The organism is Pseudodesulfovibrio hydrargyri (assembly GCF_001874525.1).
GTDB lineage: Bacteria > Desulfobacterota > Desulfovibrionia > Desulfovibrionales > Desulfovibrionaceae > Pseudodesulfovibrio > Pseudodesulfovibrio hydrargyri.
Genome location: NZ_LKAQ01000004.1, coordinates 1,525,023 through 1,582,693, shown reverse-complemented (window position 1 = coordinate 1,582,693; position 57,671 = coordinate 1,525,023). Strand labels below are relative to the sequence as shown.

The following is a 57,671-nucleotide window of genomic DNA, read 5'->3' as shown; positions in this document are numbered from 1 at the left end:
GCATGATCGGCTCCCACGGCGTGTCCATGGTCGACGAATTCATCATGCGCAAACACGGCGAGATCGAAGTCACCTACCCGCACCCGTCGCTGGAGGAGACCCTCAAGCCGACCTACGGGGTCATGGTCTACCAGGAGCAGGTCATGGCCACGGCCATGGTCATCGCCAACTACAGCTTGGGCGAAGGCGACCTGCTGCGCCGGGCCATGGGCAAGAAGATCGCCGAGGAGATGGCCAAGCAGCGCTCCCGCTTCCTGGAGGGCGCGCGCGAGAACGAGATCGACGACGCGGTGGCCAACGACATCTTCGATACCATGGAGAAGTTCGCGGCCTACGGCTTCAACAAGTCGCACTCCGCGGCCTACGCGCTGATCTCCTACCACACCGCCTATCTCAAGGCCCATTTCCCGGTGGAGTTCATGGCCGCCCTGATGTCCACGGAAATGAACAACACCGAAAAGATCATCATGTACGTCAACGCCTGCCGCGACATGGACATCAAGGTCCGCCAGCCGGACATCAACGCGGGCCATGCGCGCTTTTCGGTCAAGGACGGGGAGATCCTGTTCGCCATGGCGGCCATCAAGAACGTGGGCGAGGAGGCGATCAACGAGATCGCGGCCGAGCGCGAGGAAAACGGGCCGTACGAGAACATCTTCGACTTCTGCGAGCGGGTGAACCTGCGCCGGGTGACCAAGCGGGTCCTCGAATCGCTGATCAAGGCGGGCGCGCTGGACTGCTTCTCCTGCTCCCGGGCGGCCCTGCTCGAGGATCTGGACAAGGCCGTGGCGCTGGGCCAGAAAAAGGCCAAGGAAAAGGAGTCCGGCATGCTCAACATGCTGGACATGCTCGGCGGCGGCGAGAAGAAGGAATCCCCCCACACGCCGACCTGCTCCCTGTGCGAGGAGTTCGACGACCGCGAGAAGCTGACCCTGGAAAAGGAGGTCCTCGGCTTCTTCCTGTCCGGGCACCCGCTGCTGGCCTACCGCCACGACATGCAGCGGCTGCGCACCGTGTCCCTGGAGGAGTGCAAGACCATCCCCAACGGCACCGAGGTCCGGGTGGCCGTGATCATCCCGGACTACAAGCAGTTCATCACCCGCAAGGGCGACCCCATGGCCTTCTGCAACGCCGAGGATCTGACCACCTACGGCGAGATCACCATGCTGCCCAACGTCTACGCCGAGGCGCGCGAACTGCTCGACGCGGACCGCCCCCTGCTGGTCCAGGGCAAGATCGACCAGCGCGACGACCAGCCCGGCCCCGAGGACGCGCCCAAGTCCGCCAAGATCCTGGCCGACAAGGTCCTGTTCCTGGCCGACGCGGCCCAGGGCTCGGACCAGCCGGTCAGCCTGTGGATAGGGGAGAAGAACGCGGTGGACCCGCACCTCAACGCGCTCAAGGTCATCCTCCAGCGCTACCCCGGCAACACCAGCGTGAACCTCGGCATCATCACCCGCGAGTCCGTGGTCAACCTGCGGCTGGGCAACGGCTGGAAGGTCTACCCGGGCCGCGATTTCTGGAAGGAAGTGGAGGCCTGGCAGAACGGCGACGCCAAGGCCTACCGCGCCGAGGCCGAGGCCGAACTCCTGTAATCCGCCCCGCTCCCGGTTCCTCCGGGCTGTCGAAAATTCTTACAGCCTTATTCCCGCAAGACCGACCTGTTTAAAAGAACAGGTCGGTCTTGTACTGGGACAGGTCTGGCAAGATGCCCCGAAGACCCGTCCTGCATGGGCTTTGCGCATCACTTCCCCATGACCCCACACCGCAACTCACTACATCCGTCAATATTTTCAATAGATTTAATCTATGTCATGGCAACAGTGTAAAGTTTCTTGAAATGTCGGAAAACTTCACACCTCCGCCCCTGTCTTGGCGATGAAATTCTCCAATAAAATCAGCTTATCTTATAGGGTATGCATATTGCATCGTCACAGTGCGGCATAATGACCAAGCGCGTTCCGCGTCTGCGTCATTGCATACTCAAGGATGGACACCATGAAGAGATATATATTGCCCCTCATTCTTATCGTCGGCATATTCATCGCCGCCCGGCCCGAACGGGCCGAGGCCTTGATCCTGCCCGACCTGGACACGGCCGTGGACACCGGACTGGCCCGCCAGTACGGCGACTTCTATTCCTATTCGCTGCCCATACTCAACTACGTGGCCTCCGGGTTCACCGACACGGTATTCAACTCGGGCGACCCGTATTACGTGGATTCCGCTCCCGGCCAGCTTGCGGACAACATCGTCATCATGACGGGCACCACGGCGGATGCCGTCAACACGGCGGGGTTTGAAAACGCCTACGACGTACCGAACAACTTCACCCCCTACTCCACAGTGACTTACGCCGATCCCGCGGTGAACAACGGCATCTACGCCGATTCCGGCACCTCGTGGGAGGCGAACATCTCCGCACTCGTGGCCTACCTGGACGGCAGCCTGCCCGTCTTCTACTTCAACAACAACGAGACCGGGAGCGGCCAGGATCTCTACATCACCGCGTCACTCTCCATCTGGAACGATTCGACCTCGACCGTCTACGGCACCTACGACCTCGTCGATCCCTCCACTCCGGACAATTACGTGCTCTCCGGAGGCGACGTCGAGTTCGACGGCGAAGTCTTCGCGCACAATCTCGGGGCCAAGAAGGCGGCCTACGCCGTCCTCATTCCCGAGCTCAACGACTTCCTGGACGACTGGACCGGCCTCGGCGACAGCCAATACGACATGCTCTCCCTGGAGATCAGCATGTACGGCCTGGACAACGGCTACGAACAGGCGTTCATCGGCCGGGGCGAATACGCGGCCGGGACCGTGCCCGAACCGGCCACATGGCTGCTGCTGGGCCTCGGCCTGCTCGGCCTGCCCCTGGCCCGGCGGTTGCGCCGCCGCTAGGCAGGACCGCTCTCCACGCACCTTGCGGCCCCGCTCCGGCGGGGCCTTTTTTTGTCGGGTTGACAAAACGCGCCGGGCTCGCCCACCATGCACCATCGACCGAGCCCCGAAGCACCCCGCTTCCGCACGCAACCCCACAGGAAAGGACGCATGAGCCGAGTCAACGAACTGCTGCAGAGGATCGAGGAACTCCAGGCCGAACTGGAACAGGAACTGCGCGCCAAGCGCGAGGACCTGGAATTCACCATCAGGCAACGCAAAGTCAGCTTCACCCGCGAGGTCAGGGAAAAGCAGCGCGAGTTCCTGAAGAAGTGGCTGGACTACGTCTACGACTCCGGCCCGCTGATCATCCTGACCATCCCGATCATCTGGGGGGCGTTGATCCCCTGCGTGGTCCTGGACGTCGCGGTCACCGTGTACCAGTTCATCTGCTTCCCGATCTACGGCATCCCCTTTGCCCGGCGGCGCGACTACGTGGTCATCGACCGCCAGCACCTCGGCTACCTGAACTGGCTCGAAAAGCTGAACTGCATGTACTGCGGCTACTTCAACGGCGTCATGAGCTACGTCCGCGAGGTCGCCGCGCGCACAGAACAATACTGGTGCCCGGTGCGCCACGCCCGCCCGGTCAAGTCCGTGCACGCCCACTACCGGACCTTCTTCGAATACGGCGACGCCCAGGGCTACCGCGAAGGGTTGGAACCGGCCCGCGAAAAGCTGGCCCGCAAGCTGCGCGAGGACCTGCTGGGCAAGAAGAAATAGCGGGGACGGTTTTGCCCGCCCCGGACCGCCGGACACCGTCGGCCGAACCGATCAACCACGAGAGAGAAAATGGATTCCCTTGAAGAACTCAACGAGCGGCACCGCAGATTCGTCAACGACCGCAACTGGCAGAAGCACCAGACGCCCAAGAACCTGGTCATGGCCCTGACCGGCGAGGTCGGGGAGCTGGTCGAGCTGTTCCAGTGGCTGACCCCGGAGGAGAGCCGGGAGATCTCGGGCAAGCGCAAACAGGCCGTGGCCGAGGAGATGGCCGATGTGCTCATCTACCTGGTCCGGCTGGCCGACGAGACGGGCATCGACCTGGTTGCGGCCGCCCACGAAAAATGCGAGATCAACGAGAGAAAGTATCCGGCCGAGGCGTTCCAGGGGAACGGCATGCGGCCGCACGAATACAAGGAGTCCAGATAATGCCCGGCAAGTGGAAACTGACCATCGCCCAGGAATTTTCGGCCTCGCACCAGTTGCGCAACTATTGCGGCAAGTGCGAGAACATGCACGGCCACAACTTCGGCGTGGAGGTGGTGGTCGAGGGCGACACTCTGGACCCCGAGGTCCAGTACCTGGTGGATTTCAAGACGCTCAAGGGGATGACCAAGAGTGTGCTGGAAAGGCTCGACCACACCCACCTGAACGAGGTGGAGTGCTTCAAGGAGATCAACCCCTCCTCCGAGAACCTGGCCATGTTCATCTACCGCAACCTCAAGGCGGGCATGCCGGAGAACGTCTCCCTGGTGGAGGTCTCGGTCTCGGAGAACAACACGTCCAAGGCCACCTACTGGGAAGAATGATGGCCGGAAATCAAGACGGAAAACAGGGCGACGAACGCGGCCGGATCAACGGCATGTCCTACGGGAAGATCATGACTTCCCTGCTCATCCCCAAGGACGCCCGGACCAGCCCCCGGCGCATCCTGAGCGGCATCGCCTTCCTGGCCTTTGTCTGCTTCTTCGTGTTCGGCACCCTGTACCGGGGCTGCGCCAACCAAAACGGCGCGGACAACGGCCCGGCCGGCGTGGAGCGGACCGCCCCGGCCGCGCCGCGAACGCCTGCCCCGGGCGGCGAGGGCTAGCCGTGCGCGTGGTCATCCAGCGGGTTTCCGACGCCCGCGTCCTGGTCAACGACGGTGTGGTCGGCGAGATCGACACCGGCCTGCTCGTGCTCGTGGGCTTCGGCGCGGCGGACAAGGCGGACTTCCCCGAGACCCCGGCCTGGCGCAAGATGCTCGACAAGCTCTTCAACCTGCGCATTTTCCCGGACGACGACGGCAAGCTGAACCTGTCGCTTACGGACATCAGGGGCGACCTGATGCTCGTCTCCCAGTTCACGCTCTACGCGGACTGCAGGAAGGGACGGCGGCCCTCGTTCACCGACGCCTGCCACCCCTACGTGGCCGAATCCCTGTTCGAGCGGTTCACGGAGGACGCCCGCAAGCTCGCCCCGGCCGGTTTCGCCACGGGCCGCTTCGGGGCCGAGATGCACCTGGACTTCACCAACTGGGGACCGGTGACCATCATCCTCGATTCCGACGAGCTCTAAAGCGGCTTGCCTCCGGGCCGACCCTTGCCTACACTGCCGCCATGTCCGTCAAGACCAAGCTCATCACCGCCCTGACTCTGATCCTGCTGGTCGCCTTCCTGGCCACCAGCCTGATAAACTACGCCTTCACCCGCGCCACTGTCAGGGAAGAGTTGCTCAACTCCTCCCTGCCCCTGACCGGCAAGAACATCTATTCCGAAGTCCACGCGGACATGCTCCGGCCCATCCTGGTCTCCACCTCCATGGCCAACGACGCCTTTCTCAAGCACTGGATCGAATCCGGGGAAAGCGACCTCGGAGCCATCACCCGCTACCTGGCCGACCTGCGCGACAAGTACGGATTCCTGACCACATTCTTCGTCTCGGCCAAAAGCGACAACTACTATTATCAGGAAGGCATCCTGAAGAAGATCGGCCCGCGCGACCCGCACGACGTGTGGTACTACGCCTTTGTGCGCAAGAACGTGGAGTTCGCCCTGGACGTGGACACCAACGAGGCCGAGGGCGGCAAGCTGACCATCTTCGTCAACTTCCGGGTGGTGGACCAGGACGGCAGACTCCTGGGCGTGGCCGGGGTGGGCGTGAACATCGACCGGGTCACCGGCCTGCTGGAAAAGGCCCGCCACGACTATAACCGCGAGGTCTACCTGGTGGACCAGGACGGGCTGGTCCAGGTTCACCGCGACAAGTCCCGCATCGAACGCTACTATATCACCAAGGCCGGGGGCATCCGCGACGTGGCCCCGGCCATCCTCGTGCCCCGCGACGATTCGCGCAGCTTCCAGTACGACTGGGACGGCGAGCACTACCTTTTGTCCACCCGGTACATCCCGGAACTGAAGTGGTTCCTCATCGTGGAGCAGAGCGAGTCCTCGGCCCTGGCCTCGGCCCGCAACAACCTCGTGCGCACCGTGATCATCGGCCTGCTCGCCTCCATCCTGATCATCGTGCTCTGCTCCATCACCATCAACCACTACCAGGGCCGCCTGGAGAAGCTGGCCAAGACAGACCCGCTCACCGGGGCGGCCAACCGCCGCGCCCTGGACGAGGCCTTCGGGCAGTTCGCCTACAAGGCGGTCCGCTACGGCACGCCGTTCTCGGCGGTCATCCTCGACCTGAACAAGTTCAAGGCCATCAACGACGAATACGGCCACCTGGTAGGAGACGACGTGCTCAGGGACGTGGCCGCCACCACCCGGCGGATCATCCGCCCCACGGACATCCTGGCCCGCTGGGGAGGGGACGAGTTCCTGATCCTCATGGACGGCGGAACCGGAGAGGCCGGGGCCCTGACCGAGCGCGTGTCCCGCGCCCTGTCGGACGAGGAAAGGGGCATCCCGATCACATTCAGCCACGGCCTGGCCGGGTTCCGGGAGGGAGACACCCTGGAGTCCATGACCCACCGGGCGGACCAGGCCATGTACCGGGCCAAGGCCCGCGAAGGCCGGGACCTGTAGACAAAATCCCAACCGGCCGATAGAAAAGGGAATCATGCAAGCATCCCCGACCAGTTGGCCCAGATTCCGGGGCGCGGCCCCGCGCATCCTGCTGCTCACCAGCCAGTATTTCCTCATCGGCGAGCTTGCGGCCGCCTGCGAACGCCTGGGCGTGGAGCACCTGCTCCTGGACTTCGGGGCAAAGGAAATGGACCTCGACGAGTTCGTGGCCGCCATGACCGAGGCATTCGAGACCTTCCGCCCGGACTTCGTCCTGACCGTGAACCACCTGGGCGTGGACCGCGAGGGCGTCCTCGCTTCCCTGCTGAACAAATACGACCTGCCCCTGGCCTCCTGGTTCGTGGACAACCCGCATCTCATCCTCGGGGTGTACAAGCACCTTTTCGAACCACGCGCCGCCCTGTTCACCTGGGACCTGGACACCGTCGCCCCGCTCTCGGACATGGGTTTCGAGCACGTCTTTTACCTGCCCCTGGGCGCGGACCCGACCCGGCTCGTGCCCCACCGCGCCGAGCCCGTCAAGGAGTGGCGCGCGCCCATCTCATTCGTGGGCAACTCCATGCTGACCAAGACCCTGATGCGCGCCCGGGCGGCCAACCCTTCCGAACACCTCTTCCGGGCGGCCATGGAGGTGGCCAAGGCGTTCGCGCGATCCGACGCGCAGCAGGCCGGGCTGTTCATGGCCGAGCATTTCCCCGAGGTCCGCGCCGCGTACAAGGGATTCGGCGACCCCGGGCGCGAACTGGCCTTCGAGACCTTCGTCACCTGGCAGGCCACCCTGCTCTACCGCCTGGACTGCGTGGCCCGCATCCTGCCGTTTTCCCCGCTCATCGTGGGCGACACAGGCTGGCAGGAACTGCTCTCCGCGCAGTCGGGCTGGCGCTACCACCCGGAACTGTCCTATTACGACGACCTGCCCGACTTCTATCCCTTGAGCGAGATCAACTTCAACTGCACCAGCCAGCAGATGAAGGGCGCGGTCAACCAGCGGGTCTTCGACGTGCCCTGCTGCAACGCCTTCCTGCTCACGGACCGCCGCCGCCAGATGGAGGACCTGTTCGAGCCCGGGACCGAGATCGTCTGCTACGCGAGCCCGGACGACATTCCCGAGCTGGTCGGGCGCTATCTGGCCGATCCGGCGGCCCGCGCCCGGGTGGCCGCCGCGGCGCGCAAACGGGTCCTGGCCGAGCACACCTACGACCACCGCATGACCCTGCTCATGGAGACCATGCGCAAGACCTTCGGGTAGGATATGCCCGACAAGCCCATCCTCATACTCCAGATGCAGCGCATGGGGGACCTGATCCTCTCCTTCCCGCTGATGCTCTGGCTGGCCCGCCGCCACCCCGGCCACCCCATCTTCGTGGCCGCGGAACAAAATTTCTACGAGCCGCTCATGCGTCTCTCCCCGGCGGCCACCTATTTCCCGTGGTCCGGGATCGCCCACCTGGAAAAGCACGACTACGAGCTGGTCCTTAACCTGTCCATCCAGGAGAAGGCCGCCGCGCTCGCGGGCAGAGTCAGGGCCGAGACCAAGCTCGGGCCGGTCCAGTCCGAGGACGGCACCCGGCGGGTGCACGGCGACTGGCAGCTCTACCGGACCTCTTTAGTGCGCAACAACCTGTACAACCGCTTCCACTGGGGGGAGCTGAACGGCCTGGACGCCGTGCCGTTTACGGACATCGCGGCCACCCGGTTCTCCCTGCCCCGGACCCTGCCCGGCTCCAACAAGGTGGGGTTGTTCCTCGGAGCAAGCGACGCGGCCAAGCGCCCGACCGCCGCGTTCTGGGCCGGGCTGGTGGACGAACTCCATGGGCGCGGCCTGCGTTCGGTGCTTTTCGGCGGCCCGGCGGAAAAGGATCTCGGGGCCGAGGTGGCCAGACTGGCCAAGGGACCGGCCCTGAACCTGTGCGGCGCACTGGGCCTGGACGAATTCGGGGCCGTGGGCCAGACGCTGGGGTTGTTCATCACCCCGGACACCGGGCCCATGCACCTGGCCGCCTGGACCGGGCTCAAATGCCTGAACCTGTCCATGGGCAACGTCAACCCGTGGGAGACCGGACCCATATCCCCGGGCCACTACGTGCTTCGGGCCGACCTGCCCTGCGCCAGGGGATGCTGGCAGTGCACCCAGGACTCCCTGCTCTGCCACGAGCCGTTCAAGCCGGGCCGGGTGGCCGGGCTGGCCAAACGGCTGGCCGGCGGCGCGGACAGCGACCGGCTGGCCCGCCTGGACCTGCCCGGACTGACCCTGTTCGAGACCGGCCGGTCCGAACTCGGCCTATATCATTTACATAGGCTCGACCAAGTCGCGCCCGACGCCGAGCGACTCGCCTCGCGCTTCTGGCAGGCCCTGTTCGGCGGACTCTTCGGGCTGTGGGAGGACCGCGCGGCCGCCGAAGCATGGGCCGGGCTCGCCCAGGGCGCGCCCGGCGCGGCCGAAAGCCTGCTCGCCCACATCCCGGAGATGGGCCGTCAGTTCAAGCACGGCCTGCGCTCCGGCACGGTCCTGGACCCGTCCTTCTGGGCCGACAGCCCGGCCATGGCCCGGCCGTTCACCGGTTTTGCCCACATGTACCTGGAAAACAAGGATTACTCTCGTCAGGCCTGGGCCCACGTCCTGGCCCTGCTGGAGCGCCTGGTAAGCGCTTCCGCCTAGCTCCCCCCTGGCCGGACCACACCGGACCGGTCATTTCTTCCCCCTTCTGAACGGACTTAACTGCTCGATATAAAGACTTTTTCCCATTGGCACGCCTTTTGATTGGATATGTGCCGGAGGAGAAAAGTATGCAAAATATTCCCGGCACCGCCGCAGAAGCAGCTTCCGAAGCCGCCAGACTGATCAAGCTGGCCACCTCGTCCAAGGGCAAGGGCGCCAACCAGTCCGCGATCGCCGACGCCAAGGACGACAAGCGCACCCGGTTCGCCGATCTGTTCAACGAGCACACCGAGATGGTCGAGGACGAACTGTCCATGACCCCGGTGACCAGCGAGCAGCAGATGCTCGACTCCGCCCCCGGCATCATGGAAGACGAAGAAGAGAAAAAGACCGTCAACGCGGCCGGCACCGCGGCCCCCAAGGCGGACCCAGCGGCCGAGGACGAGGAAAAGAACCTCGAAACCCGCATGACCGGCGAGGATCTGGACGGCGTCCGGGACGACCTCAAGGAATACGGCATGTCCGACGAGGAGATCGCGGCCATCGAGGACAAGGTCAATTCCGAGGAGGGCATGACCTGGGGCCAGTTCGTTTCCACCGTGGCCAAGAAGATCGCCGCCTCCAGGAAGACCGAGATGAACGACGAGCAGAAGGCCTCGCTGGCCGGGTTCTTCGGCAAGCTCGGCTTCACCACGCAGGAGAGCTCCAAGCTCATCGAGCAGATGAAGAAGGGCAACTTCGACCAGGTCATGAAGCAGGTCGAGGCCAAGGTGGCGGCCATGCCCGCCGACCAGCAGGCCATGTTCACCAAGGACGAGGTCGAGGCCTTCGTCTCCTCCATGGGGCTGTCCAAGGAATTCGTCACCCGCATCCAGGAACTCTTTTCGACCAACACCCTGCCCAAGGAAATGAAGCAGGCCTTCACCCTGATCAACCAGGAGCTGGCGGGGCTGGACAAGAAGGACCAGAAGCTGGTCAAGGCCGTGGGCAAGGCGTTCGCCTCGATCATGGGCGACGCCCACAAGGCCACCTCGGCGGCCATGCAGGTCGATCAGGCCGTGGACCTCAAGCCGCGCGTGGCCGAGGAAAAGGGCGACGCCGACGTGCGCGACGAGCTGGCCCAGGCCTTCCGCGAGCGCAAGGACGCCCAGTCCGAAAACACGGTCCGCCGCCAGGCCCGGCAGTCCGCCGCCGACAAGGCGGGGATCAAGACCGATTCCACGGTCCAGGACCAGGCCGCGGACAAGGGCCTGGACCCCGAGGCCGAGCACGACCGCAAGTGGGGCAACTTCTTCGACAAGGTCCGCGAGGACGGCTCGCAGGCCAAGGATTCTTCAGCCAAGGTAAAGACCGAGGCAACCGCTTCCACGACCAAGACCGCCCTCTCCGAGCAGGCCACGGCAGGCAACTCCACGACCAAGGCGTGGGAAAAAGTTTCCGCTCCCAAGGTCATGAAGCAGGTCGACCAGGCCGTGCTCAAGACCCTGAACAACGGGGGCAAGCAACTCACTTTGCAGCTCACCCCCGAGAACCTGGGCAAGCTGTCCATCGTCCTCTCGGTGCACGGCAAGGAGGTCAGCGCGAGCATCCGCGCGGAGAACGCCGACGCCCACAAGATCATCTCGGACAACCTTCATATCATTAAGCAATCTTTGGAATCTCAAGGCCTGAAGGTGGACAAGCTGGATGTCCAGACCGGGCTCGCCGACAACCAGAGCTTCCACAACTGGTTCGGAGAAAGCGAGCACAACCTGTCCCGCGAGCGGGAGGCCATGATCGCCATGCGCAATCACATGCGCTCCATGCGCGCCCAGGATTCGGGCGCGATGGCCCGGGAAGTGCAATCCGTCGGAGAACGGGTAATTACTTCCGATCAAGGCTTGCACCTTATCGCCTAAACGAGGTCTACCATGCCGTATACAGATACCACAGGCATCTATCTCGGAAAGCAGGAGGAGCGGCTCGCCGCCTCCAACTCGCCGACCGAGCACGACACCAGCCTGGACCAGGACGCCTTCCTGTCCATCCTGGTGGCCCAGCTCACGCACCAGGACCCCCTCAACCCCATGGAGGACACCGACATGACCTCCCAGTTGGCGGAGTTCTCGAGCCTGGAGCAGCTGACCAACATCAACAGCGGCATCGCCACGCTGAACGAGACCATGAGCCAGAACGACATCCTCACCGCCGTCAGTTTCATCGGCAAGGAGGTCAAGGCCGAGGGCTACAAGGTCAGCCTGAACGAGGGCAACGCCTCGACCATCTACTACGGCTTCGGCGAGACGGTCTCCGGCATCCTGATGAACATCTACGACGACGAAGGGGCCATCGTCCGCACCGTGGAGCTCGGCAGCAAGGAAGCCGGGACGTACCAGTACACCTGGGACGGCAAGGACGAGAACGGCAACGAGTTGCCCGACGGCCAGTACGGCGTGGGCATCCTCGGCATCGACCTGACCGGCGACTACGTCATGGTCCAGACCGAAATCTCCGGCAAGGTCGACGGTGTGGTCACCGAAAACGGCACCCAGTACCTGCGCCTGGAGGACGGCCGGTTCATCAACATGCTCAACGTCAAGGAAGTCGTCAATCCCGACGCATCCTCGGTGGTCGACTCCGAAGACACCTCCGGTGAGGGCAACGGGGACGGCGCCACCGGCGGGACCGAGGGCAGCGACCAGGCCGAAGGCGGCGACGAAGGTGAAGGCGAAGGCGACACCGAGGCCGAAGCGTAGCCGAAGAACGATTATTTCACCTGGGGCCGAGGGCGGTCCCGGGCTCTTGGAGAAGAGATTAGGAGGTTATTATGGGTTTAGGAGCATCACTGTATTCGGGTATCACCGGCCTTACGGTACACTCGGAACGCATGACGGTCATCGGCAACAACCTGGCCAACGTGAACACCACGGGGTTCAAGGGCGCCATGATGCAGTTCGAGGACCTCGCCAGCGCCGACTTCGCCACGGTCAACGGCGTGGGCCAGGTGGGACGGGGCGTGCGCGTGTCCACCATCTACTCGGACTGGGGCCAGGGCGCCTTCGAGTCGTCCACCGAGGCCACGGACATGGCCATCTCCGGCGACGGGCTCTTCGTGGTCTCCCCGTTGGGCGAGGACATGAAATACTACAGCAGGGCGGGCAACTTCCGCTTCGACAACGACGGCTACCTGGTGGACCCGCACGGCTACGTTCTCCAGGGATGGGAGATCGAGCGCACCACCACCACGGTGACCACGACCACCTCGACCACCACGAATGAAAACAGGTCCGCGCGGATCATCGGCACGCCGACCAACATCCGCATGGAGAACTTCCAGTCCGAGCCCAACGCGACCACCAACGTGTCCATCGTCACCAACCTGGACCCCACGGCCGCGGACGGCTCCACCAGCTCGGCCAATCCCTATTTCGCGATGTTCAACAACTGGGACGGCACGGCCGAGACGCCGCTGGCCTCCACCCTGTATGGCTATTCGACCACGCTCAAGGTCTATGACGAGATCGGCACGGCCCACAACCTGACCGTGTACTTCGACAAGGTGACCATGAGCAACGCGGGCGGCGACACGGTCTGGGAATACATGGTCACCTGCGAGCCGTCGGCCGACCGGCGCATGCTCTCCGGGGCCAACGGCTTGATGACCTCCATCGGCGAGAGCCGGACCTCGGCCGCGGGCGTGCTCATGATCGGCACCCTGACCTTCACCACCGGCCAGCTCTCGGGCATGAGCGCCTACACGCTGAAGTCCAACGGCGGCGCCAACATCAAGGACCTGAACAACTGGGACCTGGCGGACTTCTCCACCAGCGGCTTCCCGGTATGCACCGCCAACTTCCTGGGCAAGTCCAACGCCAGCACGGCCGAGGCGACCAACGCCACGCCCCTCCAGATCGATTTCGGCATCTCCAACAAGGAGCTGTCGAGCAACGGGAGCGGCGCCACCACCATCGGCTGGGGGGGCGGCCTGGGCACCTTGCCCACCACCGCGGCCATGGTCGGCAACAACATCAGCAACACCGGATACCTGGCCAACTTCAAGGACCCGGCGGTCTCGGCCCTGGCCACCCAGAGCTTCGACACCGGCGGCTCGTCCACCCTGTACCAGAGCCAGAACGGCTACTCCGCGGGCATCCTGCAGAACATCTCGGTTTCCCGCGAGGGTGTCATATCCGGCCACTATTCGAACGGGCAGGTGCTCGAGCTCTTCGCCGTGACCCTGGCCACCTTCACCAACCAGCACGGGCTGCGCCGCGAGGGCGGCAACCTGTTCACCGAAACCCTTGAATCCGGCCCGGCCCTGACCGGCCAGGCGGGGAGCTCGGGCAAGGGCACCATCGACGGCAACGCGCTCGAGATGTCCAACGTGGACATGGCCACCGAGTTCGTGCGCATGATCACCACACAGCGCGGCTTCCAGGCCAACACCAAGGTGATCACCACCGTGGATTCGCTGCTTGGCGAAGTCATCTCGATGAAGCGGTAACCAACAGAGGTCTCAAGTAACCCATACTCATAGACGTCCTTCTCCAAGGCCCCCCGGCCACCCACCGGGGGGCAAAGAAAACCCAGCGGCCCGGCCGATGTCATGCGACATCGCCGGGCCGTCCGGCTTATGGAGCGGGCTCGAAAAGTGAAGAAGGACCTCGCCGCCAGCTTCGGATCGGGGCCGTCCTCACAACCAGCTCCGGTTCGGCGTTGTCCTCGCCGCCCTGTGCCGGAAGGAATTTTGACGCTGTTGCCTGTCCTCGCATTCGCGTTGGGACATTTGGCTGTCCGCCTTACTCTCGAATTTCGCCTTTACGGCGACTTCCTTTTTTGCTGGCGCAGAAAAAAGGAAGCAAAAACTGCGCTGCGGTGCGAGTACGGCGGAAGCGGACCCAAGAGCCCGTAGGCGGCTTTCGCTGGCTGGATAGATGTCTGCTGCGCAGACGCGATCCAGCCGCCGCTTCGCCGCCAGGGACGGACTCTAGGGTCCGCTGCCGATTACCGCCCTGCGTATAAATGTATTGGGCCGTGGCGTTTGGCCCGGCAGAAGACTCGGTTGGAACTCCACAAGGCTGCCAATGGAGCGACTCGGACGCCCCGCGTCCGACAGCGGCTCTCTCGGTTACGCGCCAAGGCACGCCCTCCCGCGCCCCACCACGCCTCTTACCTTCACCCAAACCAGCCCTTGAACGGGGGGTTAGAAGCTGACCGCGAGGGGAGGCGGCTCTTCGAATCGCCGCGAGCCTCGATTCGGGAGCCGACCCGAGCGGATCAGCTTCTTGCCCCCCGTTCTCCGGGCGGCCACCCAACCCCCCAGGCCCTTTTTTTCGTCTATTTTTTTGGGCCAGCAAAAAAATGGACCCCGCCGGGAGGGCATGGAGCATTGTGCAGGCTTCGGCCTGCACAGCGGCTCTCGGAGGCTGAAGGGGGTGCAACCCCCTTCACCGGCTCCCGCGGCGCAGCCGCGCCTCTTTCCGCCGATCGCCGCCGCCCGGGCGGCTTTCCTTACCTTCTTAAGGCACTGTCGAGGCCCTTCGACGATCCCCTCCCCACCCGGCAAATATTGACAAAGCATTGACGGGCGGGGGTTTGCGGCCGTTTGGGGAAGGGGAAAAATTGGCCTTTCTAGACTTTTTTTAGACACTTATCATCTTAACATTACTTGATAAAGTTAAGTTGGCACACATGATGCTTAATCTTGGCAAAATGGATTTGAGAATCGAACAAGGAGGGTTCTGATGTCTTTAGTCATTAACCACAACCTCATGGCCATGAACGCCCAGAGGAACCTGTCCGACCATTACGGCCGGCTCGGCGTCTCCACCCGGCGTCTGTCTTCCGGCCTGCGTGTCGGCACCGCTGCGGACGACGCGGCCGGCCTGGCGATTCGCGAGCTCATGCGTTCGGAAATCAGCTCCCTGCACCAGGGCATCCGCAACGCGTCCGACGCGATCTCGCTGATCCAGACCGCGGACGGCGCGCTGCAGGTGGTCGACGAAAAGCTCATTCGTCTGAAGGAGCTGGCCATGCAGGCGTCCACGGGTACCTACAACTCCGACCAGCGGATGATCATCGACTCCGAATACCAGGCAATGTGCTCGGAGATCACCCGTATCGCCCACGCGACGGACTTCAACGGAATTTACCTGCTCAACGGCAACCTGTCCGGCGACCCCGGTGTCGACCACGACGGTACGGGCCTCCAGGCCACCGGCCCGCTGAAGATCCACTTCGGCACCGGCAACGACTCGGCCGAGGACTACTACTACGTGGCCATCCAGGGTTCCACCGCGTCCTCTTTCGGACTCGGGCACCTGGCCGCTCTGAAGAGTTCCGGCGCCACCTGGGAAGCCCAGAACGCGGGCAAGTCGATCTCCACCCAGGCCCTGGCCCAGTCGGCCATGGAGGCGATCAACCAGGCGATCATCTCCAAGGACAAGATCCGCGCCAACCTCGGTTCCATGCAGAACCGGCTGGAGAACACCATCACCAACCTGGAAATCCAGGCCGAGAACCTGCAGGCCGCAGAGTCCCGCATTTCCGACGTCGACGTGGCGCAGGAAATGACCGAGTTCGTGCGCAACCAGATTCTCACCCAGTCCGCTGTCGCCATGCTGGCGCAGGCCAACTCCCTGCCGAGGATGGCCATGCAGCTCATCGGCGGCTAGCCGCAAACGGCAAGACGCGACTGAAGACGATCGGAACCGGCCCTGCGGGATAGTCCCGCAGGGCTTGGTCTCCGGTCGTTTTGGCCGGGTGGTGTGGCGGGGTTCTATTCCTCTTCGAGGAACTCGAGGCCCATGCGCGCGGCCTCCTGCTCGGCCCGCTTCACGCTGCTGCCGACGCCGCGAAACCGCTCGCCGCGCGGCAGGGTCACGTCCACCTCGAACAGCTTCTCGTGCTCCGGACCGCTGGTCCCGGAGAGCACGTACACCGGCCTGTCGCGGAACAGCTCCTGGGCCACCTCCTGCAACCGGCTCTTGTAGTCCTTGGTCTCGGGCAGCATGGCCCGGGCGGGCCACTCGTCTTCGAAAAGTTCCAGAATGGTCCGGCGGGCGGCCTCGAAACCGCCATCCAGAAAGACCGCGCCGAGCAGTGCCTCGAAGGCGTCGGCCAACAGCGCGTCGCGCTCCCGGCCGCCCTGCAGCTCCTCGCCCCTGCCCAGGCGGATGCACTGGTCCAGCTTGAGCCCCCGGGCCATGCCCGCCAGTGACTGCTCCTTGACCAGCTGAGAACGGATGCGCGTGAGCTGGCCCTCGTGGGCCGACGGATACCGCCTGAATCCCTCCTCGGAAATGCACAGTTCCAGCACGGCGTCGCCCAGAAATTCCAACCGCTCGTTGTCCTCGATGCCGCTCTGTTCGTTGGCGAACGAGGAGTGGGTCAGGGCCGTCTCCAGGAACTTGACTTGGGCAAACCTATGGTGGATACAATCCTGAAGCTCAGCGGTATCCATTCAACCCCCTTATTTATGCAACCAGACGCCCAGCTACGCGAACTTTTCACCCCCGAATCCATCGCCGTCGTCGGCGCGTCCCGGAGCCCGCTCAAGCTCGGGCATCTCATCCTGTCGAATTTGATCTCGGCAGGGTACAGGGGGACAATCTTTCCCGTCAATCCCGCGGGCGGAGAAATTCTCGGCCTGACCGCCTACCCGTCCACCGCCGACCTGCCGCGCCCGCCGGACCTCGGCATCATCGTCCTGCCGCGCGAAAAGGTCCTTGAGGCCATGCGCGACCTGGCCGACGCCAAGGTCGACGCCATCTGCGTCATCACCGCCGGATTCCGCGAGACCGGGCGCGACGGCTTCGAACTCGAAATGGAGATGGCCGACCTGGCGCGGCGCAGGGACATCACCCTGCTCGGGCCCAACACGCTGGGCCTGTTCAACACGGCCATCAACCTGAACGCATCCATCGCCCAGACCATGCCCGCCCGGGGGTCCATCTCCTTCTTCTCCCAGAGCGGGGCCCTGTGCTCGGCCATCCTGGACTGGGCCGAGGGCGAGTCCATCGGCTTCTCCAAGTTCGTCTCGCTCGGCAACAAGGCGGGCGTGTCCGAGGCCGACGTGATCGAGGCGCTGGGCGACGACCCGGACACCAAGGTCATCATCGGCTACCTGGAATCCGTGGACGACGGCCGCAGGTTCCTGACCCGGGCCCGGGCCGTGACCGAAAAGAAGCCGGTCATCATGATCAAGGCGGGCACCACCCCGGCCGGCGCGCGGGCCACCTCCAGCCACACCGGCTCCCTGGCCGGCAGCGTGGAGGCCGGGCTGGCCGCGTTCAAGCAGGCGGGGATCATCCGGGTGGAGAGCCTGGAGACCCTGTTCGACCTGGCGCGCGCCTTTGCCGAACAGCCCCTGCCCCAGGGCCCGAACCTGACCGTGGTGACCAACTCCGGCGGCCCCGGCATCCTGGCCGCCGACGCCTGCGAGGCCGCCGGGCTCAACCTGGCCCGCCCCTCCCAGCAGACCCTGGACCGCCTGACCCGGGCCCTGCCGCCGTTCGCCGCCATCTACAACCCCATCGACATCATCGGCGACGCCAAGGCCGAACGCTACCGGGCCACGCTCGAAGCCGTGGCAGAGGACGAGACCAGCCACGCCATCCTGGTCCTGCTCACGCCCACGGCCTCGGCCGAGATCACCGAGACCGCCCAGGCGATCATCGACGTTTCCAAGACCTGCGACAAACCGATCTTCGCCTCGTTCATGGGCGAGGAGCGGATCGGCCCCGGCCGCGACATGCTCCTGGCCGCGGGCATCCCCTGCTACGCCTACCCGGAACCGGCGATCACGGCCATCGCGGCCATGCTCGCCCACTACCGCTGGAAGAACCGGCCCTACCCGGTGGAGGTCTGCTTCCGCCGCGACAAGGGACGGGCCGAGCGGACCATCGATGCCGCCCTGGCCGCGGGCATGACCGAACTGCCCTTCGGTGACGCCATGGACATCGCCGCGTCCTACGAACTGCCCGTGCCCGAGACCCGGCTGGTGCGCACCTCGGACCAGGCCGTGCGCGCGGCCAAGAAGATGGGCTACCCCGTGGCGCTCAAGATCGAATCGCCCCACCTGACCAGCCGGGGCGAAGTGGACGGCGTGGCCCTGGACCTGCACACCCCGCGCGAGGTTCGCGACGCATGGCTCGACATCACCACCCGGGCCCAGCGCAAGCGCCCGGACATCTACATAGCGGGCTGCCTGGTCCAGACCATGGGCCCGGTCAAGGCCCGAGAGGTCGTGGTCCGGTTCACCCAGGACCCGCAGTTCGGCCCGCTCATCTCGTTCTGTCTGGCCGGACCGTCCGCCGAGATTCTCGGCGACGTCAGCTACCGGCTGGCCCCGCTCGCCCTGCACGACGTCCAGGATATCGTCCGCGAGATCAAGTCGTTCCCCCTGCTGCGCGGCGTGCGCGGCGAGGAACCGGTCAACCTGGCGGCCATCGAGGACATCCTGCTGTCCATGTCCCAGATGGCCACGGACTTCCCGGAGATACGCGAGGCCGTGCTCAACCCCATCCTGGTGGATGCCGAAGGAGCGTTCGTGGCCGACCTGCGCGTGACCGTCGGACCCATTTGACGCTTGGACATTTTTTGCGGTCTCATATACTAACAAAAGACGGGGCGCTGCGGTTCCCGCCCCCTTCACCCTCAGGAGGACAATAGGCATGGCTGGACTCTACATAGGCTCTACCACCGGGTATTCAGGCAAGAACATGATCGTCATGGGCATGGGCCTGCGCCTGCAGAAAGACGGGTTCACCGTGGGCTACATGAAGCCCGTCGGGGCCATGCCCATGGAGATCGACGGCAAGCTCGGCGACGAGGACGCCGCCTTTGTCCAGGACGTGCTCGGACTGAACGAAGACCCGGCCATGGTCACCCCCGTGGTCGTCACCCAGGACTTCAAGGTCAAGGCGTTCACCGGCAAGATGGACGGCCTGCTGGACAGCATCGTCGAAGGCTATGAGGCCGTGTCCAAGGACAAGGACGTCACCCTGGTGGCCGGGTCCGGGTCCATGTACTCCGGCAAGTACTGCGACACCGACGCCATCTCCGTGGTCCGCAGGCTCGGCATCAAGACCGTGATCATCGACCGCTTCCAGAAGGAACTCAAATACGACTACCTCATGGCCATGAAGGAGACGCTGGGCGACCTCATGGCCGGCGTCATCCTCAACGACGTGCCCCCGAATTTCATGGACGAGATCTCGCAGCTCCTGGGCCCGGCCCTGGAGGCCAAGGGCGTCAGGGTCCTCGGCGTCATCCCCCGCGACCCGCTCATGGGCGCCATCAAGGTCGGCGACCTGGCCGACCGCCTGGGCGGCAAGATCATCTCCGCCCACAACAAGTCCGAGCGCGTGGTCGAGTCCTTCCTCATCGGCACCATGCAGGTCGAAAACTTCATGACCCACTTCCGCAAGAAGAAGAACTCCGCCATCATCGTGGGCGGCGACCGGTCCGACGTGCAGCTCGTGGCGCTCGAAGGCGACTGCCCGTGCCTCATCCTGACCGGCAACCTCTACCCCAACGACATCATCCTGACCCGCTCCGAGGTACTGGAAACGCCCATCATCATGGTCCGCGAAGACACCTTCACGGTCGCCAAGAAGATGGACGACATCCTCTCCCGGCACAAACTGCGCGACGCCATCAAGATCAAACAGGGCGCCGAACTCGTGTCCAACAACATCGACTTCGAATTCCTCAAAAAGGAACTCGGCCTGAAATAGTCGCGCCGCCTGAGACAACGTAAAGTGCGGGCCGCTGACGCGGCCCGCACTTTTTTTGCCTCCGGCGGCCGTGGGAAGGGGAGGAAAAACCCTTTGAAAAGGGTTCTTTCCTCCCCTTCCCACGGACCCCCATCCCCTCCTTTTCCCAAACTTTTTGTTGCCGCTTCGCGGATGGCGGGAGCGCCGGGAATAGACTCTTTTCACGCCCCGGTCCAAAACGCCGCCCTCTCAATTGTCCATAACCCTCGCCCTGCCTGGCGGCGTGGGCAACCGTCCCGAAGTGTTCGCGCCGGGCTCCCCTTCGAACCGCGCCGACGTCCGGCGCGAACTCTTCGGGACACCGCACAGTCGCGTCCCGCCCAGCCCTTTGCGCATCCCGCCTCGCCGCAGGCGACAAAGGGGATGCAAGGGGTCATAGCCCCTTGCCCGCCGGAGGCGAAATCATCCGTCCATCGCCGCTAAGCGGCCTCCATCTCCCATCCCTCTCCCGCCCCCTGCCCGCTGTTGCCGAACAGCGCCCCCATGGGGTAAAACGGCAGCCACGGAACCGATCCGCATTGAGGAAAGGGTGTCCCGGCGATGGGGACGGGCGGGACCGGGCGCTGACCGCGCCGGATGGGCCTTTCCCCGGAATACGTAAAAAGAGAGAGTTTCGATGTTTCAGTATGTGAGAGCGCAGGCACGCTGCGCATTGGGCCTGGCCCTGTGTCTGCTCCTTGCGGCGGGCACGGCCATGGCGGGTGGAAACGGCGCGCTGACTCCAGAGCAGATGGCCCGGGCGTTCGGCAAGGTCGTTTTCCTGAGCCACGTCAACACCACCAACATGCCCATCTTCCCCGGCGACCCGGACCCGGTGATCGAGCCCGCGTTCACGGTCCAGGAGGACGGCTTCTTCCTGCAGTCGGTGACCATGGGCGAGCATTCCGGCACCCATTGGGGCGCGCCCGCGCATTTCAACGCCGACGAAAAGACCGCGGACAAGCTGCCCGCGACCTCCTTCGTCTTCCCCGCCGTGGTCATCGACGTCCGCGCCAAGGCGGCCAAGAATCCGGACTACGCCCTGAGCCTTGCGGACGTGCAGGCCTATGAAAAGGCCAACGGCCGGATTCCGGACCACGCCATGGTCATCGCCTTCACGGGCTGGGACGAGCGCTGGGACGACCCGAAGGCCTTTTTCAACGAGGACAAGGACAGCGTCATGCACTACCCGGGCATCGGCGTCGACGCCACCCAGTGGCTGATCGACAACCGCGCCCTGGGGGGCCTGGGCATCGACACCCACGGCGTGGACCCGGGTTCCGACGAATCCTACGCCACCAACACGGCCCTCCTGAAGGGCGACCGCATCCACCTGGAAAACCTGGCCGGGCTGGAGCAGCTGCCCGCCAAGGGCGCGTGGATCGTGGTCGGCGGCGTGCGCAACATCAACGGGTCCGGCTCACCGGCGACGGTCCTCGGCTTCCTGCCCTAGGGCCAAGCCGCGCATATCGACTACGGCCGCACTCTTCGGAGAGCGCGGCCGTATCTTGAAAACATCCCTTCGACCCGACCGGTTCATGATCGGCCCCGGTTCCCGGCACTCCACCGGGCACCGGGGCCTTTTCATTGCGTAAGGGAGGGATGCGGCGCCGTTTCCCTTGGGGGCTCCTACCGCCGCCCCAGCCAGACACCGGCCCCGACCACGCAGCAGGCGGCCAGTTGCGCGCAGGTCAGGGTCTCGCCGAGCAGCAGCCAGCCAGCGACCAGGGCCACGGGCGGCACGAGGTTGATGGACAGGGCGGCCCGTCCGGCGGGCATGCAGGTCATGGCCATATTGTACAGGCCAAACGCCCCGAGGGTGACGAACAGGCCGAGATAGACCACGGCCAACCAGGCGATCGGAGGAGCTTCGAACAGAGAATCGGACAGGGCAGCAAGACCGCCGGGCAGGAAGAAGAGAGCCCCGGCCACGCATTGCAGGCCGGTCAGCCACCAGGTGGAATAGCGTGTGGAGAGGCGTTTCATGACCACCATGTAGACCGCCGCGCAGACCATGGCCCCGACCTCCAGGAGATTGCCGAGGGCGGGATTGGGGGCACTCGCGTCCGGGGCCCCGGCCATGGACAGCCAGATCACCCCGGCCATGGACACGGCCAGACCGAGCATGGCGGTGCGGGTCATGGGCTCGCCGAGAATGGCCCAGGCCCCGGCAACCACGAAGAGGGGTACCAGGGAGGAGACCATGCCCGCCTGGGACGAGGTGGTCAGGTTCACGGCGTTGCTCTCGAGCAGGAAATAGAGGCACGGCTGCATCAGACAAAGCGAGCCGAGGACCTTCCAATCGCCGGGCCGGTAGCCGGGCCGGGGGATGCGGTGGGCAAAGAGGGGCACGGCCAGGGCGGCCAGAGTCATGCGCAGCCAGACCAGGGTCTGCGGCCCGAACCCGGTCAGGGCGGTCTTGGTGGCCATGAAGGAGGTGCCCCAGAGGAGCACGGCGGCGGCCAGCCAGGCCGGGGCGAGCCAGGCGGCGGGCCGCGCCAGGACGGCGGTGTTTTCGGGCATGGTGTTCTCCTGATTGTTTCGGGGAACACCATGCCGGGGCGGGCGGACCGGGTATTGTAGGAAATTGCGGCCCGCGCCCGTGCAAAGCCCGCCGCGCCCGCTACTCGCCTCCGCCGATCATGGAGCGGAACACGAAGCCGAGGTTCTTGGGATTCTCGCCCACCCGGCGGATGGAATAGGGCCACCAGTCGCGGCCGAACGGCAGATACAGCCGCATGGACACCCCGCGCTCGGCCAGTTCGCGCTGATAGGCCGTGCGCACGCCCAGGAGCATCTCCACTTCCCACTGGTCGCGTTGCCAGCCGTTGGTCGCGGCCACGTGCTCGGCAAAGGCGACCATGTTGTGATCGTGGGTGCCGAAGACCGGATACACGCCCCGCTCGCGGGCCTCGGGGGACAACAGGGTGACGACGGCCTTGCGGTAAGCCTCGTCCCGGTCGCGCCGCCCGGTCGCGGCCTTCTTGCCGGATTCGGCAAAGGCGCCCTTGACCAGCCGGACCATGGCCCCGTCCGCCACCAGCCGGGCCAGGTCGCCGGGCGTGCGGTGCAGATAGGCCTGGACGGTCACGGCCGCGGGCAGGTTTTCGCCGCGCAGATGATGATAGAGATCCAGGGTCGGCTGGGTGACCGAGGAGTCCTCCATGTCGAGCATGAGCACGTCCCGCCCGGCCCCGGCGTGCTCCGCCACCTCGCGAGCCAGGGCGGTGACGTTCTCGCGGCACGCCTCCCAGGATATCATCGCCCCCAGCTGGGTGGGGTCCACGGACAGGTGCACGTCCAGGCCGGACCGGCCCAGCCCCCGCGCCACCCCGGCCAGGGCGAGGCGGGTGGCCTCGATCTCCCGCGGGTCGGCCACGTATTCGCCGAGGTAAAACAGGGAGGCTGACAGCTTTTGTTCACGCAGGGATTGGGCGCGCTCCAGCCCCTCGGCCCCGTCGCGGCCGCCCACGAACCGGCGGGCGAACCGGTCCATGAACCGCGATTCCTGCATCCGGCGGGTCACGGACTCGCTCCGGGCCAGGCCGATCATCATCTTTTGCCACAACAGCATGGTTCTTCTCCTTTGGTTGAGGAGAGGGAGCCTAGTCGCGGCCGGGGAAAGCGTATTGTACGAAATTGCGGCCCGGATCAGGATCGGCCGGAGTCCCGGTACTGGCCGGGCGTGGCCCCGGTGTACTGGCGAAACACGCGGGTGAAGTGGGACTGGTCGGTGAACCCGGTCTCCAGCGCCGCCTGGCTGACGGGCATGCCTTGGGCCAACAGCCGCTTGCCCAGGTCCACGCGCAGCTGGTTCTGGTAGGCGTGGGGCGGCAGGCCGGTGGCGGCCTGGAACACGCGCAGCAGGTGGTAGCGGCTCATCCCGGCGGCCCGGGCCAGCTCGTCCAGGGAGACCTTTTCGGCGAGGTGGTCCGTCAGGTAGGCGCGCACCGCCTTGACCGCGTCGCGTCCGCCGGAGCGGACCTCCCGCGCGGGACCGGGCTCGCCGTGGCGGGTGATGGCCTCGGCCAGCCCCTGGACGAGCAGGCTCTCCCGTTCCAGGCGATCCGCCTCGTCGGCAATGGCCCGTTGCAGGGCGCGCAACCGCTCGACCAGCCGGGGATCGTCGACCACGGGCTCGGGGAAACGCGGAAGCCGGGCGTCCGAGCCGAAGAGTTCGCGGGCCACGGCCAGGAGCAAGGCGGGGTCGATGTAGAACATGGTGTAGGCCATGTTCGAGTCCGGGTCCGGATTGCAGGCGTGGGCCATGTGCGGGCCGATGAAGACGACCCGGCCGACGGTCGCGGTGTACGCGCTCCCTTCGAGGTCGAAGGTGGTCCTGCCCTGCTCGATGAAGCCGATGGAAAAGGCCTCGTGCACGTGGGTGCGGAAGGCCTCGGCATGATAGGTGGACCGGCGCACCTCCACGCCCGGCAGGTCGGGGTCGCGCCAGAAGCGCACATCCTCGTTGGTCGGCGTCTTTCCCATGACGAATACGTACAGGCCCCGGCGCGTGGCCGTCAACCGGCCCGGACGCGACCCGGAAGCCCCGGCGGGAAAAGGGTGTATCTCCGCAGGGTAAACGGGTACAGTCGGTCCATGAGCAAAACGGCCATCGACAGGACCGACCTGACCACGCGGCCCATTTCCGAGGTGATCCGGCAGGTGGCCGTGCCCTCGAGCGTGGGCTTTTTCTTCAACACCATGTTCAACGTGGTGGACACCTGGTGGGCCGGACGCATCGACACCCACGCCCAGGCCGCCCTGGCCCTGTCCCTGCCCGTGTATTTCATCATCACCGCCCTGGCCGGGGGCATCGGCACCGGCTCCACCGCGTTGATGGGCTCGGCCCTGGGTGCGCGCGACCGGGCCAAGGCGTCACTGGTCGGCGTGCAGATGCTCGGCTTCGGCCTGCTCGCGTCCGTGGCCCTGGCCTGGTTCGGCCTGGCCTTTTCACCCGCCATCTTCGGCTGGCTCGGGGCGCGCGGCGACTACCTGGCCACCTGCCTGAGCTACATGAACCCGATCTTCGCCTGCAACGTGGTGACCATGTCGCTCTTCCTGTTCAACGCCATCCTGCAATCCCAGGGCGACACCAGGAGCATGCGCAACACGCTCATCCTCATGGCCTCGCTGAACGTGGTCCTGGACCCATGGTTCATCCACGGCGGGTTCGGCCTGCCCGCCATGGGGCTGGCGGGCGTGGCCTGGGCCACCGTCATCCTGCAGGGCATCGGCGGGGTATACCTGCTGTTCAAGACCCGGCGCACCGGGCTGCTCAAGACCGACAAGGGCCGCAACTTCATTCCCCGGCTGAAGATCTACGGCGAGATCGCCCACCAGGGGTTCCCGGCCGCGCTCAACTCCATGACCGTGGCGCTGGGCTTCTTCGTCATCTTCCGCTACGTGTCCGGGTTCGGGCCCGAGGCCTCGGCGGCATACGGCATCGCCACGCGCATCGATCAGGTGGTGCTCATGCCGACCATCGGCCTGAGCGTGGCCGCCCTGACCATCACGGCCCAGAACTACGGCGCGGGCCGGATAGACCGCATCCGCGAGAACTTCCGCAAAAACCTGCTGTATGGGGCGTACCTGCTCGTCCCCCTGTCCGTGCCCATCCTGCTCCTCGCCTCGCCGCTCATGCGCATCTTCACCCAGGACCCGGCGGTCATCGCCGTGGGCGCGGGCTATCTGCACATCGACGCCTTCACCCTGTACGGCTACGTGGCCATCTTCGTGCCCACCTCGGTCCTGCAGGGCATGAAGCGCCCCATGTTCGCCATCTGGCTCGGCCTGGCCCGCCAGGTGGTCGCCCCGTTCATCCTGTTCACGCTGTTCACCCAAATCCTCGGCTACCCCATCACCGCCCTGTGGCTGGCCATCTTCGCCATGGTCTGGACCAGCGCCGCCGTGGCCCTGTGGTTCGCCAAAAGGACCATCCGCAAGGTGGAGACGGCGGGCTAGCCCCTCGCGCGATCCGGTCAGTTATCGATCGCCAGGGTCACGCCCAAAGCGACGAGGCAGCCGCCCACCCCCCTTTCCACGGCCCGCCGCCAATGGTTGAAGACGCGCAGGGCCGCCGGGTTGGTCAGGACCAGGACCACGAAGGCGAACCAGGCGAGGTGGGTCAGGACGATGTACGCGCCGATGCCCACCAGGGCGATCCGGGGCGTGCCGGGCGCCACCACCTGGGTGAACAGGGCGATGAAGAAGAGCACGGTCTTGGGATTCAGGACATTGCACAGAAAGCCGTTGCGGAACGCCTGCCGGAGATCGGCGCGGACACCGGGCGCAGGGACTTGCGGGCGGCCGGGTTCGTCCCCGCGCGACAGCAAGGCGGAGCACCCCAGCCAGACGAGGTAGGCGGCCCCGGCGTACTTGACCGCCGTCAGCAGCCAGGCGTAGCGGGCCACGAGCCAGCCCAGCCCGAGCAGGGTGTAGGTAACGTGGACCACCACCCCGCAACCGATGCCCAGCGCGGTGGCCAACCCCGGCCCCCGGCCGGAACGCAGGACGTTGCGCAAAATAACGGCAAAGTCCGGCCCCGGACTGACCACGGCCAACAGGGTGATCCCGGCCACGGCAAGCAGATTCGTTTCGATAGTAAAATTCACGATTATTCTCCCGATTGATCTTATTTACTCGCATCATAAAAGAGGATATGAAATGCACAATCGATTAATTTGTAGACAACCGGTGAATTAAACTCACGGAAAGCCCATGCCCAACCTCCCTCCCCTGACCCCGCTGGCCAGTTTTCTGGCCGCCGCGCGCCACGGCAGCTTCACCCGGGCCGCGCAGGAACTGCACGTGACCCACGGCGCGGTCAGCCGGGCCGTGAGGCAGGTGGAGGAATTCTTCGGGTTCGAGTTGTTCGAGCGGCGCAACCGGGGCATTTTTCTGACGGACCGGGGCCGGACCTTCGCCGCGCGGGTGGAGACCCTGTTCGCCGGGCTCGAGCGGGCCTGCGAGGAGCTCAAGGCCGAGCCCTCGTCCCAAAGGCTGTCCGTGTCCTGCGAGCCCACCCTGGCCATGCGCTGGCTCATGCCCCGGCTCGACGATTTCCACCGGGCGGCCCCGGGCGCCGAGGTGCTGCTGTCCACGGCGGGCGGGCCCATCGACCTGTCCGAACAAGGGGTGGACCTGGCCATCCGGCGCTCGGATTTCGCCTGGCCCGGCCGGTACCACAGCCAGTCGCTCGGCCGGGAGCCCGTCGGCCCGGTATGCAGCCCGGCCTACTGGGCGGCCCACGAACACACCTCCAAACAGCTCCTGCACACCCGCACCCGCCCCACGGCCTGGACCGATTGGAAGGGACTCTCCGGCCAGAACCCAAACGCCGACGCCGAACAGTTCTTCGACCACTTCTACTTCAGCCTCCAGGCCGCCACCGCCGGATTCGGCCTGGCCATCGGCCCCCTGCCCATGGTCCGGGACGCCCTGGCCCAGAACCTCCTCGTCGCCCCCTACGGCTTCACCACAACCCCCATCGACTACGTCGTCATCACCCGCCGCCCCCCAAAACCCGACTCCCCCGCCCAGGCCTTCATCACCTGGCTGACCCAAACCCTCGACCTCCCCCGATCCTGATTTCACCCAGAAGCGATTCGGATGCCGCAGGCACCCGACAACGCCCCCTCATGGAGTGCTTTGGATGCGCAGCATCCAACAACGGCTCTCCCATGGAGCGCCTTCGTGCGCAAAGCGCGCGAACAGCGGCTCTCTCCCCCGCGTTCGCACGGAGTGAGGCTTTCGAGAGTGGGTCAGATGTGCATTTTCTTCCGGGGGGGCTTTCACCGCAGTGTAGTGGGCCTACATGAGGATGAAAGCCCCCCGGAAAAAATGTGCAGATGGCCCGCTATCGGAAGCCGACGTACAAAGCACCGCCGTGGAGTTGACACCATGGGCGGCTTCCGGCTATGGTGCTCGACTCCACGGCGGGCCAGTAGCTCAGTTGGCAGAGCCACCGGCTCATAACCGGTCGGTCCCAGGTTCGAATCCTGGCTGGCCCACCAACGACCCACTTCCGGGAGACGTGATTGACGAAGACCCGAAAGCAGAAGATCGCATATTTCCTGAAATCCCCGAACAAGGCCGTAGGCCGGGTGATCGAAGAGGACAAGAGATGCTCCCGAGGGGGAAACCCTACGGGAGCATCCTCATTATGGGAAATGGTCATAACCATATGAAAATTCAAGATATTTTGGCGATTTTCAGGAACCTCGCCCCGGAGGCGAACCAAAGTTCCTGGGACAACTCCGGCGTGCAGGTGGCCGGGACCCTGGCCGACACGGACAAGGTGGCCGTGACCCTGGAGCCCACCCCGGCGGCGGTTTCCCGCTGTGTCGAGTGGGGCGCGGGCGCGGTGATCACGCACCACCCGCTGTACATGCAGCCCAAGGCCCCGAGCGCGGAAGGAATGTACCTGGACGTGCTCCGGTCGATCATCCCGGCAGGGAGCTGGCTGTACGCGGCCCACACCTCCCTGGACACCCGGCCTGGGGGTCCAGCCTTCTGGCTGGGCGAGGAACTGGCGTTGACCGGCAGGCGGCTGCTCGAGGTGGAGCACGGCCGCGCCCCGGTGGAGGCCTCGTTCTACTGCGAGGAACCGATCACCCGCGAGGCCGCCGACATCTGGGCCGACCACGACGGGGTGCACTCGGTGGCCCAGAGCCGCACCGGCGAGGTCCGAGTGGTCTGCGACGAGCCCAAATGGCGCGGACTGGCGGACAAGATCGAATTTTCCCTGGGCGGACGGCCCCTGTTCTACCTGCGCTCCCTGACCGCGCCGGTGAGCGAGGTCGGCTTCGGCGAGGCGGGCGAACTGCCTGAACCGATGTCCTTTGAAGCGTTCATGGACCGGCTGGCCGGGCTGATCGAACGCGACGCATTGATGGTCGCCGGGCCCAGGCCGGAGCGCGTGCGCACCGTGGCCTATTGCGGCGGCTCGGGCACGTCCCTGATCGAGCGGGCGGCGCGCGCCGGGGCGGACGTGTTCGTCACCGGGGACATGAAGTACCACCCGGCCGTGGAGACCCCGGTCTGCGTGGTGGACGTGGGCCATTTCTCCCTGGAAGAGGAGATGATGCGCCGCTTCGCCGAGGAGCTCGGCCAGGCCATGCCCGGCGCGGAAGTCCGTTTCTTCCCGGGCGAGGACCCCTTTTCGGTATACAGCAAGTAGCGGATACACTTTTTGATTTCAAATAGATAGTGAGGTTAACCCATGTATCAGAAACAGATTGAACAGTTGATCGTCCTGCAGGAAGTGGACGACGAAATCCTCGAGCTGACCCAGGAGATCGAGCAGGCTCCCCAGGAGCTGGCCGACCTCGAGAACCAGCTCGGCGAGTTCGAGGAGCGCCGCGGCCAGATTGACGAGAAGATGAGCATCCTCAACGAACAGAAAAAGAAGCTGTCCGTGGAGATCGAGGAGGATGCGGGTAAGATCAAGAAGTCCAAGAACAAGCTGATGCTCGTGGGCAACACCAAGGAATACCACGCCATGATGCGCGAAATGGATTCCCTGGAAAAGCTCAACCGCATGCGCGACGACGAGCAGGAGGCCGTGCGCGAGGAGCTGGTCCGCCAGGACGAGGCCACCCAGGCCCTGGACGAGGAGATGGGCGGCGTGCAGGAGCAGTTCAACGCGCTCAAGACCACCCTGGACGAGCGCCTGGACAAGGCCAACAAGAAGCTCGAGGCCCTGAACCGCAAGCGCAAGAAGGCCTGCAAGGCTGTTCCGCCGCCGATCCTGGGCCGCTACGAATTCATCCGCGAGCGCATGGAGCACCCGGTCATCGTGCCGGTGTCCGAAGGCGTGTGCTCGGGCTGCAACATCATGATCCCGCCGCAGGCGTACAACGACCTGCAGAAGGGCCAGCAGATCCTGAGCTGCCCCAACTGCCAGCGGCTGATCTACTGGCAGGCCTTTGTGCAGGCCGGAAGCGCCGAAGAGGAATAGATCACAAGTCCGGAGTCGGGCAGGTCATCGCCGCGGCCATCGGCCGGGGAGGAAAGTCCGGGCTCCGCAGGGCAGGACGCTGGGTAACGCCCAGGGGGAGCGATCCCCGTCACGTGCAACAGAAAGCAGACCGCCTCCGGGGCAACCCGGCGGTAAGGGTGAAACGGTGGGGTAAGAGCCCACCGGCTGTCGCGGCGACGCGGCAGGCCAGGTGAACTCCGTCCGGAGCAAGACCGAATAGGACAGCGTTTGAGGCCGGCCCGGCCGAAGCTGTCGGGTTGGTTGCTCGAGCCGTCCGGTAACGGGCGGCCTAGATGAATGATGACCACCCCGCAAGGGGAACAAGACCCGGCTTATGACCGGCTCCGACTTGTGTACACCGCGCGGGGGAGGCACCCCCTCCCCCGCGCGCCCAATTTCGACAGGCAACCGCATGGACCGCACCATGAACGACATTTGGGCCATTATCCTGGCCGCTGGCTCCGGCACACGGCTGGCCGAGGCCACGGGCGGCGAGCGCAAGCAGTACCTTGAGTACAAGGGCGTGCCGCTGTTCTGGCACTGCGCCCGGGCATTCTCCCGCGTGGCCCGCGTGCGCGGCCTGGTCTTCGTCTTCCCGCCCGAGGACGCTCCGGCCATGGACAAGAAGCTGCGCCAGTTTTTCAAGACCGAGGACCTGGGCGTGCAGTGGACCGTGGTCGCCGGGGGCGAGCGGCGGCAGGACTCGGTGCGCAACGGGCTGACCGGCCTGCCCAAGTCGTGCGGCCATGTCCTGGTCCACGACTCGGCCCGCCCCTTTGTCTCGGCCCGGCTGGTCCGTGAACTCGTGGACGCGCTGGACTCCGGCGCGCGCGGCGCGATCCCGGCCGTGCCCGTGACCGACACGGTCAAACGGGTGGCGGACAACAGGGTCGCCGAGACCCTGGACCGTTCCGAACTGGGGGCCGTGCAGACCCCGCAGGGGTTCGAGACCGCGCTTTTGCGCGAGGCCCACGACCGCGCCCTGGCCGAGGGCTGGGAGGTCACGGACGACGCCTCCATGGTCGAGCGGCTGGCCGAGGTCGCGGTCGTGCCGGGCGAGGCGGGCAACGTCAAGATCACCGTGCCCGAAGACCTGAAAAGGCTGGAGGAGGCCCGGACCACCGTGCCGTGCACGGGCTGGGGCTACGACGTGCACCGCTTCGGCGGCGAGCACGACCGGCCCATGGTCCTGGGCGGCGTGCCCATCCCGGGCGGCCCGTCCATGGTGGCCCACTCGGACGGCGACGTGCTCCTGCACGCCCTGGCCGACGCCATCCTGGGGACCTTCGGCGGCGGGGACATCGGCACCCATTTCCCGGACACGGACCCGAATTTCGACAACGCGGACAGCGGCGTGCTCGTGCGCGAGGTCCTGGACATGGCCGAGCGGGCCCGGACCCGCATCGTGCACGCGGACCTGACCGTCATCGCCCAGGTCCCGCGTCTGGCCCCCCACGCCGCGCAGATCGCCAAAAACGTGGCCCGGCTGCTCGGCCTTGAGCAGCACCAGGTCAACTTCAAGGCCACAACCGAGGAAAAGCTCGGCTTCACCGGCGAAAAGAAAGGCATCAAGGCCGTGGCCTGCGTCACCGGCCTGAGGGAGATGTAACCGTGTCCGGCCTGAAGAAATTCCTCGTCTCCTTCGTCATCTTCGCCGCGCTCTGCTTCTTCGGCCTGAAATGGTACGTCAACACCGAGGTGGACAAGGAACTGACCAGGGCCGTGGCCGACATCCCGGGGCTGGCCCTGTCCTACGCCGACCTGTCCGTGGACATCACCGCCCACACCGTGACGCTTGAGCGGGTGGACGCCCTGTTCCCCTCGGGCCAGCACGTCCAGGCCGACTCGGTGTCCATCGCGGCCTTCGACCGGGACAACCCCATCCCCCACTTCGCAACCATCTCGGCCAAGGGGCTGACCATCCCGGCGACCGCGCAGAATTTCGGCGAGTGGGCCGGGTACATCGAGGGGCTGGGCATCAAGACCCTGGCCGGCAACGCGGGGCTGGACTATACCTACGACCCGGAGACCAAGATCCTGGAGCTCAAGGAGCTGTCCCTGGACGACCCCAAGCTCGGCGCGCTCAAGCTGACCGGCGCCCTGGACAACGTGGACCTGACCGGATTCCGGCCGGAACAGAGTTTCGCCCTGGGCATCCGCTCGGCGGTCCTGACCTTCGACAACCGCGAGTTCATGCGCCTGGTCAGCGCGGACTGGGCCAAAAAGACGGGCGCTTCCGAAGCCGCCACCCTGAGCCGGATCAGCCTGGAGCTGGACGGACTGGCCGCCTATGCCGAGACCCAGGCCAACGAATCGGCCCGCGCGGCCATGCTCGGCCTGAAGACGTTTTTGAACGACCCCGGTTCCCTGACCGTGTCCGCCAACCCGGCGGAGTCCGTGCCCGTGCTCTATTTCTTCATGGGCCGCGACCTGTTCGAGAACCTGGACCTGCTGAACGTCCACGTGGAGACCGTTCCGGCGGATGGAATTTAATCAAAGCATAATTATTTCAATGCAATAAAAATGGAGTGATCCAATGAGACTCTACAACACCCTCAAACGGCGCAAGGAAGCATTTACCCCGGCCAACGACAACGACGTGAACATGTACGTCTGCGGCATCACGGCCTACGACCTCTGCCACATCGGCCACGCCCGCTCCAGCGTGGTCTTCGACGTGCTCTATCGCTACCTCAATCACGAGGGGTACAACGTCAATTTCATCCGCAACTTCACGGACATCGACGACAAGATCATCAAGCGCGCGGCCGAGGTGGGCAAGGAGGCGGGCGAGATCGCCGAGAAGTTCATCGGCGAGTTCTACGTGGACATGGACCGGCTGGGCATCCAGCGCCCCACGGTGGAGCCCAAGTGCACCGAGCACATCCCGGAGATGATCGACCTGACGAAGCGGCTCATCGACAAGGGCCACGCCTACGCCACCCCGTCGGGCGACGTGTATTTCAAGGTCCGCTCCTTTGACGGCTACGGCAAGCTGTCCGGCCGGAACATCGACGAGCTCGAATCCGGCGCGCGCATCGCCCCGGGCGAGGAAAAGCAGGACCCGCTCGACTTCGCCCTGTGGAAGGCGGCCAAGCCCGGCGAACCGTTCTGGGAATCCCCCTGGGGCCAGGGCCGTCCCGGCTGGCATCTGGAGTGCTCGGCCATGTCCGAGAAATACTCCCCCCTGCCGCTGGACATCCACGGCGGCGGCCAGGATCTGTCCTTCCCGCACCACGAGAACGAGGTGGCCCAGTCCGAGGCCGCCACGGGCAAGCCGTTCGCCAACTACTGGGTGCACAACGGGTTCGTGCAGATCAACTCCGAAAAGATGTCCAAGTCGCTGGGCAACTTCTTCACCATCCGCGACATCCTGGACAAGTTCCTGCCCGAGACCCTGCGCTACTTCCTGCTGACCATGCACTACCGCAGCCCGCTCGACTTCTCCTTCGACGCCCTGGAAGAGGCCGAAAAGGGCGTCAAGCGCATCTACTCGGCCCTGAGCCAGATCGACGTGGAACTGGCCAAGGAGAAATGGAAGAAGTCCCCGTTCCCCGAGGACCTGACCAAAGAGCTCGACGAGATCGAAAAGCACTTCGCCGAGGCCATGGCCGACGACCTGAACACCGCCGGGGCTCTGGGCCACATCTTTTCCGCCATCCGGTTGGCCGGGCGCGTGGCAGAAGACAAGAACCTGCGCAAGTCCGAAGGCGGCCGCGACCTGTTCGCCCGTATCAAGGCCGACATGGCCGACTGGGGCACCATTCTCGGCATCTTCGAGCGCGAGCCCGCCGAGTTCCTCCTGGAGCTGCGCGACAACCGCGCCGCCCGCGCCGGCATCGACCCGGCCAAAGTCCAGGAACTGCTCGACGCCCGCGCCCAGGCGCGCAAGGACAAGGACTTCGAAAAGTCCGACGCCATCCGCGACGAACTCGCCGCCATGCAGGTCGAAGTCCACGACACCCCGCAAGGCGCCACCTGGGACGTTTTGTAAGAATAAGAATGCCTCCGGCGGCCGGGGGAAGGGGAGAGGGAAACCCTTTGAAAAGGGCTTTCCCTCTCCCCTTCCCCCGGACCCCCCATCCCCTCTCCCTTCCCAAACTTTTTATAGCCGCTTCGCGGAGTGCGCAGAGAACGAAACCCCGGTCCGTTTGAGCCGGGGTTATTCTTTTGGCGCTCGCACGGCTTCGCCGAAGGCGCGACAAAAAGTTTTGAAGGGGAGTCCAGAGGGGAAACTTTTTCAAAAGTTTCCCCTCTGGCCGCCGGAGGCATTCTTCGCTTCTACTCGACCTTGAACGACCAGAAGTAGCGCTCACCGCCCGCAGCCGGGTAGGAGGCCACGTCGCCGAGCCGCCAGCCGTCGGGGACTGAGGCTTCATCCGGGGGCGGATCGTTGGCCAGGATGATGGCGGCGCCGGTGCGGCCCGGTTCCTTGCGGAGCATGGGGTGGATGAAATCCAGAAGTTTTTGCCAGGGCATAAAGGCGCGGCTGAGGATGAGGTCGGCGGTGGCCTGGTGGCCGGACCTGGACAGGCGGTCCAGGGCGTCCTCGGCCTTGCCTGGGAAGACGCTGGTGGCGGGCAGCTTGAGGCGGCCGAGCGCGCTCTTCATGAAGGTGGCCCGTTTCTCGCGCACCTCCACCAGCCAGTAGTCGCCCGCCTGCCAGAGCACGCGCAGGGGGATGCCCGGCAGCCCGGCCCCGGCTCCGAAATCGAGGCACAGAGGTCGGTCGGGCAGGTTCAGCCCGGCCACGAAATCGGCCAGGAACAGGGAGTCCACCACCAGCCGGTCGAACACGGTCCGCCAGTCGGACGGGCCGACCAGGTTCATCTTTTTGTTCCACTTGATAAGCTGGTCCAGATAGACGGCCAGCAGTTCGGCCTGGTCCGGCTCCACGGGGCGGCCCAGCTTGCGGGCCGCGGCCAGCACGGCCTGCGCATCGGGTTGGGTATCGGGCATGGGCAGCAGATACGTTGTTTCCCCGAAACAATCCAGCCCCGCGCAACCAGGAAGGCCGCCCGGGTGTGGACGGCCTTCTTGGGGAGGATGTAGGTGTGACGTTCGGACGGCAATGGCAGGCCGCCCATGGTAGAGAATGTCTCATGCGCAACGGGCCGGTCATGCCCCTCACGCACCTCCCTTCTACACGCCGCCACCCCCAAAAACATTGACCTGGATCAATTCCAACAACTTTTTCCGCACAAAAAAAGGGAGCCAGGCTCCCTCACCGAATAGCGCCTTGGGTGACCCAGCGCCCAACAGCCTCTTTATCATGCCTGCATCAAAACCCTCCCGCCCCATGGAGCGACTCGGTTGGCAAAGCCAACCGACAGCGGCTCTCTCTTCAGCCGCCAACCCGTCCTCGGAATAGGCTTTGATTCGCCCTATCCTGGGGCTCACCCCTTCGGGGCGTTGCGGAAAGACCGCAACGTCCAAATCCGCTGTCCTGCGGATTTGTCGAGAGTGGGTCAGCTGTGCATTTTCCTCCGGCGGGCGCTGATCCTCACGTGGACGGCTACGCTGCGGTCAGCGCCCGCCGGAAAAAATGTGCAGATGGCCCGCTATCGGAAGCCGCCTACTCCTTCTCGTCCACAGGACGAGAATAGTCGCACCCCTTTTTGGGGCAGGCGATGTGCTCGCCCTTGTCCTTGGAGGTCTTGCGGACCAGGATGGGGTGGTTGCACTTGGGGCACGGCTCGTTGATCGGCCAGTTCCAGACCGCGTAGTCGCACTTGGGGTACTCGGAGCAGGAGTAGAAGATCTTGCCCCGGCGCGAGGATTTCTCGACCAGCTCGCCGTTGCAGCCCTCGCGCGGGCAAGGCACGCCCGTGGAGAACGGCGCGGCGTAGGTGCAGTCCGGATAGTTGGAACAGGCGATGAACCGGGAGCCGGTGCGCGCCTTCTTGAGCAGCAGCTCGCCGCCGCAGTCCGGGCAGGTGCCGACCACTTCGGGCTTTTCCGACTCCACGACCTTGATGTTGCCGTTCTCATCTCGGGTAAAATTGACGATGGACTTGCAGTCCGGGTAGCCGGTGCAGCCCAGGAACTCGCCGCGCCGGGACTGCTTGATGGCCATGGGGCGGCCGCACTTCTCGCAGAGCACGCCGGTGTCCTCGGGCTTCTCGCGCTCCACCACCTGGATGTTGCCGTGCTCGTCGCGGGTGAAGTTCTTGATGGTCCGGCAGGTCGGGAACCCGGTGCAGCCCAGGAACTCGCCGGTCTTGCCGAACTTCACGGCCATGGGCTTGCCGCAGTTGTCGCACATGATGTCCGTGACCTGCTGGGAGCGGCCCATCTCGGTGCGCGCCTTTTCCAGTGTGGGGTAAAAGTCGCCGCCGAAGTCCTTGAGCAGTTCCTCCCAGTTCTTCTTGCCGTCGGCCACGTCGTCCAGAAGTCCTTCCATCTGGGCGGTGAAGCCCACGTCCATGAGGGCCTGGAAGTGCTCGGACAATTGGTCGGACACGGTAAAGCCGAGCTCGGTGGGCACGAACCGCTTCTCCTCGAGCTTGGCGTACTCGCGGTCGATCAGGGTGGAGATGATGGCCGCGTAGGTGGACGGCCTGCCGATGCCCAGCTCCTCCAGGGTCTTGACCAGCGAGGCCTCCGAGTAGCGTGGCGGCGGCTGGGTGAACTTCTGTTCCTTTTTCAGCTCGTTGAGCTGCAGCACGTCGCCTTCCTGCAGCTTGGGCAGCTCCACATCGTCCTCGGAACCGGCCTTGTCCATGGCGGCCAGGAAACCGGCGAAGAGCATCCGTTCGCCCTTGGCGCGCCACACGGTCTGCGGGGCGTTGACCAGCACGGTGGTGTCCCAGAAGGTGGCCGCGGCCATCTGCGAGGCCACGAACCGCTGCCAGACGAGCCGGTAGAGCTTGTACTGCTCGCCGGGCAAAAAGCTCTTCACGCTTTCGGGCGTGATGGTCACGTCGACCGGCCGGATCGCTTCGTGCGCGTCCTGGGCACCGCCCTTGGTCTTGAAATTCCGGGTCTTGGACGGATAGAAGTCGTCGCCGTACTTGTCCAGGATCAGCTCCTTGGCCGCCTCCTGGGCCTCCTTGGCGATGCGCACCGAGTCGGTACGCATGTAGGTGATCAGCGCAGTGGTGCCGCGCTTGCCCAGCTCCACGCCCTCGTACAGTCGCTGGGCGATGGACATGGTCCGCTTGGCCGAATAGCCCATGCGCCGGTTGGCGTCCTGCTGCAGGGTGGAGGTGATGTACGGCGGCAGGGGCTGGCGCTTGCGCTGCTTCTCCTGCACGGTGTCCACCTTGAACTCCCCGTTCAGCAGCTCCCGTTCCAGGGCCTCGGCCTGGTCCGCGTTGGACACATGGTTGGCGCCCGGTTTGACCGCCTTGCCCTCGAGCTTGTGCAGGTCCATCCAGAACGGCGGCGGGTTGCCGCCCTCCAGGAGCACCTTGAACGGCCAGTACTCGTCGGGCCGGAAGGCGCGGCGTTCCTTTTCGCGCTCGACCAGAATCTTGAGCGCCACGGACTGGACGCGGCCGGCCGAGATGCCACGCTTGACGTTCTTCCACAGGATCGGGGAAATCTTGTAGCCCACCAGCCGGTCCAGGATGCGCCTCGCCTGCTGGGAGTCGAACAGGTTCTCGTTGAGGTCCTGGGCGTGCTCAAGCGCGTCCTTGACCGCCCGGGAGGTGATCTCGTTGAACTGGATGCGCCGGATGTTGTCGTTGACCGGCTTGAGCAGCTCGGCCACGTGCCAGGCGATGGCCTCCCCCTCGCGGTCCGGGTCGGGCGCGAGATAGACGGTGTCCGCCTTCTTGGCCGCGGCCTTGAGACGCTTGACCACGTCCTCCTTGCCCTGGATGATCTCATAGTGCGGGGCGAAGTTGTTCTCCTCGTCCACGCCCAGGTCACGGGTGGGCAGGTCGCGCACGTGGCCCACCGAGGCGTCGACGATGTAGTCCTTTCCGAGGAACTTGGAAATGGTCTTCACCTTGGCGGGGGACTCGACGATGATCAGGTCTTTCGGCATGTTACGGCTCTCTTATCAGGCTGTTGAAAAACGCGCGATTGCGCTCCTGCACTCGCGCCTTCTTCAACAGGCTGAAGATGGTATCCGGCCTGCCTTGGTGGTCGCGGGGCTCTGGCCCGTCCAAAACCCGTTCCCGACAGACTGAGGGGGGTCTATGCACGCTTTTGCTTCGACTCGTCAAGCTTCTATATATAGATAATGGGTGAAAAGCGCTTTTTTTCCCGTTTTCCGGCTCGCGGCAGGTCCCCTTCGACGCGCCGAGCCCTTGCCCGGTTGTGACCTATTTTTCATCCGCAGGACACATTCCGTCACCCGTTCGTCAGGCTGCCGACGAAACCGGGAGGTATGTTCAAAACACCATACAACCCCTCTGCTTTCAAGGAGAAAAACATGCCTTCCGAACATCTCAACCGTCGTGACTTCCTGAAAATCGGGGCTCTGGCCGGCGCGGCCGCCGCGGTCACCGCCCTGCCCCTGCGCGCCCACGCCGCTCCGGCCACGGTCACCTTTGACGAATGCGTGGCCATGGCGCCCCAGGACATGGCCGACGCCTCGGGCCCGGTGTCCGCCTCCTGGCAGTCCATCCTCCAGGCCGCCGGACAGATTCGCAATCCCGGCCTGCGCGCCAAGGTCCTGGCCGTGCTCGACAACCCCGCGCCCACGGTGACCAAATCCATCGGTACGAGCGAAAAGAAGGCCATTTACAAGGAGCTGTCCGCCAAGGGGCTGATCCAGGACGTATCCGAAGCCGATTTTCTGCCGCCCGTGTCCGGCGCCGCCACCGCGCCCCAGCCCTTCTGGTCCGCGCCGGGCTCCGGCTACGGCAGCCACCACGCCTATCCCGGCGGCCTGTGCACCCACACCGGCCTGAACACCCGCGTGTCCCTGGCCCTGTACGACGGCTACCGCGAGGTCTACGACTACATGCTCGACCGCGACGTGGTCATCGCCGCCCAGCTGCTGCACGACCTGCACAAGCCATGGGTCTTCCAGTGGGGCGCGGACGGCGAGTCCCGCACCGAGCTTTCCCTGGCCGGGACCGGCGAGCACCATCCCCTGGGCGTGGCCGAGTCCATCGCCCGCAAGGTGCCCGCCGAGGTCGTCGTGGCCCAGGCCTGCGCCCACAACCACCCGCGCACCGACAAGGACGAGGCCCAGGTCGTGGGCTGGCTGACCGCCGCCTCGATCATCGCGGGCGTCGATCCCGTGCGGTACGGCCTCCTTGCCGCGGACGGAAAGACCCTGCCCCTGCCCCGCCGCCAGGAGGGATTCGTCACCCACCTCGGCGACCACGACTGGGTCCTGACCGTGCCCGCCAACCACTGGGTCCTGCCGGTCGTGGAGAAGGTGGCCGTGCGCGACTACAAGCTTTCCCGGAACGACCTCAAGGCCAAGCCGTTCAAGCAGTTCCGCAACTACGTCTATTCCCAGGCCACCATCATGGGGTTGTACGAAACCTACGCGGCCAAGGGCGAAGACGAACTCGTCCGCACCATCCACACCATCGTCACCCCCGCCTAGAGGGGCGGTCGCACTCCACGCCGGGCGCGGCTCGCCGCGCCCGGCGTGTTCGCCTCCGGCCCCCATCCCCCTTTCCCTCCTAAACTTTTTGTGCCGCTTCGCGGGCTGTGCGTTTTTGGGCGTTGTGGTCTTTGTGGCCTCGGCCTCGTTAGACGCGCTGTGGCGGCCGGAAGAGAGGGGCGGTGTTTCATGGGGTGAATGGTCGTTGCCGAGGAATGACGGGGACTAGAGAAAATCTAGACTTAACTTTGCGGCAATATTGGCGAATTCCGAACGGTTACAGTTCCGGTAAAATTTCGGGTGGTTAGGGTGCGTAAATTCATGGTATAAGCGGGTACGCGACGGACGGATGCGAAAAATCATCATTAATTCATTAAACTAATTGAAAATCGGGCCGATAAGAGCCATTGGGACATCAGGGCCGGATTGAACGGGCCGGTGGCCCGGCCCGGCGTACGGAACAAGAATGAGTCAGAGACAACAGGAATTGGCCGAACGGGCGGCCGGAGTCCGGCAGGCGCTGGCCGAGGCCGCGAAGCAGGCGGGCCGCGCGCCCGAGGATATAACCCTGGTGGCGGTCTCCAAACTGCACCCGGCCTCGGACATCCGGGACCTGGCCGAAACCGGCCAGACCGAGTTCGGCGAGAACTACGTGCAGGAGGCCCTGGCCAAGCAGGAAGAGCTGGCCGGGCTGAACGTCAACTGGCATTTCATCGGCGGCCTGCAGTCCAACAAGGCCAAGTACGTGGCCGGGAAGTTCGCCCTGGTGCACAGCGTGGATTCCTCCAAGCTGGCGCAGGCATTGCATAAAAAGGCGGCGAGCCTGGACACGGTCCAGGACATCCTGATTCAGGTGAACATTGCGGGAGAAACGCAGAAGTCCGGAATCACGGTGGGAAAGCTGCCGGAACTGGCCGAGGCGGTCCTGGGCATGGGGGGGCTGCGGCTCGTCGGATTGATGACGTTGCCGCCGTTCTTCGACGATCCCGAGCGCGCCCGGCCGGTGTTCGCCCGGCTGCGGGAGCTGCGCGACGGACTGGAAACGCGCCTGGGCACGGCCCTGCCGCACCTGTCCATGGGCATGACCGGGGACTTCGTCCCGGCCGTGCGGGAAGGCGCGACACTGGTGCGCATCGGCACACGGATCTTCGGGGCGCGGCCGCCGCGCGACTGAGAACCAAAGCGGAGACAGCATGGATCTGGGTACCTTAATCGGCATCGTCCTTTCGTTCGGACTGGTCCTGTCGGCCATCATGACCGGCTCCAGCCTGATCATCTTCGTGTCCGTGCCCTCCCTGCTCATCGTGGTGGGCGGCACCATCGGGGCCGGGCTGGTCAACTACCCCATGAACTACATCATCGGCGTCATCGGGGTCATCAAGAACACCTTTTTCTCCAGCCTGGATTCCCCGGCCGAGATCATCGACCGCTTCAAGGACTACGCCAACCGCGCCCGCCGCGAGGGCATCCTGTCCCTGGAGCCGCTTATCAAGGAAATCGACGACGACTACATGCGCAAGGGGCTGCAGCTGACCGTGGACGGCCTTGAGCCGCAGACCATCCAGGAAATCCTGGAAACGGAAATCTCCTACCTGGCCGAGCGCCACGCCACCGGCGCGGACGTGGTCTCCGCCCTGGGCACCCTGGCCCCGGCCATGGGCATGATCGGCACGGTCATCGGCCTGGTGCAGATGCTCCAGACCATGAGCGACCCGTCGTCCATCGGCCCGGCCATGGCCGTGGCCCTGCTGACCACCCTGTACGGCGCGCTCATCGCCAACCTCATACTCATGCCCATGGCGGGCAAGCTCAAGGCGCGCAGCAAGGAGGAAATCCTTTTGCGCGAGATGATCATGGAGGGCATCCTGTCCATCTCCAAGGGCGAGAACCCGCGCATCATCGAGGAAAAGCTGAACAGCTACCTCCCGCCCAAGGACCGGATCGTCTCCGAATAACCCGCAGACCCGAAGGGGCGCGTCATGGCCAAGAAGAAACTGAAGCAGGTATGCGAGGAGATGCCCCTGTGGATGGTCACGTTCGCGGACTGCATGACTTTGATGCTGACCTTCTTCATCCTGCTCGTGTCCATGGCCACCATCGACCAGCGGCGCAAGCTGGTCGCGCTCGGCTCCATCATCGGCACCTTCGGCTTCAACCGGGAGGGCTACGACGTCTTCACCCGGAAGGACACCAAGAAGACCGTGGAGCCCGGCCCCATCGACACCGGCGACCTGGAGCCGCTGCAATCCCTGAAATGGGAGAACGTGGACAAGGACATCAACTTCTCCTCCAGCCGCTTCGTCCAGATCCTGTCCATCAACGCGAGCCTGCTCTTCGGCCCGGACGGCTACACCCTGAGCGCCGAGGGCAGGGCCACCCTGGACGGCTTCCTGCCGCTGCTCGCGCAGGTCAAATATCCCCTGCTCCTGGCCGGGCACACCTCGGACATGCGCGACGAGCTCGGCCTCAACTACCAGCCCGGCGACGACCAGGCCAACCCGGACCTCTCCTGGAAGCTCTCGCTCAACCGCACCCTGACCATCTACCGCTACCTGCTCGACAACGGCATGAGCCCGGACATGCTCCGGGTGGAGGCGTTCGGCAAGTACCGGCCGCACTATCCGCCCGACACGCCGGAGAACCGCGCCCGCAACCGGCGGGTGGACATCGTCCTGGACAAGCGATCCAGCCGGCTGGGCGACCGCATCGTCGAGGCCCTGCCCACCGCGCCCGAACGCAATGACGCCATGACCGTGGACGGCTTCGAATTCGACGTGTCCACGCCCAAGGAGTTGCAGTAGGCATGGCCAAGAAGAAAGAGGCGCCCTGTCCGCCCATGGCCCTGTGGCTGGTCACCTTCTCGGACCTGATGACCCTGCTGCTGACGTTTTTCGTCCTGCTGCTGACCATGGCCTCCATGGACAACTCCATCCTGACCAAGGTGACCCTGACCACCGCGGACCTCGGCCTGCTCGACAAGCGCGGCTCGGGCCGGGTCAACGCCAAGGAGCGGCTCATCGTCGAGCTCATGGAAAAACCGTGGGAGGTCCTGGAAAAGCAGCAGCGCATCAAGGACCTGCTCTTCCCGGACGACACCCTGCCCGACGAGATCAACAAGGCCGACCTGGACGACAACCTCGACGTCCTGGCCAAGCAGGACGGCGTGGCCCTGGTCTTCACCGACCGGATACTCTTCGCCCCGGGCGGCTCCGAGCTGTCCGACAAGGGCAAGTACCTCATCGCCCGCCTGGTGCCGATGATGACCCAGACCGACGCGCCCATCAACGTGGCCGGGTACGCCGACGCCTCCGACGCCACGCAGACCCCGTTGGAACTGTCCGGGGACCGCGCCCTGGCCGTACTCTCCTTCCTGGTGGACAGGGGCGTGCCCGATTCGCGTTTCTCCCTGTCCGCCTACGGCGGCGCCTTCCCGGTCATCAACGAACTGGGCAGGCCCGTGGACTCGCCCAAGAACCGGCGCGTGGAGATTCTGCTCAAGACCGCCCGGCCCATCGGCGGCTACTGACGAGTCTAAAGTTAGTCTGGAAAAATGGGGCGATTGACGATAAGGGATTGAGAACAACCAGCTGGAAAGGGAACTGCCATGGCTCAAGAAGAACTGACCCAGGAAGAAGGGAAGAAGAAAAAGGGCGGTCTGCTCAAGTGGATCATCATCGTCGTCCTGCTGGCGGCGCTGGGTGTGGGCGGCTGGTTCGGATACAAGATGTTCTTTGCCGCGCCTGAAGAGGACACCGCGGCGCAGCAGGACGCGGCCGGCGATCCCGGCAAGCCCGCCGAGCAGCTGGAGGGCCAGATCGTGGCCCTGCCCACGTTCCTGGTCAACCTGGCCGATCCCCTGGGCCGCCGCTACCTCAAGCTCGGGGTGGAGGTGGAGGTGCGCGACGCCGACGCCCAGGCCGCCCTGACCAAATACGAGGCCAAGATCAAGGACACCCTGCTCCTGCTGCTTTCGAGCAAGACCTACGAGGGGCTGTCCACCATGCAGGCCAAGGTGGAACTCAAGCAGGAGATCGCGGACCGCCTGAACCAGATCATCGGCAACGGCGGAATTCTTCGGGTCTACATCACGGAAATGGTCATCCAGTAGCACGCTTCTTGCTAGTTCCGTAGCGGACCGTCCCGGATTTTGACGGCCCGACCGCGAATAACGTATTTTAACGAGGTGAGCGACATGGCTGACGATCAGGATAAACTCGCACAGGAATGGGCCGACGCCCTGCTGGAAAGCGGCGACTCGGACGACGATCCGCTGGGGAACCTGGAGAACGTGACCGATCCTTCGGAAGCGGGCAGCGCCGACGTGGGCAACGACGACGAGGCCCTGGCCGACGAATGGGCCGCCGCCCTGGCCGAGACCGAGCAGGACGAGGTCAAGCACGAGAAGGAACAGGCCTTCCTGTCCACCCAGACCCACGACTACGAACTGACCGACATGGGCCCGGACGCCAAGGCGGGCAGCTCCTCGGGCAAGCGCGACCTGGACTTCATCCTGGACATCCCGCTGGAGGTCTCGGCCGAACTGGGCCGCACCAAGCTGCTGATCAACGAGCTGCTGCAGCTGGGCCAGGGCTCGGTGGTCGAGCTGAACAAGCTGGCCGGCGAACCGCTGGAGATCTACGTCAACGGCAAACTGGTGGCGCGCGGCGAGGCCGTGGTCATCAACGAGAAGTTCGGCATCCGGTTGACGGACATCATCAGCCCCATCGAGCGGGTGAAGCAGCTTGGCTAGCCCGGTTCAGGCCGGCGCCGCGGCCGTCCCGGCGCAGCTTCCGGCAGTGGGTTCGGGAACCACCATCCTGACCACGGCCGGATACCTGTTCCTGCTGCTCGGCGTCATTTTTCTGGCCTACTGGCTGCTCAAGCGGTTCGGCGTGCCCGGCGCGCTGACCTCTTCCGGCCCGGGCGCCCCCAAGCTGGTCAACCGCCTCATGCTCGGCAACCGCCAGTCCGTGGCCGTTGTCCGCTACCGCGACAAGGACCTCCTGCTCGGCGTGACCGAGCACAACGTCACCCTGCTGGCCGAGGAAGAGGCCGCGCCCGAACCCGAACGGGCCGAGCGCAGGACGTTCGCCTCGGTGCTCAAGAGGAGCGCGGGCCGTGACTAGCGGCAGACGCCTCGTGGCCCTGCTGACGGTGCTGGCCGCCGTCCTGCTCCCGGCCCTGGTCTGGGCCCAGGCCCCGGTCATCCCCAAGCTGACCATGGAGCTGGCGGCCGGACAGGCCGACCCCCAGGAGGTCTCGACCCTGCTCGAGATCCTCTTCCTGCTGACCGTCCTGTCCATGGCCCCGGCCATCATGCTGACCATGACCTCCTTCACCCGGATCATCATCGTCTTCCATTTCATCCGGCAGGCCATGGGCACCCAGCAGATGCCGCCCAACCAGATCCTGTCCGCCCTGGCCATCTTCATGACCATGGTCATCATGTACCCGGTGGGCAAGGCCATCAACGATACCGCGCTCCAGCCGTACATGAACGAGACCATCAATTTCACCGAGGCCCTGACCCGGGCCCAGGTCCCCTTACGCGAGTTCATGTTCAAGCACACCCGCGAGAAGGACCTGTCCATCTTCTATTCCATCACCAAGGAGCCGCGCCCCGACAACAAGGAGGAGGTGCCGACCATCATGCTGGTCGCCGCCTACACCATCTCGGAGTTGAAGACCGGCTTCACCATAGGCTTTCTGATCTACATCCCGTTCCTCATCCTGGACATGGTCGTGGCCTCCATTCTGCTGGCCATGGGCATGATGATGCTGCCGCCGGTCATGATCTCGCTGCCGTTCAAGATTCTCCTGTTCATCCTCATCGACGGCTGGAACCTGCTGGTGGGCTCGCTGGTCAACACCTTCCAGTGACCGTGCGCGCCGTGTTGCCCGGGGAGTGGTCCGCCCTGCGGACGCCCCTAAACCCCAACCGCCCCGGCAAGGAGGGCCCGACATGACGCCGGAATTCGTCGTCGGATTCGCCAGACAGGCCATCGAGATGACCCTGGTCATCTCCCTGCCCATGCTCGGCATCGGCATGGCAGTGGGCATCTTCATCTCCATCATCCAGGCCGCCACCCAGATCCAGGAGATGACCCTGACCATGGTGCCCAAGATCATCGCCATCTTCATCGCCCTGCTCTTGGCCTTCCCATGGATCATGGACAAGATGACGTCCTACACCACCAACCTCTTCCTCAACCTGCCCAACTACATCCGCTAGCTCGCGGCCGAGCCCGCGCCTGCCCCCCCGAAGGCACCCAAAAAGTTTCGGAGGGAGAGAGGGGGGGAGGGGCCACCCGCCACGCGGGTGGTGACAAGCGGGGGGAAAGGGCTTAGAAACGGGGTACGGTGCGAACGCCGCGCAAAATCAACCCGAACGAGTTCCAATGACCAAAACGACCCTTCCCAAAAGCCTGCCCGGCTCCAAGCTGCGGGCGGCCATGGATCCGGCCACCATTCCCTACGCCACCAGCGCCGACGTCCCGGCGCGGAACGTCTATTCCCAATTGCAGCCCCGGGCGATCCACGCCCTGTCCCTGGCCCTGGAGATCAGGGGCAACGAGCACAACCTGTACGTGGCGGGCGAGCCGAACATGGGCCGCACCTATTTCGTGCGCTCGTTCCTCAAGCCCGCGGCGGCCAAGGCCGCGCCGCCCGCGGACTGGGTCTACCTGTACAACTTCGAGGACAGCGACAAGCCCATCGCCCTGTCCCTGCCCGCCGGACGGGGACGCAAGTTCAAGCTGGCCCAGAACAAGGCCATGGCCCACATCCGCCAGGAGATTCCTGCCCGGTTCGAGAAGGACACCTTCCAGAAGAAGCACGAGCGCATCGTCAAGAAGTTCAACGCCCGGCGCGAAGAGCTGTTCAACGAGATGGACGACACGGCCGAGAAGGAGAACTTTTCCCTCTCCCTGGACGACGAGGGCGTGCTGACCCTGTCGCCCATCGTGGACGGCGAGGTGGTCTCGGACAAGGATTTCGACAAGCTCAAGCCCGCCCAGCGCAAGAAGCTCAAGGCCAAGGGCGAGGAGCTGCTGGCCGGGGTCAGCTCCATCCTGCGCCAGATCAACCAGAACGAGATGGAGATGCGCGACTCCGAGAGCGCCCTGCAGCGCGAGACCGCCAAGACGGTCATGGAGGACTGCTTCAAGGAAGTCTCCGACAAGTTCAAGGACATAGAAGGACTGGCCGATTATTTCGAGGATCTGGTGGACGAGGTGGTCGACAACGTGGACCAGTTCATGCCGCGCGACACCTCCCTGGCCGGGCTGCTGCCCGAGGGCATGCCGTCGGGCGAGGACTTCTTCACCCGGTTCGAGGTCAACCTGTTCGTGGACAACGGCAAGACCAAGGGCGCGCCCGTGGTGGTGGAGGACCACCCCACGCCGTTCAACCTGCTCGGCTCCATCGAGCGCGAGGCCGAAATGGGCGCGCTGTACACGGACTTCACCCTGATCAAGGCGGGCTCCCTGCACCAGGCCAACGGCGGGTTCCTGATCCTCAACGTGGAGGACCTGCTGTCCAACCCGAGCTCCTGGGAGGGGCTGCTGCGGGCGCTGCGCTCCGGCCAGTCGCGCATCGAGGACCCGGTGGACCCGGAACAGGTCCGCGCCCGGACCATCCAGCCCGAGCCCATCGACCTGGACCTCAAGGTGGTCCTCATCGGCACGGACGAGCACTACGAGGTCCTGCTCTACAACGACGACCGGTTCGCCAAGTATTTCAAGCTCAAGGCGCATCTGCAGCACGCGGCCATGCGCACGGCGGCGAACATCCGAAACTTCGTCTCGATCATCGGCCAGACCGCGCGCGAGGCCGGGGTCCTGCCCCTGACCCGCGAGGCCATGGCCGGGCTCATCGACTTCGCCTCCCGGCTGGTGGAGGACCAGAAGAGGCTGTCCCTGTACATCCCGCTCATCCGCGAGCGCATGATCGAGGCCTCGGCTTTGGCCCGCATGGCCGGCAAGGAGACCGTGGACCAGACGGCCATGAGCGAGGCGGTCTGGGCCAAGGACTACCGCGTGAACCTCTATGAAGAGGAGTTCATGGCCGACTACGACCGCCAGGTCATCAAGGTGGACACCGACGGATACGGCATCGGCCGGGCCAACGGGCTCTCCGTGACCCTGTTCGGCGACTACGAGTTCGGCCTGCCGCACCAGATCTCGTGCACCGTGGGCGTGGGCCACGGCGGCATCCTGGACCTGGAGCGCGAGGCCCAGCTGGGCGGGCCCATCCACACCAAGGGCATGATGATCATCAAGTCCTACCTGGTCCGACTGTTCGCCCAGAACAAGCCCATCGTGCTGACCGGGTCGCTGTGCTTCGAGCAGTCGTACGCGGGCATCGAGGGCGACTCGGCCTCGGGCGCGGAGCTGGCCTCCCTGCTCTCGGCCCTGTCCGACACGCCCATCAACCTGTCCTACGCCATGACGGGCGCGGTCTCGCAGAGCGGCGCGGTCATGGCCGTGGGCGGGGTCAACCGCAAGATCGAGGGATTCTTCGAGGTCTGCCGCAGACGCAAGCTGACCGGCCGCCAGGGCGTGATCCTGCCCGCGGACAACGTGGTCAACCTGATGCTCAAGGACGAGGTGGTCCGGGCCGTGGACGAGGGCAAGTTCCACATCTTCCCGGTCAAGTCCATCGAGGAGGCCCTGTTCATCCTGACCGGGCTCAAGTGCGGAACGCGCGGCAAAAACGGCCAATACCCGCTCGGCACCCTGTACCGCAAGGTGGACCAACGGCTGGCCGAACTGGCCGAACTGGCCATGAAGACCACATCCGGGGGCTGCGAAAAGTAGGGCTCTGCGGGACCGCCTCGAGAAAGGGGCGGCGTGGCGGCCGAAGACCGGACCTCGCCCGTCTCGTTGCGCTTGTTCCGTCTCTCGAAGAGGAAACGATTCAACCGCCCGGGCCACCGGCGGCGGCCCTGACCGGCGGAGAGGCCTCTTCCCCGGCATCCATGCCGTCCAACATCCAGGCATACTCCCCGAGCAGCCGGGCGGTGGCGCCCTCCTCGTACATGGCCCGCAGGACCTCGGCCAGCCGGGGGGCCAGGTCCGCGTGCCCGCGATTCACCCAGTGGTAGAAATTCCAGTCGGCCAGAGGCCCGGAGTAGCGCACCGGGATTGCCTGCGCCTGTGCGGCCTGTTGCAACAGCAGCCGCATCCCGATCGCCGTATCGATCCGTCCCTCCTCCAGGGCCCTGAACGCCGCGTCGAAATCGTTGAACACCACCGGCTGGAGACCGAGCCGCAGCAGATAGCCGAGGGCGGCGAGGGAGCCCCGGCTGGCACCGACCCTGAGGTTCCGCAAGTCCGCCGGACCCCGGATATCCGATCCCCGCGCCAGGCCGCAGGCCACCAGGGAATGGTGGAACAGTGGAAAACCGACGCGGACGAGATTGGGATATCCCTTCGCCACCGAGGCCGTCCGGGCCAGGCAGGCGTCGACCTCTCCCAAGTCGGTCCACTCCAGTTCGCGCAAGGTGGGCAGGTCGACGAACGTCACATCCACCCCGAGCCTTCTATAGGCCTCCCTGACCAGGGATCGCATTTCTTCACCCTTGGCCCCAGCCAACAGGTCGGGGGAGCTTACCCGCAACGTGTTTCCGGCAAAAAGCGGAGAGGACATGACAGTGATAACTATAGCCACGGCGGCGACCAGAACTTTCATTGTGCCGCCCCTACACTTCCCAAAGGAAAAGGTCAACCGGTAACGCGCAAAAACGCCATCCGTTGACGCCGCCCCGCCCCGCCGTTAGGGTCAGGCAATCTTTTTCAAGGAGCCGCCATGTACTGGATAGCTTTCGGCGACATACACGAATCAACCGGCCTGCTCGGGTCCGTACCCGGCCTGGCCGAGGCCGACGGAGTCATCGTCACCGGGGATCTGACCAACCGGGGCGGCCGCGAGGCGGGCAAGCGCGTGCTCGACGCCGTGGCCCGGTACAACCCGCGCATCCTGGCCCAGCCCGGCAACATGGACTCGGACGGCGTGACCGCCTACATCCGCGAACAGGACATGGACATCCACCTGCGCGTGCGCGAACTGGCCCCGGGCCTGGGGCTCATGGGCGTGGGGTTGTCCACCCCCACCCCGTTCGGCACGCCCGGCGAGGTCCCGGAATCCACCCTGGTCCAGTGGCTGGACCGGACCCATGCCCTGGCGGACGGGTTCGACCGGCTCATCTGCGTCATCCACGAGCCGCCCCTGGACACCGTGGTGGACCGTCTCGACAACGGCCAGCACGTGGGCAGCCCCGGCGTGCGCGCCTTCCTCAAGCGGGTCCAGCCCGTCCTGGCCGTGACCGGCCACATCCACGAGGCCGCGGGCACGGACCGCATCGGCGAGACCCCGGTCATCAACCCCGGCATGCTCGCGGGCGGCGGATTCGTGCGCATCAACTTCGACGGCGGGGCCGTGACCGCCAGCCTGGAGAGCGTGTAGATGAGCAGGATCGGCTTTCTCTGGGTGGGCAAGCTCAAGGAACGCTTTTCCCAGGACGGGTGCGCCCTGTACTGGAAAAAGCTGTCGCGCTTCTTCCAGCTGGAGGAGACGGTCATCAAGGACGCGCCCGGCAAGCTTCCCCCGGCGGACAAGAACAAGGTCGAAGGCGAGCGCATCCTGGCCAAGGTCAAGCCCGGTGACGTGCTCATCCTCCTGGACGAATTCGGCGAACGGCTGACCAGTCGCGTGCTGGCCGACAAGCTCAGGCAGTGGACCGACGCGCCCAACCAGCGCCCGGTTTTCGTCATCGGCGGGCCGTTCGGCCTGTCGGACGAGGTCAAGGCCGCCGCCCGCCATACCATCCGCTTGAGCGACATGACCCTGCCCCACGAGCTGGCCCGGCTCCTGCTCCTGGAGCAGCTCTACCGTGCCGGGACCATTCATAAAAACATGCCCTACCATCACGACTAGGGCCCACAGACGGAGGCACAACCCATGCTCGACATCGACTACCTGGAACGCGTGGCCAACTACTTCGACTCCGGCGACTGCAAGTTCGAGTTCGAAAACGGCGAGGAGGAACGCCGCCTGCTCATTCTCGACTTCCTGGAACGGCTTATGGAGCTCGGCGAAAAGGCCGACGAACTGGCCACCAAGCTGATCTTCAAGGACGCCTACGCCAGCCTCCTCACCGAGGAGGGCGTGGCCGAGGCCGAGGCCGCAGAGGCCGAGGCAAAGGGCACGAAGCAGTAGGACGCATCGGGCCTCCGCCGCACATGCGGCGGGAGAAAAAAAGCGGGCCCACCGAAGCGGGCCCGCTTTTTTGCGCCTAGACGACCAGGATGGGTATGTCGACCTTGTGGCGCACCGGCTCCACGGTCTCGCCCCAGAGCAGGTCGCCCAGCAGGCGGTGGCCGTGGGAACCCATGACCAGCATGTCCACGCTGTGGGTTTCCGCGAACCGGACCAGTTCGCGCGACGGGTTGCCGAAGAGCAGGGCCATCTCCACGGCCACGCCGGAGGAGCCGATCTCGTCCGCGATCTCCGCCAGGTACCGCTCGTCCTCGCGGGTGTGCTCGTCGTAGACGTTCTGCCCGCCGTCCTCGGCGTTGTCGTAGACGTGGGCCAGGGCCGTGTCCACCACGTGGACCAGGGTCAGCATGGAGCCCTCCCGCTTGGCCAGGGACAGGGCCTGGTTGACGATCGGCGCGTCGCCCGAATCATGCCCCAGGGCCGCGACGATGTGCCGCACCGCCTTGGTCTCGACCTTCTCTATGACGGCGGCCGCGCTGCCGGGCGCTTTCCCGGGCCAGCCCCTTTCGCCGCGCAGGAACGGCATGACCAGCAGGTAGACGAGAAAAAGCCCGGTCGCCACCGCCACCAGGACGATCAGGACCGTGACCGGAAGGGACGTCCCTTCGCCGCTCCACTCCGCGATCTGGTCGTACACCAGCTTGCCGTTCAATCCGATGATGATCGCCGAGGTGATCCAGGCCAGGATCTTGACCCACCACCGGTTGGCGAACGAGCCCATCTTCAGCTTGTCGCCCGTGAAGTGGACCAGCGGGACGATGGCGAACGGCAGTTGCAGGCTGAGGACGACCTGGCTGAGGATCAGCAGCTTGTAGGTCCCCCTGTCGCCGAGGATGGCGATGACCACCACGGCCGGGAGCAGCGCAATGCACCGGGTGATGAGCCTCCTGATATGGGGGCTCAGGCGAATCCTGACGAACCCCTCCATGACGATCTGCCCGGCCAGGGTCCCGGTCAGGGTCGAGCTCTGCCCGGCGGCCAGCAGGGCCAGGCCGAAGGCGATGGGGGCCACGTGGGTGCCGAGCAGCTGTTCGAGCATCCGGTCCGCCTGCTGGATCTCGGTGACCACCATGCCGTGCCGGTGGAACACGGCCGCCGCAAGGACCAGGATGGCCGCATTGACGAAAAAGGCCGCGTTCAGGGCCAGGGTCGAGTCGAGCAGGTTGAACCGGCAGGCCTGGGCCTTGGCGTCAACGATGCGGGAGACGTGCCGCGTCTGAACCAGGGAGGAATGGAGGTACAGGTTGTGGGGCATGACCGTGGCCCCGATGATGCCCAGGATGATGTACACCGAGCCTTCCGGTATGGAGGGCGCAAGCCCGGCCGCGGCCGCGCCCCAGTCCGGCCTGGCCAGAAAGAGGTTGACCACGAATCCCCCGGCGATGACCGTGATCAGCGAGAGGATGAAGGCCTCCATCTTGCGGATGCCCAGCCGCTGGATGGCCAGCAGCAGGAAGGTGTCGAACAGGGTCACGGCCGCGCCCCAGAGCAGGGGCAGGCCGAAGAGCAGGTTCAGGCCGAGGATGGTCCCGAGCAGTTCGGCCAGGTCGCAGGCCGCGATGGCGATTTCGCAGAGTATCCACAGGACGAAGGAGACGGCCTTGGAGTATTCGGCCCGGCAGGCCTGGGCCAGGTCCTTGCCGGTGACGATACCGAGCCGGGCGGCCAGGGTCTGGAGCAGGACCGCCATCAGGTTGGACATGAGCACCACCCAGATCAGGGCGTAGCCGAATCGCGAGCCGCCCTCGAGGTCCGTGGCCCAGTTGCCGGGGTCCATGTATCCGACGCTGACCAGGTACGCCGGTCCGGCAAAGGCGAATATCCGTTTCCACAGCTTGGGGTGCCGGGTCTGCACCGACCCGTGGACCTCTTCCAGGGATTTTTCCTTGCTCACCGCATCGCTCATCCGCATCGGCTCCATGTCTCGCTTGCGCCCGGGCAGAAAAGCGGAAGGAAGGCCGGGCGCCAGCCGGAGTAATATCCCATCGGGCGGCGCAACACAACGCATCCGCCTGGGTCTCCGGCCACGGGAACGGCTGGCGCGGCCGCCCGGAGAGCGGGGAGGGTCAGCCGTTGTAGACCGCGACGATCCCGGTCACATACTTGGATTTCCTGGAAAGAGGAAAGGGGATGTCCGAGGCCACCCCCGCGGCGGCGGGATCGGCGTCGCGGTCGTACTTGAGCTCCAGGACGGACATGGCGTCCGGGCTGCCCATGCACCCGGCCCGATACAAGGCGGCGGGCGCGCTGTAACGCAGGTCGTGGTCGATGGTCACGCGGAACCGGCCGTCCGCGGACAGGAAATACCGCCGCCTGTAGCGGTTGAACAAGGTGGGCCGCAGCCCGCTCGTCTCGAACAGCGCCTCCGGGGGCAGCCCCAGCCTCTCCAGAAGGCCGAACTCCATGAGCCCGCCGCCCTTCAGGTCGACCGGAAAGACCTCCTTGGTGCCGACCATCCCGGACTTGCGCTTGATCTCCAGGCGGCAGGTCCCGGCGGGCGGGCCGTCGCCGTACCAGCGGACGCGCACCTTCAGGCGGTCCGGGACGCCCTGCACGTTCTCGTGAAAGAACCGGAACAGGGAGGTGTCGAAATAGACGTTGTTCACGATCCGCTCGGCGTATATCTCGCGGAAGCCGAACCGGCTGCAACGCAGGATGGAGGCCAGGTTGGGCTCCATGTGCAGGGGAACCACGTACTTGCGCTCGTAGCGGTACGAGCGGATTCCGTCGGTGCCGTCCGCCACTAGATCAGGCTCCTCGCCTGGACCATGGTCATGTTCGCCTCGGGATACCGCTCCTGGAAATGGTCGTTCAGGGCCGCCAGGGTCCCGGCGCTGTCGATCTCGACCAGGAAGCTGACATGGTTGGCGGCGTCGCCGGTCTCCAGCCGGGTGAACTCGTAGGACAGGCCGTGTTCCTCCAGGAACCGGGTCATGGACGGCAGGAAATCCCTGCCCGGCCCGTACATGGTCACCAGAAAGGCGTTCTCCATATGCTTGGCCGACTGGATGCGGCGGAACAGGACGAAGCCCACGCAGATGGCCCAGAAGGCCGTCAGGGTGATGCCGAAGCGGCCCGCGCCGAAGCCCAGGCCGATGGCCACGGTGAAGAACAGGAAGGCGAGCTCCTCGGGCTCCTTGATGGCCGTCCTGAAACGGATGATGGACAGGGCGCCGACCAGGCCCAGGGACAGGGCCAGGGAGGCCTTGACCACGGTGATGACCAGCATGATGGTCAGGGCCAGCATGACGAAGGTGTTGGCGAACCGCTTGCGGTTGGACAGGGAGGCCCCGAACACCACATAGACGGAACTGGCCAGCCTGGCGCAGCCGCCGCTGAAGACGAAGCCGATGCCGAAGTCGATGTACGCGGCGGGCAGGGGCAGTATGGCCAGCCAGAGGCTCAGGGCGCAGAGGTTGAACCAGTTCAGCCCGGACCACAACTCGTCCGCCTGCCTCCGCTCCAACCGGGGCAGGACGTAGCGCAGGGCCAGGTAGTACAGGCAGCCCGCAGCCAGCCCGACGGCGGCGGCGACGGGCAGGGTCCGGATCAGCGAGGACAGGTCGGCGTGCGCCTGCGCCCTGTCGATGACCGAGGCCGAAGCCACCGAGACGCCGGCCAGCAGGCAGCCCGCCAGACGAAATTTCTTGCCGCTCAACCAGGGTGTGTCAGTCATGATTCTTCTCTTTTATCATCATTGGGTTCGAAAATGGCGGTGTCCTCGAAGGGGATCCCCGGCTTGACGCGTATCTGCGGGCCGACGCCCGGACGGCCTGCCCAGCCCTTGAAAACATACCCCGGCGCTGGCTCCGCCGTGAGGACGATGTCCAGGCCTCCGGGCACCGGCCCTTCGAGCCGCCCGTCGTCCAGGACCACCCCCTCGGCCAGGATGCGCCCCCTGCCCTGTCTGGCCACCCGGACGGAGACGTCCACGGGCCCGCCCACGCCGAACCGTTTGTCCAGGATGTCCAGCATGGCCTGCGGGCGCTTGCGGACGTACTCGCGCAGCTGGTCGAGATTCGCCTCCCAGTCCTTCGGGGTCATGAACAGGCGGTCGATCTTCCAGTCCCAGCGCCAGCGGTCGATATGGCGTTCCATCTCGGGCCGGACGTCCCCGGCCATGCGGTCCAGTATGCCCAGGGCCCGCTTGGGCGCGAAGGTGGTCAGCATGTGGACCGCGAGCCGGGCGCAGAAATCCCTGACGAACATCCTGTTTTCGGCCAGTTCCGAAAACATCAGCCCATTGCCCCCGCGCCGGTCGTAGAGAATGGCGAAGGGGTCCCGGTCCGCCGGCAGCCCTCGCTTGCCGTTGAATCCCCGGTCCAGGTCGAAGAGGATCCACTGCCACTTGAGGGCCCCGGACCTCGGCCGCCACGCCTTGATGTTGCCGTCGGGCCAGTCCGGGTTGCCGGAATAGGTCTCCACCGCAACGTAGTCGAGATAGGCGTCGATATCCAGTGCCGCCATGGCGGGCCGGTAGTCGCCGTGCTTCGGCACCGGGGGCATGTCCGCGAAGGGCCCCTTGTCCGAGCCGACCTCGCCGCCCCCATCCATCATATCGATAGGCTGCACCGCCAGGCCGTGGCGGGCCAGCAGGTTCTTGCGGATCATCAGTTCCCGCAGCCCGTAGAGGCCCCAGTAGCGGCCGTTGAGATAGACGATCACCGGACGGTACGGCATGGTGTCGCAGGCCACCCGGCCCTGGACCAGGACGTGCTGGAAGGCGTCTCGGAACTGAGTGCGCAGCCAGGCGTCCCCTCCGTTGCGCAAAAGGAGCCCGGCGTAGCGGTCCCGAGGATCGCCCGGGAAGAGGCTGTGGCGGATGCCGTAGGGCTCGTCCCGGCTGGTGGTGTAGACGGCCAGGGACTTCTGGGGCCGCCCCCGGGAGGCCCCGCCGAAGATGCGCATCCTGCCGTCCGCCTGCCAGTCCCCTTCCGGGGATAGATAATCGAGGTGCACGGGCCTGCGCCAGTTGTGCCGCCAGTTCTGCGAATTGCCCACGCCGTCCTTGCCCGAGGTTCCCTCGGCGTAGATGCCCACTTCCGGGTCCCACAGGTTGTCGGGGGCCGTGACCACGGAGACCACGGGCAACAGGGTGTGTTCGCCGAACAGATAGGACCGGGTGGCGGGTGTGAACATCCTGCCCTCCGGGGTCACGGCCGAGGCCCGTACCACGGTGGTTTCGTCGATGCGCACGGGCGCGCCGTATTCGGGCGAATCCGGGCCGGGCAGGGAGCCGTCCGTGGTGAAGCGCACGCCCAGCCCGTCCGGGGCGGACAGGACCAGGTCGAAAGGAGCGGTGCAGCGTCCCGAGGGGCGGGAGAACGAGACGGGCGCCCCCAGGGAGTCCCGCATGTAGGTCCGGCTCTCGGAATTGGCGCTTCCCTTGGTCGGGCTGGCGTGGATGGCGAAATCGCCGTCACCGTCGGGCCAGCGGCCCAGGGAGAAAAACCGGGGCAGGCCGTCGTAGGTCATGGAATCGACGAGCGCGCCGCGCGGCGAGAACAGGCCGACCTCGCCGCTGATGCTGTCCAGCCTGAACCCGACATGGTCGTAAAGCCCCTGTCCGTCGCAATAGAACACCTTGAAGCCGCCGGGGGCGAGGATGAAATCATCCTTCACGGTCCAGCTCCGCTCCTCCAGGTCGTCGGTCAGGGCATACCCCTTGAGGGAGACCGGCCCGTCGCTCCGGTTGTACAATTCGACCCAGTCCTGATAGTTGGACGAGCCGTCCACGAATATCTCGTTGATGACCACGGGGGAGTCCGCGCACCGGGCGCGGGGAACGGCCAGGGCCACCAGGAAAAGGACGGCCGCTCCAGCCGCCAGGGCCGTGCGTAGAATGCGAGTCAGTCGTATGGGCATAAGTTGTCTGCAGCACCGGGAACCAAAGGTATCCGATGTGTATAGGAATCCTCTGGCCGAGTAAATAGCGCGCCCGGCCCACGCCGGAGGCCTCTTCAGCCACAAGACGACACGGCTTACCGATAACCGACGAAGTCGAACCGGATATTCGCGACGCTTCCGCCCAGGTCCAGCCGTATCCTGCCTTCGGACCCGAGGGGCATCATGGTCTCGAGATCGTAATAACGCGTGTCCGACAGTTTTCCGGCGTATTCCTTGCCCGTGTTTTTGTCCTTTACGGTGAAACGGTCGATATCCGCCTTGAAGACGGCCGCCCGCCTGTCCCCGGCCTTTTTCACACCCAGGAAAACATACCCGTTGTCCGCGGACAGCCCGGCCCCATCCGGGGAACCCTCCAGCAGGAATCCGACCGGCATGCAGACATCGCCTGATCGGTGAACGCCCTCGGGAACGACGAAGTTGTTCCGTATGCCGCCAACTGCGATGCCGTTCACGAACGCCTCGAAATCCTTGTCCTCCAGGTCGGAGTCCGCAAAGTCCATACCGGCCGGCAAATGCAGCGCCTTGCCCGTAACCTTCCGGCCGGTCGTCCCCAGGGCCCATTCCAGGTCGTCCGCGCCTCCGGCGGTCTTCACCCACAACAGGTGCAGCATGACGGGAACCCCGGCAGCCCTGTTGCCCTCTTCCGCAATGCGCACCCCAACTGACGCTGAAAATTTAGTGAATGCAGGGGCATAGTGAAATCCGACGGGCTCGGTGACCGTCTGCAACGGAGCGTCCCGCAATGCATCCAGCAGCGTTCCTTTCGTGCTCCTCGACACTTTCTTGACCATCAGGACCGAATCGCATTTATATTTACCTAATAATTTTAAGCAATTATACTGTCCGCCGTTCTGCGCGGCCAAGGCACCCGTTTCCGCCACAGGAAGCATGCCCCGGTTCCGCACGGCGGTCAGGG

51 protein-coding genes, 1 tRNA gene and 1 other RNA gene (2 of these 53 cut by a window edge) are annotated in these 57,671 nt (G+C 65.2%); 40 read left to right on the top strand and 13 right to left on the bottom strand.

What is annotated here, in order from left to right; translation table 11 throughout:
- From dnaE to BerOc1_RS11670, 14 genes are all read left to right on the top strand, one after another.
- Positions 1–1,595, top strand: the 3' portion of a protein-coding gene (dnaE, locus tag BerOc1_RS11735; protein ID WP_071545880.1) for a DNA polymerase III subunit alpha. The gene continues 1,960 nt to the left of window position 1, outside the view; only the last 1,595 of its 3,555 coding nucleotides appear in the window; its start codon lies beyond the left edge, outside the window; it ends in the stop codon at positions 1,593–1,595.
- 403 nt (positions 1,596–1,998) lie between these two features.
- Positions 1,999–2,904, top strand: a complete 906-nt coding sequence (locus BerOc1_RS11730) for a PEP-CTERM sorting domain-containing protein (protein WP_071545879.1) — start codon at positions 1,999–2,001, stop codon at positions 2,902–2,904.
- A gap of 150 nt (positions 2,905–3,054) precedes the next feature.
- On the top strand, positions 3,055–3,666 hold the full coding sequence (locus BerOc1_RS11725) for a hypothetical protein (RefSeq protein ID WP_071545878.1): 612 nt from the start codon (positions 3,055–3,057) through the stop codon (positions 3,664–3,666).
- Positions 3,667–3,735: 69 nt separating this feature from the next.
- Complete coding sequence (locus BerOc1_RS11720) at positions 3,736–4,095, top strand: nucleotide pyrophosphohydrolase (RefSeq protein ID WP_071545877.1); 360 nt, start codon at positions 3,736–3,738, stop codon at positions 4,093–4,095.
- Positions 4,095–4,475: a 6-carboxytetrahydropterin synthase QueD gene (gene queD, locus BerOc1_RS11715; RefSeq protein WP_071545876.1), complete on the top strand. Its 381-nt coding sequence runs from the start codon at positions 4,095–4,097 to the stop codon at positions 4,473–4,475. Before BerOc1_RS11720 ends, queD begins: the two co-directional genes overlap by 1 nt.
- Positions 4,475–4,756 carry a hypothetical protein gene (locus tag BerOc1_RS11710; protein ID WP_129586527.1) on the top strand — a complete coding sequence of 94 codons (282 nt, stop codon included), beginning with the start codon at positions 4,475–4,477 and terminating at the stop codon, positions 4,754–4,756. The genes queD and BerOc1_RS11710 overlap by 1 nt, the downstream gene beginning before the upstream one ends.
- Before the next feature lie 2 nt (positions 4,757–4,758).
- Entirely contained in the window at positions 4,759–5,223 is a 465-nt protein-coding gene (gene dtd / locus BerOc1_RS11705; RefSeq protein ID WP_071545874.1) for a D-aminoacyl-tRNA deacylase, read from the top strand.
- A 41-nt stretch (positions 5,224–5,264) separates the two neighbouring features.
- Entirely contained in the window at positions 5,265–6,680 is a 1,416-nt protein-coding gene (locus BerOc1_RS11700) for a sensor domain-containing diguanylate cyclase (RefSeq protein WP_071545873.1), read from the top strand.
- Between the two features lie 34 nt (positions 6,681–6,714).
- Positions 6,715–7,929 carry a CgeB family protein gene (locus BerOc1_RS11695; RefSeq protein WP_071545872.1) on the top strand — a complete coding sequence of 405 codons (1,215 nt, stop codon included), beginning with the start codon at positions 6,715–6,717 and terminating at the stop codon, positions 7,927–7,929.
- A gap of 3 nt (positions 7,930–7,932) precedes the next feature.
- Entirely contained in the window at positions 7,933–9,339 is a 1,407-nt protein-coding gene (locus BerOc1_RS11690) for a glycosyltransferase family 9 protein (protein WP_071545871.1), read from the top strand.
- 128 nt (positions 9,340–9,467) lie between these two features.
- Entirely contained in the window at positions 9,468–11,237 is a 1,770-nt protein-coding gene (locus BerOc1_RS11685) for a flagellar hook-length control protein FliK (protein ID WP_071545870.1), read from the top strand.
- Positions 11,238–11,249: 12 nt separating this feature from the next.
- Positions 11,250–12,074, top strand: a complete 825-nt coding sequence (locus BerOc1_RS11680) for a flagellar hook assembly protein FlgD (protein ID WP_071545869.1) — start codon at positions 11,250–11,252, stop codon at positions 12,072–12,074.
- A gap of 71 nt (positions 12,075–12,145) precedes the next feature.
- The gene (locus tag BerOc1_RS11675; RefSeq protein WP_071545868.1) at positions 12,146–13,822 is read left to right on the top strand and encodes a flagellar hook protein FlgE; all 1,677 of its coding nucleotides are present in this window, start codon (positions 12,146–12,148) and stop codon (positions 13,820–13,822) included.
- A 1,240-nt stretch (positions 13,823–15,062) separates the two neighbouring features.
- A complete protein-coding gene (locus BerOc1_RS11670; protein ID WP_071545867.1) occupies positions 15,063–15,992 on the top strand; it encodes a flagellin N-terminal helical domain-containing protein in 930 nt (309 codons plus the stop codon).
- A gap of 104 nt (positions 15,993–16,096) precedes the next feature.
- Here BerOc1_RS11670 and rnc read toward each other — a convergent pair whose 3' ends face one another.
- Positions 16,097–16,780 carry a ribonuclease III gene (gene rnc, locus BerOc1_RS11665; RefSeq protein WP_071545866.1) on the bottom strand — a complete coding sequence of 228 codons (684 nt, stop codon included), beginning with the start codon at positions 16,778–16,780 and terminating at the stop codon, positions 16,097–16,099.
- Between the two features lie 15 nt (positions 16,781–16,795).
- Between rnc and BerOc1_RS11660 the strand changes: the two genes are divergently transcribed.
- From BerOc1_RS11660 to BerOc1_RS11650, 3 genes are all read left to right on the top strand, one after another.
- Complete coding sequence (locus BerOc1_RS11660; protein WP_071545865.1) at positions 16,796–18,904, top strand: acetate--CoA ligase family protein; 2,109 nt, start codon at positions 16,796–16,798, stop codon at positions 18,902–18,904.
- An 88-nt stretch (positions 18,905–18,992) separates the two neighbouring features.
- Positions 18,993–20,057, top strand: coding sequence for a phosphotransacetylase family protein (locus tag BerOc1_RS11655; RefSeq protein WP_071545864.1), 1,065 nt, complete (start codon positions 18,993–18,995; stop codon positions 20,055–20,057).
- 655 nt (positions 20,058–20,712) lie between these two features.
- Positions 20,713–21,528 (top strand): cyclase family protein, encoded by an 816-nt coding sequence (locus tag BerOc1_RS11650; RefSeq protein WP_071545863.1) that lies wholly within the window; start codon positions 20,713–20,715, stop codon positions 21,526–21,528.
- A gap of 176 nt (positions 21,529–21,704) precedes the next feature.
- Here BerOc1_RS11650 and BerOc1_RS11645 read toward each other — a convergent pair whose 3' ends face one another.
- The 3 genes from BerOc1_RS11645 to BerOc1_RS11635 all read right to left on the bottom strand — a co-directional run bounded on the left by BerOc1_RS11645 (position 21,705) and on the right by BerOc1_RS11635 (position 24,563).
- Positions 21,705–22,598: a DMT family transporter gene (locus BerOc1_RS11645; RefSeq protein ID WP_071545862.1), complete on the bottom strand. Its 894-nt coding sequence runs from the start codon at positions 22,596–22,598 to the stop codon at positions 21,705–21,707.
- A 100-nt stretch (positions 22,599–22,698) separates the two neighbouring features.
- Positions 22,699–23,649, bottom strand: a complete 951-nt coding sequence (locus BerOc1_RS11640; protein ID WP_071545861.1) for a proline dehydrogenase family protein — start codon at positions 23,647–23,649, stop codon at positions 22,699–22,701.
- 77 nt (positions 23,650–23,726) lie between these two features.
- On the bottom strand, positions 23,727–24,563 hold the full coding sequence (locus BerOc1_RS11635) for an AraC family transcriptional regulator (protein ID WP_071547096.1): 837 nt from the start codon (positions 24,561–24,563) through the stop codon (positions 23,727–23,729).
- 111 nt (positions 24,564–24,674) lie between these two features.
- Between BerOc1_RS11635 and BerOc1_RS11630 the strand changes: the two genes are divergently transcribed.
- Positions 24,675–26,039 (top strand): MATE family efflux transporter, encoded by a 1,365-nt coding sequence (locus BerOc1_RS11630; RefSeq protein ID WP_071545860.1) that lies wholly within the window; start codon positions 24,675–24,677, stop codon positions 26,037–26,039.
- Positions 26,040–26,056: 17 nt separating this feature from the next.
- Here BerOc1_RS11630 and BerOc1_RS11625 read toward each other — a convergent pair whose 3' ends face one another.
- Complete coding sequence (locus BerOc1_RS11625) at positions 26,057–26,689, bottom strand: LysE family translocator (protein WP_242652965.1); 633 nt, start codon at positions 26,687–26,689, stop codon at positions 26,057–26,059.
- Positions 26,690–26,795: 106 nt separating this feature from the next.
- Between BerOc1_RS11625 and BerOc1_RS11620 the strand changes: the two genes are divergently transcribed.
- The 8 genes from BerOc1_RS11620 (at position 26,796) to cysS (ending at position 34,051) form a co-directional block, all read left to right on the top strand.
- Positions 26,796–27,665 carry a LysR substrate-binding domain-containing protein gene (locus tag BerOc1_RS11620; protein ID WP_071545859.1) on the top strand — a complete coding sequence of 290 codons (870 nt, stop codon included), beginning with the start codon at positions 26,796–26,798 and terminating at the stop codon, positions 27,663–27,665.
- Positions 27,666–28,014: 349 nt separating this feature from the next.
- Positions 28,015–28,090, top strand: a tRNA-Ile gene (locus tag BerOc1_RS11615).
- Between the two features lie 170 nt (positions 28,091–28,260).
- Positions 28,261–29,256, top strand: coding sequence for a Nif3-like dinuclear metal center hexameric protein (locus tag BerOc1_RS11610; RefSeq protein WP_071545858.1), 996 nt, complete (start codon positions 28,261–28,263; stop codon positions 29,254–29,256).
- A 42-nt stretch (positions 29,257–29,298) separates the two neighbouring features.
- Positions 29,299–30,036 (top strand): zinc ribbon domain-containing protein, encoded by a 738-nt coding sequence (locus tag BerOc1_RS11605; protein WP_071545857.1) that lies wholly within the window; start codon positions 29,299–29,301, stop codon positions 30,034–30,036.
- Positions 30,037–30,047: 11 nt separating this feature from the next.
- Positions 30,048–30,407, top strand: an RNA gene (gene rnpB / locus BerOc1_RS11600) — RNase P RNA component class A.
- A 74-nt stretch (positions 30,408–30,481) separates the two neighbouring features.
- Positions 30,482–31,666, top strand: coding sequence for a 2-C-methyl-D-erythritol 4-phosphate cytidylyltransferase (gene ispD, locus BerOc1_RS11595; protein WP_084641689.1), 1,185 nt, complete (start codon positions 30,482–30,484; stop codon positions 31,664–31,666).
- A gap of 2 nt (positions 31,667–31,668) precedes the next feature.
- The gene (locus tag BerOc1_RS11590; RefSeq protein ID WP_071545855.1) at positions 31,669–32,550 is read left to right on the top strand and encodes an aq_1923 C-terminal domain; all 882 of its coding nucleotides are present in this window, start codon (positions 31,669–31,671) and stop codon (positions 32,548–32,550) included.
- A gap of 43 nt (positions 32,551–32,593) precedes the next feature.
- The gene (cysS, locus tag BerOc1_RS11585) at positions 32,594–34,051 is read left to right on the top strand and encodes a cysteine--tRNA ligase (protein WP_071545854.1); all 1,458 of its coding nucleotides are present in this window, start codon (positions 32,594–32,596) and stop codon (positions 34,049–34,051) included.
- Positions 34,052–34,338: 287 nt separating this feature from the next.
- Here the strand turns inward: cysS and BerOc1_RS11580 are convergent, their stop codons facing one another.
- Both BerOc1_RS11580 and topA read right to left on the bottom strand, forming a co-directional pair.
- A complete protein-coding gene (locus BerOc1_RS11580) occupies positions 34,339–35,016 on the bottom strand; it encodes a 16S rRNA (guanine(527)-N(7))-methyltransferase RsmG (RefSeq protein WP_071545853.1) in 678 nt (225 codons plus the stop codon).
- 616 nt (positions 35,017–35,632) lie between these two features.
- Complete coding sequence (gene topA, locus BerOc1_RS11570; protein ID WP_071545851.1) at positions 35,633–38,050, bottom strand: type I DNA topoisomerase; 2,418 nt, start codon at positions 38,048–38,050, stop codon at positions 35,633–35,635.
- Between the two features lie 390 nt (positions 38,051–38,440).
- Here topA and BerOc1_RS11565 point away from each other — a divergent pair, with 390 nt between their 5' ends.
- The 11 genes from BerOc1_RS11565 (at position 38,441) to BerOc1_RS11515 (ending at position 48,387) form a co-directional block, all read left to right on the top strand.
- Positions 38,441–39,571 (top strand): twin-arginine translocation signal domain-containing protein, encoded by a 1,131-nt coding sequence (locus BerOc1_RS11565; protein ID WP_071545850.1) that lies wholly within the window; start codon positions 38,441–38,443, stop codon positions 39,569–39,571.
- Positions 39,572–40,037: 466 nt separating this feature from the next.
- Positions 40,038–40,745: a YggS family pyridoxal phosphate-dependent enzyme gene (locus BerOc1_RS11560; RefSeq protein WP_071545849.1), complete on the top strand. Its 708-nt coding sequence runs from the start codon at positions 40,038–40,040 to the stop codon at positions 40,743–40,745.
- Between the two features lie 19 nt (positions 40,746–40,764).
- Entirely contained in the window at positions 40,765–41,526 is a 762-nt protein-coding gene (locus tag BerOc1_RS11555; protein WP_071545848.1) for a motility protein A, read from the top strand.
- 24 nt (positions 41,527–41,550) lie between these two features.
- On the top strand, positions 41,551–42,372 hold the full coding sequence (locus tag BerOc1_RS11550) for an OmpA/MotB family protein (protein WP_071545847.1): 822 nt from the start codon (positions 41,551–41,553) through the stop codon (positions 42,370–42,372).
- Between the two features lie 2 nt (positions 42,373–42,374).
- Positions 42,375–43,097: an OmpA/MotB family protein gene (locus BerOc1_RS11545; protein WP_071545846.1), complete on the top strand. Its 723-nt coding sequence runs from the start codon at positions 42,375–42,377 to the stop codon at positions 43,095–43,097.
- Positions 43,098–43,175: 78 nt separating this feature from the next.
- The gene (locus BerOc1_RS11540) at positions 43,176–43,679 is read left to right on the top strand and encodes a flagellar basal body-associated FliL family protein (protein WP_071545845.1); all 504 of its coding nucleotides are present in this window, start codon (positions 43,176–43,178) and stop codon (positions 43,677–43,679) included.
- An 84-nt stretch (positions 43,680–43,763) separates the two neighbouring features.
- Positions 43,764–44,321: a flagellar motor switch protein FliN gene (gene fliN / locus BerOc1_RS11535; protein WP_071545844.1), complete on the top strand. Its 558-nt coding sequence runs from the start codon at positions 43,764–43,766 to the stop codon at positions 44,319–44,321.
- A complete protein-coding gene (gene fliO / locus BerOc1_RS11530) occupies positions 44,314–44,697 on the top strand; it encodes a flagellar biosynthetic protein FliO (RefSeq protein ID WP_071545843.1) in 384 nt (127 codons plus the stop codon). Before fliN ends, fliO begins: the two co-directional genes overlap by 8 nt.
- 94 nt (positions 44,698–44,791) lie before the next feature.
- Positions 44,792–45,451: a flagellar type III secretion system pore protein FliP gene (gene fliP, locus BerOc1_RS11525; RefSeq protein ID WP_242653048.1), complete on the top strand. Its 660-nt coding sequence runs from the start codon at positions 44,792–44,794 to the stop codon at positions 45,449–45,451.
- Between the two features lie 82 nt (positions 45,452–45,533).
- Positions 45,534–45,803 carry a flagellar biosynthesis protein FliQ gene (gene fliQ / locus BerOc1_RS11520; RefSeq protein WP_071545841.1) on the top strand — a complete coding sequence of 90 codons (270 nt, stop codon included), beginning with the start codon at positions 45,534–45,536 and terminating at the stop codon, positions 45,801–45,803.
- Between the two features lie 166 nt (positions 45,804–45,969).
- On the top strand, positions 45,970–48,387 hold the full coding sequence (locus BerOc1_RS11515; RefSeq protein WP_071545840.1) for a Lon protease family protein: 2,418 nt from the start codon (positions 45,970–45,972) through the stop codon (positions 48,385–48,387).
- A gap of 100 nt (positions 48,388–48,487) precedes the next feature.
- On the opposite strand, the gene BerOc1_RS11510 is transcribed toward BerOc1_RS11515, so the two are convergent.
- Entirely contained in the window at positions 48,488–49,261 is a 774-nt protein-coding gene (locus tag BerOc1_RS11510) for a substrate-binding periplasmic protein (RefSeq protein WP_071545839.1), read from the bottom strand.
- 117 nt (positions 49,262–49,378) lie between these two features.
- On the opposite strand from BerOc1_RS11510, the gene BerOc1_RS11505 reads away from it, so the two are divergent.
- The 3 genes from BerOc1_RS11505 to BerOc1_RS11495 are packed head-to-tail and all read left to right on the top strand — an operon-like array spanning position 49,379 to position 50,788.
- Positions 49,379–50,035: a metallophosphoesterase family protein gene (locus BerOc1_RS11505; protein WP_071545838.1), complete on the top strand. Its 657-nt coding sequence runs from the start codon at positions 49,379–49,381 to the stop codon at positions 50,033–50,035.
- Positions 50,036–50,506, top strand: a complete 471-nt coding sequence (locus tag BerOc1_RS11500; RefSeq protein ID WP_071545837.1) for a 23S rRNA (pseudouridine(1915)-N(3))-methyltransferase RlmH — start codon at positions 50,036–50,038, stop codon at positions 50,504–50,506. It abuts the gene before it with no gap.
- Between the two features lie 24 nt (positions 50,507–50,530).
- Positions 50,531–50,788: a hypothetical protein gene (locus BerOc1_RS11495; RefSeq protein WP_071545836.1), complete on the top strand. Its 258-nt coding sequence runs from the start codon at positions 50,531–50,533 to the stop codon at positions 50,786–50,788.
- 76 nt (positions 50,789–50,864) lie between these two features.
- On the opposite strand, the gene BerOc1_RS11490 is transcribed toward BerOc1_RS11495, so the two are convergent.
- From BerOc1_RS11490 to BerOc1_RS19130, 5 genes are all read right to left on the bottom strand, one after another.
- Entirely contained in the window at positions 50,865–52,754 is a 1,890-nt protein-coding gene (locus tag BerOc1_RS11490; RefSeq protein WP_071545835.1) for an Nramp family divalent metal transporter, read from the bottom strand.
- 160 nt (positions 52,755–52,914) lie between these two features.
- On the bottom strand, positions 52,915–53,592 hold the full coding sequence (locus BerOc1_RS11485) for a polyphosphate polymerase domain-containing protein (protein WP_071545834.1): 678 nt from the start codon (positions 53,590–53,592) through the stop codon (positions 52,915–52,917).
- A complete protein-coding gene (locus BerOc1_RS11480; RefSeq protein ID WP_084641437.1) occupies positions 53,592–54,524 on the bottom strand; it encodes a DUF4956 domain-containing protein in 933 nt (310 codons plus the stop codon). Before BerOc1_RS11480 ends, BerOc1_RS11485 begins: the two co-directional genes overlap by 1 nt.
- Positions 54,521–56,713, bottom strand: a complete 2,193-nt coding sequence (locus BerOc1_RS11475; protein WP_165610816.1) for a CotH kinase family protein — start codon at positions 56,711–56,713, stop codon at positions 54,521–54,523. The genes BerOc1_RS11480 and BerOc1_RS11475 overlap by 4 nt, the downstream gene beginning before the upstream one ends.
- Before the next feature lie 116 nt (positions 56,714–56,829).
- Positions 56,830–57,671, bottom strand: the 3' portion of a protein-coding gene (locus BerOc1_RS19130; RefSeq protein WP_071545831.1) for a hypothetical protein. It continues 643 nt past the right edge of the window; 842 of the gene's 1,485 nt are visible here — the last part of the coding sequence; its start codon lies off the right edge, out of view; it ends in the stop codon at positions 56,830–56,832.

Bases quoted from the DNA above. Each gene is read 5' to 3' on its own strand.
- BerOc1_RS11730 (WP_071545879.1), top strand. From the start codon at position 1,999: ATGAAGAGATATATATTGCCCCTCATTCTTATCGTCGGCATATTCATC.
- BerOc1_RS11725 (WP_071545878.1), top strand. From the start codon at position 3,055: ATGAGCCGAGTCAACGAACTGCTGCAGAGGATCGAGGAACTCCAGGCC.
- BerOc1_RS11720 (WP_071545877.1), top strand. From the start codon at position 3,736: ATGGATTCCCTTGAAGAACTCAACGAGCGGCACCGCAGATTCGTCAAC.
- queD (WP_071545876.1), top strand. From the start codon at position 4,095: ATGCCCGGCAAGTGGAAACTGACCATCGCCCAGGAATTTTCGGCCTCG.
- BerOc1_RS11710 (WP_129586527.1), top strand. From the start codon at position 4,475: ATGGCCGGAAATCAAGACGGAAAACAGGGCGACGAACGCGGCCGGATC.
- BerOc1_RS11700 (WP_071545873.1), top strand. From the start codon at position 5,265: ATGTCCGTCAAGACCAAGCTCATCACCGCCCTGACTCTGATCCTGCTG.
- BerOc1_RS11695 (WP_071545872.1), top strand. From the start codon at position 6,715: ATGCAAGCATCCCCGACCAGTTGGCCCAGATTCCGGGGCGCGGCCCCG.
- BerOc1_RS11690 (WP_071545871.1), top strand. From the start codon at position 7,933: ATGCCCGACAAGCCCATCCTCATACTCCAGATGCAGCGCATGGGGGAC.
- BerOc1_RS11685 (WP_071545870.1), top strand. From the start codon at position 9,468: ATGCAAAATATTCCCGGCACCGCCGCAGAAGCAGCTTCCGAAGCCGCC.
- BerOc1_RS11680 (WP_071545869.1), top strand. From the start codon at position 11,250: ATGCCGTATACAGATACCACAGGCATCTATCTCGGAAAGCAGGAGGAG.
- BerOc1_RS11675 (WP_071545868.1), top strand. From the start codon at position 12,146: ATGGGTTTAGGAGCATCACTGTATTCGGGTATCACCGGCCTTACGGTA.
- BerOc1_RS11670 (WP_071545867.1), top strand. From the start codon at position 15,063: ATGTCTTTAGTCATTAACCACAACCTCATGGCCATGAACGCCCAGAGG.
- rnc (WP_071545866.1), bottom strand. From the start codon at position 16,780: ATGGATACCGCTGAGCTTCAGGATTGTATCCACCATAGGTTTGCCCAA.
- BerOc1_RS11660 (WP_071545865.1), top strand. From the start codon at position 16,796: ATGCAACCAGACGCCCAGCTACGCGAACTTTTCACCCCCGAATCCATC.
- BerOc1_RS11655 (WP_071545864.1), top strand. From the start codon at position 18,993: ATGGCTGGACTCTACATAGGCTCTACCACCGGGTATTCAGGCAAGAAC.
- BerOc1_RS11650 (WP_071545863.1), top strand. From the start codon at position 20,713: ATGTTTCAGTATGTGAGAGCGCAGGCACGCTGCGCATTGGGCCTGGCC.
- BerOc1_RS11645 (WP_071545862.1), bottom strand. From the start codon at position 22,598: ATGCCCGAAAACACCGCCGTCCTGGCGCGGCCCGCCGCCTGGCTCGCC.
- BerOc1_RS11640 (WP_071545861.1), bottom strand. From the start codon at position 23,649: ATGCTGTTGTGGCAAAAGATGATGATCGGCCTGGCCCGGAGCGAGTCC.
- BerOc1_RS11635 (WP_071547096.1), bottom strand. From the start codon at position 24,563: ATGGGAAAGACGCCGACCAACGAGGATGTGCGCTTCTGGCGCGACCCC.
- BerOc1_RS11630 (WP_071545860.1), top strand. From the start codon at position 24,675: ATGAGCAAAACGGCCATCGACAGGACCGACCTGACCACGCGGCCCATT.
- BerOc1_RS11620 (WP_071545859.1), top strand. From the start codon at position 26,796: ATGCCCAACCTCCCTCCCCTGACCCCGCTGGCCAGTTTTCTGGCCGCC.
- BerOc1_RS11610 (WP_071545858.1), top strand. From the start codon at position 28,261: ATGAAAATTCAAGATATTTTGGCGATTTTCAGGAACCTCGCCCCGGAG.
- BerOc1_RS11605 (WP_071545857.1), top strand. From the start codon at position 29,299: ATGTATCAGAAACAGATTGAACAGTTGATCGTCCTGCAGGAAGTGGAC.
- ispD (WP_084641689.1), top strand. From the start codon at position 30,482: ATGAACGACATTTGGGCCATTATCCTGGCCGCTGGCTCCGGCACACGG.
- cysS (WP_071545854.1), top strand. From the start codon at position 32,594: ATGAGACTCTACAACACCCTCAAACGGCGCAAGGAAGCATTTACCCCG.
- BerOc1_RS11580 (WP_071545853.1), bottom strand. From the start codon at position 35,016: ATGCCCGATACCCAACCCGATGCGCAGGCCGTGCTGGCCGCGGCCCGC.
- topA (WP_071545851.1), bottom strand. From the start codon at position 38,050: ATGCCGAAAGACCTGATCATCGTCGAGTCCCCCGCCAAGGTGAAGACC.
- BerOc1_RS11565 (WP_071545850.1), top strand. From the start codon at position 38,441: ATGCCTTCCGAACATCTCAACCGTCGTGACTTCCTGAAAATCGGGGCT.
- BerOc1_RS11560 (WP_071545849.1), top strand. From the start codon at position 40,038: ATGAGTCAGAGACAACAGGAATTGGCCGAACGGGCGGCCGGAGTCCGG.
- BerOc1_RS11555 (WP_071545848.1), top strand. From the start codon at position 40,765: ATGGATCTGGGTACCTTAATCGGCATCGTCCTTTCGTTCGGACTGGTC.
- BerOc1_RS11550 (WP_071545847.1), top strand. From the start codon at position 41,551: ATGGCCAAGAAGAAACTGAAGCAGGTATGCGAGGAGATGCCCCTGTGG.
- BerOc1_RS11545 (WP_071545846.1), top strand. From the start codon at position 42,375: ATGGCCAAGAAGAAAGAGGCGCCCTGTCCGCCCATGGCCCTGTGGCTG.
- BerOc1_RS11540 (WP_071545845.1), top strand. From the start codon at position 43,176: ATGGCTCAAGAAGAACTGACCCAGGAAGAAGGGAAGAAGAAAAAGGGC.
- fliN (WP_071545844.1), top strand. From the start codon at position 43,764: ATGGCTGACGATCAGGATAAACTCGCACAGGAATGGGCCGACGCCCTG.
- fliP (WP_242653048.1), top strand. From the start codon at position 44,792: ATGGAGCTGGCGGCCGGACAGGCCGACCCCCAGGAGGTCTCGACCCTG.
- fliQ (WP_071545841.1), top strand. From the start codon at position 45,534: ATGACGCCGGAATTCGTCGTCGGATTCGCCAGACAGGCCATCGAGATG.
- BerOc1_RS11515 (WP_071545840.1), top strand. From the start codon at position 45,970: ATGACCAAAACGACCCTTCCCAAAAGCCTGCCCGGCTCCAAGCTGCGG.
- BerOc1_RS11510 (WP_071545839.1), bottom strand. From the start codon at position 49,261: ATGAAAGTTCTGGTCGCCGCCGTGGCTATAGTTATCACTGTCATGTCC.
- BerOc1_RS11505 (WP_071545838.1), top strand. From the start codon at position 49,379: ATGTACTGGATAGCTTTCGGCGACATACACGAATCAACCGGCCTGCTC.
- BerOc1_RS11500 (WP_071545837.1), top strand. From the start codon at position 50,036: ATGAGCAGGATCGGCTTTCTCTGGGTGGGCAAGCTCAAGGAACGCTTT.
- BerOc1_RS11495 (WP_071545836.1), top strand. From the start codon at position 50,531: ATGCTCGACATCGACTACCTGGAACGCGTGGCCAACTACTTCGACTCC.
- BerOc1_RS11490 (WP_071545835.1), bottom strand. From the start codon at position 52,754: ATGAGCGATGCGGTGAGCAAGGAAAAATCCCTGGAAGAGGTCCACGGG.
- BerOc1_RS11480 (WP_084641437.1), bottom strand. From the start codon at position 54,524: ATGACTGACACACCCTGGTTGAGCGGCAAGAAATTTCGTCTGGCGGGC.
- BerOc1_RS11475 (WP_165610816.1), bottom strand. From the start codon at position 56,713: ATGCCCATACGACTGACTCGCATTCTACGCACGGCCCTGGCGGCTGGA.